Here is a 54024-nt window from a genome sequence, read left to right on the forward strand (position 1 = left end):
CCGGCGGGCCGGATGCGCCGCCGTTCGGCCTGGGCCAGCACCTTCCTGGCCGGGCTCGAGCTGGAGCGGCTGGGCGAGGCGACGCTGTCCCAGGCCGCGCCCTTCGGCGCCATCGCGCTGCACGCCGCCCCGGCGGACCGGGCGGCGGCCTGAAGCCTTTTCCGCTCGCACCGGCTCACGGAAAAGGCTTTTGGCTCGTTGTTTCCACGAGCATCTTCACGCGGTCAGGCGAAGCGGCCCGCTCGCGATCCGCTCTAGCTTGTCGGGGAGCCGGCGGCGGGAGACTGCACGCCGGCCCGCACCCGCAGGCGCTCCTCCGGCAGGGGGATGAACTCCTGCTCGTCGCCGGGCACCTTGGCGAAGCGGCCGGACTTCCAGTCCGCCTTGGCCTGCTCGATGCGCTCGCGCGAGGAGGAGACGAAGTTCCAGAACAGGTAGCGCGGCCCGTCCATCGCCGCGCCGCCCAGCAGCAGCAGCCGGGCGCCGCGCGGGCCGGCCCGCAGCGCCAGGCGGTCCCCCGCGCGGAACACCAGCATGCGGCCGGGATCGAACGCCTCGCCCGCCACGCTCGCCGAGCCCTCCAGCACATAGGCGGCGCGTTCCTCGTGGTGGTCGGGCAGGGGCAGGGCGGCCCCGGCGGAGAGCACCGCATCGGCGTAGAACAGCCCGTCCTGGCCGCCAGCGGGGGAGCGCGCCCCCCAGCCCTCGCCGGCGATCAGCCGCAGATGCAGGCCCGGCTCCCGCAGCACCGGCAGGGCCGAGGCGGGATGATGCGCGAAATCCGGCGCGCGCTCCTCCTGCGCCTTCGGCAGCGCCACCCAGGACTGGATGCCGAACAGCCGGCTGCCGCCAGTGCGCAGCGCCGGGGCGGTGCGCTCGGAATGGGCGATGCCGCGGCCCGCCGTCATCCAGTTCACGTCGCCCGGCAGGATGGGCTGGTCGCTGCCCAGGCTGTCCTTGTGCTGGATGGCGCCCTCGAACAGGTAGGTGACGGTGGACAGGCCGATATGCGGGTGTGGCCGCACATCCAGCCCGCGCCCGGAGAGGAACTCGCCGGGGCCCATCTGGTCGAAGAAGATGAAGGGGCCGACCATCTGCCGGCCCCGCGCCGGCAGGGCGCGGCGCACCTCGAAGCCGCCCACGTCATGCGCCCGCGGCAGCAGCACGGCTTCCACCCCCGCCGGCAGGGGCGGCAGCTTCCCGGCGGGGTCGTTCTCAACGCTCATGCCCAGCCCTCCCGTTCGGAAGCGCAGCATGGGGGAGGCGGCACCCCCGCCGCAAGCCCGGCACCGGCCGGATTGTTCCGCTTTCGGTTGACAGCAGCGGGAGCGCGCGGCGAGCATCGCGGCGGGAGATCATCAGGGAAAAGCTTCATGTCTTGGAAACGAGGCCTCGCGGCCGCGTTCGCGGCGCTGTGCGCGGCCTTCTCCGCCCCCGCCCTGGCGCAGGGCGGGCCGCCGAGCCCGACGCTGGACGCGGTCCGCGCCCGCGGCCAGCTGTCCTGCGGCATCCACACCGGCATCGCCGGCTTCGCGCGGCCGGACTCGCGCGGCGTCTGGCAGGGGATGGATGTGGAGCTGTGCCGGGGCCTCGCCGCCGCCATCTTCAACGATCCAGCCAGGCTGCGGCTGGTGCCGCTCACCCCCTCCACGCGCTTCACCGCGCTCGGCTCGGGGGAGGTGGACGTGCTGTTCCGCATCTCGACGCGGACCATGCTGCGCGACATCACGCTCGGCCTGCGGCACGTCACCACCTACTTCTATGATGGGCACGGCTTCATGGTGCGGGCCGATTCCGGCGTGCAGCGCGTGGCCGAGCTGCGCGGCGCCACCATCTGCCTGATCCAGGGCACCACCAACGAGCAGGTGACGGCCGATCACTTCCGCAGCATCGGCGCGCCCTTCCAGCCGGTGGTGTTCGAGCAGCTCGACCAGGTGATCGCCGCGCTGCAGGCCAGCCGCTGCGACGCCTTCGGCGCCGATGCCTCGCAGCTCGCCGCCGCCCGCTCCTCGGTGCCCGAGCCGGCGCGCTGGAGCATCCTGCCAGAGCGCTTCTCCAAGGAGCCTTATGGCCCCTACGTACGGCGCGGCGACGACAACTGGCTCGATATCGTGCGCTGGTACACCACGGCGCTGATCGAGGCGGAGGAGCTGGGCGTCACCGCCGCCAATGCCGGGGAGATGCGCCAGAGCAGCGCCAATGCCAGCGTGCGCCGGCTGCTCGGCGCCTCCTCCGAACTGGGGCAGGCGCTGAAGCTGGACCCCGCCTGGGCCTACAACGCGGTCCGGGCGGTGGGGAATTACGGCGAGATCTACGCGCGCACCCTCGGTCCGGAGACCCCGGTGGGGCTGCCGCGCGGCCCGAACGAGCAGTGGACGAAGGGCGGGCTGCTCTACGCCCTGCCGATGCGCTGACGCCACGTGAACCTTGCGCTGCGCCGTGGGTTAACCTCCCGCAAGCAAGGGAGCTGCCGATGAAAGCGCTGACATGGCATGGCAAGGGCGACATCCGGTGCGACAGCGTGCCGGACCCCCGGATCGAGCATCCGCGCGATGCCATCATCAAGGTCACGGCCTGCGCGATCTGCGGCTCGGACCTGCACCTGTTCGACGGCGTGATGCCTTCGATGAAGAGCGGCGACGTGCTCGGCCATGAAACGATGGGCGAGGTGGTCGAGGTCGGGCCCGAGACCAAGAACCTGAAGGTGGGGGACCGGGTGGTGGTGCCCTTCACCATCTCCTGCGGCGAGTGCTTCTTCTGCAAGCGCGGCTTCTACTCCGGCTGCGAGCGCAGCAACCCCAACCGCGCCATGGCCGAGAAGATGTGGGGCCACTCGCCGGCGGGCCTGTTCGGCTACTCGCACATGCTGGGCGGCTATGCGGGCGGGCAGGCGGAATACCTGCGCGTGCCCTATGCCGATGTCGGGCCGATCAAGGTGCCCTCGCACCTGACGGACGAGCAGGTGCTGTTCCTGTCGGACATCTTCCCCACCGGCTACATGGCGGCGGATTTCTGCAACATCCAGCAGGGCGACACCATCGCCATCTGGGGCTGCGGGCCGGTGGGCCTCATGGCCATCCGCAGCGCCTTCCTGCTCGGCGCGGGGCGCGTCATCGCCATCGACACGGTGCCGGAGCGGCTGGCGATGGCGCGGCAGGCCGGCGCGCTCACCCTCGATTTCCATGACGAGGACATCTACGAGCGCATCCAGGACCTGACCAATGGCCGCGGCGCCGATGCCTGCATCGACGCCGTGGGCACCGAGGCGGATGGCACGGCCAGCATCGATTCCGTGGTCGACCGGGTGAAGGCCGCCGTCTATCTGGGCACCGACCGGCCGCATGTGCTGCGCCAGGCTATCCATTGCTGCCGCAACTTCGGCACCGTCTCCATCGTCGGCGTCTATGGCGGGCTGCTGGACAAGGTGCCGATGGGCTCGGCCATCAACCGCGGCCTCACCTTCCGCATGGCGCAGACCCCGGTGCAGCACTACATGCCGAAGCTGCTGGAGCGCATCGAGAAGGGCGAGATCGACCCGTCCTTCATCATCACCCACCGCGCCGGGCTGGAAGACGGCCCCGAGCTCTACAAGAAGTTCCGCGACAAGCAGGATGGCTGCGTGAAGGTCGTGCTCAAGCCCTGAGCTGAGGGGCGAGATGGAAGGGGCGGGGGGAGCGATCCCCCCGCCCTTTCTTCATGACCCGCGCGGCAGCGCGTAGGCGATCACGTGGTCGCCGGTCTTGGTGCCCAGCGAGCCATGCCCGCCGGCCACCACGAGCAGGTACTGCCGCCCGTCCCGCCCGCGATAGGTCATCGGCGTGGCCTGCCCGCCCGCCGGCAGGCGGCTTTCCCAGAGCTGGCGGCCATCCGTCACGTCATAGGCCCGCACATAGTAGTCGATGGTGCCAGAGAGGAAGGCGACGCCGCCGGCCGTGACCATCGGCCCGCCGAGGTTCGGCACGCCCATGCGGAACGGCAGGGGCACCGGCGCGGCATCCCGCGTCGTGCCGTTCCTGTGCTTCCAGACGATCTCGCCCGTGGTCAGGTCGGCGCCGGCCACGTAGCCCCAGGGCGGTGCCTGGCAGGGCAGGCCGAGGGCGGAGGTGAAGGGATAGAGCTGCACGGCGTAGGGCGCGCCGAAATTCTCGTTCAGCGCCGGCAGGCTGCCATCCGGCCGGTTGCTGCCCTGCACGTAGAGCGTGGTGTCGTCATGCCGCGGCACCAGGCGGGAGATGAAGGCGAGGTAGGCGGGGGTGGTGAAGGCCACCTGCCGCGCCGGGTCCACCGCGACGCTGCCCCAGTTGAACACGCCGAAATTGCCCGGATAGACCAGCGAGCCCTGCAGCGAGGGCGGGGTGTAGCGCCCCTCGTAGCGCAGGCGGCGGAGCTGGATGCGGCAGGCGAGCTGGTCGAACAGCGTGGCGCCCCACATGTCGGCCCCCGTCAGCGGCGGCGGATCGTAGGAGAGGCGGGAGACGGGCTGGGTGGGCGCCGTGCGGTCGCCCTCCACCGCGCCCTGCGGGGCGGGCTGCTCGGTCACCGGCAGGACAGGCTCGCCCGTCTCGCGGTTCAGCACGTAGAGCTCGCCCTGCTTGGTGGGCTGCACCAGCGCCGGCACGCGCCGGCCGTTCACGGTGAGGTCCAGCAGGCTGGGCTGCGAGGGAACGTCGTAATCCCACAAATCGTGGTGCACGGTCTGGAACACCCAGCGCACCCGCCCCGTCGCCAGCTCCAGCGCCACCACGGCGGAGGAATAGCGGGCGCTGTCCTCGTCGCGGTTGGCGCCCCACTGGTCCGGCGGCTGGTTGCCCATCGGGACATAGACCAGGCCCAGCGCCTCGTCGACGCTGGAGATCGACCAGCTGTTGGGCGAGTTGGGTGTATAGGTCTGGCCGGCCGGCAGCGGCTCGGTCTGTTCCGGGTTGCCGGAATCCCAGTTCCACACCAGCCCGCCGCTGTTCACGTCGAAGGCGCGGATGACGCCGGAGGGCTCGCGGGTCGAGACATTGTCCAGCACCGTGCCGCCGACGATGACGAGGTTGCGCGTCACCACCACGGGCGAGGTGGAGTAGTAGCCGCCTGGATTGGGGTTGGGCATGTTGGCCCAGAGATTGATCTGGCCGCCTTCGCCGAAGCTGGTGCAGACGCCGCCCGTCTCCGGGTCCAGCGCGATCAGCCGGCCGTCGGCGGTCGGCATGAAGAGCTTGCGCGCGCAGTTGTCCACGCCGCGCGCCCCTTCGGTGGCCGCGGGCACGGAGACGGAGGTGGCGGCCGTGTTCTCCATCGCCGGGCGGGCCCCCTCGGGCGCTGTGGCGGCGGCGGCGCCCGCCGGGTAGGCGGCCGGGTCGTGGTAGGACAGGCCGCGGCAGGTCAGGTGCTGCAGCGCCAGACCGTCCCGGATCTTCGGCTCGTAGCGCCAGATCTCCTGCCCCGTATCGGCATCGAGGGCGATGACGTTCTGATGCGGGGTGCAGAGATACAGCCGCCCGCCCACCTTCAGCGGCGTCACCTGGAAGGTGGTCTCCACCGGGTCGCCTGGCTGGCCGGGGATGTCGCCCGTGCGGTACTGCCAGGCCACCTCCAGCCTGTCCACGTTCTGCGGCGTGATCTGGTCCAGCGGCGAATAGCGCTGGCCCATGCCGGTGCGGCCATAGGCGTGCCACTCGCCCTCGGGGATGGTGCGGGCCTCGGGCGGCAGCGTCGCGCGCGCCTCGGGCAGGCGGCCCTCGATGCGGTGCGGGTCGTTGAACAGGGCGGCGCCGGCGACGCCCAGCGCCAGCACCAGCACCACCGAAAGCGCCAGCCCGCTGCCGCGCAGCGCGCTGACACGGCGCGCCTCGCCCGGCTCGCCCAGGGCCCGCGTCACCCACGGGGTCAGCAGCAGCGCGCCGAGCACGAAGATCACGTCGCCGCGCGCCGCCAGCGGCCACCAGTCGAGCCCGGCCTCCCACACCGCCCAGACCAGCGTGGCCAGGGTCAGCAGGGCGTAGAGCAGGAGGGCCGCCGGCCGCCGGCGCCAGAGCAGCCATGCCGTGCCCAGCATCGCCGCACCGGCGAGCGAATAATACCAGGAGCCTCCGAGGACGATCAGCCAGAGCCCGCCGCCCAGGGCGGCCAGGCCGAGCAGCGCCAGGAGGATGGCCAGCAGCCGTGGCGCCCAGCCCGATGATGATGTGCGCGATGTCTGCATGATGCACCCAGGTTCCATGACGGGGCGCCGGCCGCACAAAGCGCGACGCCGCCCTGGCTTGTGAACCCAGGCGAGGGAACTTCGTTCCTTGGAAGGGTGGCTTTTCGGCGCCGGGGAAGCGGCGGGCGAAGCCTCAGCGGCGGCGTAGCAGCACGAAGGCCACCAGCACGGCCGCCGCCGCCAGCAGGCCCATCATGGCCTGCACCACCGGGTAGTTCTCCGCCTCGCGTCCGACCAGCAGCGTGGCCAGCGCGCCACCCAGCAGCAGAATCACGCGCACGACAAGCCCCATGGCACGGCCTTTCCCGAAACAGGACCATCCTGCGCCAGCCTCGGCCACGCTGCCTTGACGCAGGTCAAGCAGTGGGAGCCGCGCGGCCGGGGCCGCGCGGCGTAGCCTCAGGCCTCAGGCCTCCGGCTCGTCCGGGTCGTTGATCGGCACCAGGAACATCACCTCGAGGGCGTCCTCGTCGTCCTCATCCTCTTCGTCCTCCTCCTCCTCGTCCTCGCCCTCGTCGGACTGGAAGTCGGCGGCCTCCTCCTCCGTGGCGGGGCGCAGCGTGAGGGCGGCCTGGCCGTCCCAGAGCGGCGTGGCATCGTGCAGCAGGCGGCGCAGATCGGCCTGGAAGGCCTCGCTTTCCACGATGTCGCGGGCCTCCTCCTCATCCGCCCCGATGACGGCAATGGGCCGGCCGGCGATTTCCAGCGTGAACATGGCAGTTCTGTCTCCAGCGTTGGTGGGTTGCTTGCGGTGCGGGGCCGACCCGCCCCCTGGGCACCTGTGCCCCGGGCCAGACCGGCCGCCACCAGGCCGCGGCCCGATGGAGGACCGGATACCGCCCGCCTCCGGCGGCAAGATGCGCAGCATTGCCGGCTTCTGGCTACCGTCTGCCGCAGATTTCATGGCGCGCGGCGCGCCACCCCTTGACCGGCCGGGAGGGAAAGGTCCTTTGACACGGAAGCGCCGGCCGCCTTCATTTGCGGCCCGGAGCGCCCGCCCCCGTCCACCGGGGCACGCCAGACACGAAGGACCGACCGCATGACTCACGACCCGGCCGCGGCGGCGCGGCAGGAGGCACCCCAGCAGACCTTCGGCACCGCCAACATCGCGCCCCTGGAGCGCCCGAGCGCGACCACGCGCTTCTTCATGGGCATCGTCGCGGCGGCGGAGCGGCTGAACCTGCGCTGTTCCAAGGTCGGCAACCCGCCCGTCTACGACAACGCCACCTTCCCCTGGGCCGCCGAGATCGAGCGCGAATGGCCGCTGATCCGCCGCGAGCTGGAGCAGGTGCTGCTGCGGCAGAGCGAGCTGCCGAGCTTCCACGACATCTCCACCGACGTGCAGACCATCAGCAAGGACAGCGCGTGGAAGACCTTCTTCCTGGCCGGCTATGGCCTGTCCTCGCAGGAGAACATCCGGCGCTGCCCGGAGACCTGGCGGATCGTGCAGAAGATCCCCGGCCTCAAGACGGCGATGTTCTCGATCTTCGAGCCGGGCAAGCACCTGCCGCCACACCGGGGGCCCTATAACGGCGTGCTGCGCCTGCATCTCGGCCTGATCGTGCCGGAGCAGAGCGACCGCCTCGCCATCCGCGTCGACAAGCAGGTCTGCCACTGGCATGAGGGCCGCGCGCTGATCTTCGACGACGCCTACGAGCACGAGGCGTGGAACCACACCGACAAGACCCGGGTGGTGCTGTTCGTGGATTTCGTCAAGCCGCTGGGCTTCCCGGCCCGGCTGGCGAACTGGCTGCTGCTGAACATGGCGGTGTTCACCCCCTTCATCCGCGAAGGGCTCGACAACCACAAGGCGTGGGAGAAGAAGTTCTACGCCGAGGCCGAGGCCCTGCGGAACCGCAAGGACTGAGCGGGGCGGCGCCGCGCCCGGAAGCCGGGGCGGCGCCGCGTTTTCACCCTCAGGCGGCCTGCGAGGTTTCCATCATCCAGGCGCGGTGCCGCTTCTCGTCCTGCAGCGCCCGCTCGAACACCTGCCGCACTTCCGCCGGCGCCTCGCTGTGCGCGCTGGCGCGCTCATAGGCGGTGACGGTGTCCTCCTCGTTGCTGCGCATCGCCTGCAGGATGGCGCCATCGCCCATGATGCTCGCCATCGCCACCTTGCCGGTGGTGAGCAGCTGCTTCATGTCGCCTTCCATGGGGGCGTCGGTGCCGAGCTGGTTCGCCATCTGCGTCAGCTCCTGCACATGCCGGTCATGGTCGCCCTTGAAGCTGGCGATCTGCTGCTTGTAGGCCGGGTTGTCGAGGCGCGCGATCACCTGCTCATAGGCGGCGATGGCGTCATGCTCGAGCAGCAGCAGGTTCTTGACCAGCTTGGGCAGGGTGCTCTCGGTGCCGACGGTGGTGACCATGGTGCTCTCCTTGTCGTTGTTGCGGAGTCGTCTTGCGGGCGGGGCTGCGGCGCAGCCCTCACATGCCCGGCGGCTTGCCGATCTGCTCCGCCTGGGCGCCGGACCCGGCGCGGGCCGGACCGAGCACCGGCTCTTCGCCCAGCGCCGTGTTCTGCATCACGCTGAACTGCGCCTTGCCGTCCATCGACGGGCCGGTGGTGAAGCGCCCCTCCGGCGGCGGCGCGCCCGTCGCGTCCGTGCCCAGGAAGACGTAGCTGAAATCCTGCCGCTCCAGCGCCTGGTCGAAGCTGTTCGGAATCGGCAGCGCGGCGCTGCCGCCCATCTCCTCGATCGCCGCCAGCCATTGCTGCTGGTGCATGGTGTCGCGCGCGATGAGGAAGCTCAGCATGTCCTTCATGCCGGGATCATGCGCGGCGTTGTAGAGGCGGACGGCCAGGGTGCGGCCCGTCGCCTCGGCCGTGACATTGGCGTACATGTCGGCGGCCAGGTTGCCGCTGGCATAGACATGCGAGCAGTCGAAGGGGACGCCGTCCGCGTTGGTGGGCATCGCGGCGAGGCCGGTGGACAGAAGGTGACGCTGCAGCATCCCCTCCACGATGTGCCGCGGCCGCTCGCCGCCCATCACCGCGTTCACCACCGGGTTGGCCTCGGCGGCGCTTTCCTGCAGGCTGAGCGGCGCGGTCTCGAGGTTCATCGCCACGGCCGTGGCCAGCATCTCGATGTGACCGATCTCTTCCGTCGCCGTGTGCAGCAGCATGTCGCGGTACTTGGTGTTCGGACCGCGCGCGCCCCAGGCCTGGAAGAAGTACTGCAGGCAGACGCGGATCTCACCCTCGACGCCGCCGATCGCCTGCTGCAACTGGCGGGCGAAAAGCGGGTCCGGCGTCTCGACACGAACCGGATACTGCAGTCGCTTGTCGTGGAAGTACATGCGGATTTCCCTTGCTTCGAGTGGCCCTGATCATGGGCATCGCCCCTCAGCAAACGGGCTGCCCCGCGAAGGTTCCCGTGAAAGCGCTACCTGGATTTACGCGCGGCCGCGGGACGGTGATGCTGCCGGCCGCGCGCCGCGCGGTGCGGCGCTGAAGGGACATACGGATGGAATCGGAGACGGGCGCTTTCCTGCCAGGCCCACGCCTGGAGATCGCCGGCGCCGCGGAGGGCCCGCTCGCCGGGCTGCGCTTCGCGGCGAAGGACCTGTTCGACGTGGCGGGCCACCCGACCGCCGCCGGCAACCCGGACTGGGCGCGGGGCCGGCCGCTGCCGCAGCGCCATGCCTGGGCGGTGCGGGCGCTGCTGGAGGCCGGGGCCAGGCTGGTGGGCAAGACCGTCACCTGCGAGATCTCGCTCGGCATCCTGGGCTTCAACGCGCATTGCGGCACGCCGCCCAACCCGGCGGCGCCCGGCTGCCTGCCGGGCGGCTCCTCCAGCGGCTCCGCCTCGGCCGTGGCGGCGGGGCTGGCCGACATCGCGCTCGGCACGGATAGCGGCGGCTCGGTGCGGGTGCCCGCCAGCCTCTGCGGCCTCCACGGGCTGCGGCCGACCCATGGGCGCATCCCCTTCGAGGGTGTCTGTGCCCAGGCGCCGAGCTTCGACACCGCCGGCTGGTTCGCCCGCGACGCGGAGACCTTCGCACGGGCCGGCGCCGTGCTGCTGGGCGAGGCGCCGGTGGAGCCGGAGCCGGCGCCCCTGCTGCTCGCGGAGGACGCCTTCGCCCTGGCGGACGGGCCGGTGCAGGCGGCGCTGCGCCCGCAGGCGGCGCGGGTGGCAGCCCTTCTCGGCGGCGCGCCGCGCGCCATGACGCTGGGCGAGGCGGGGGAGCTGGCCGCCTGGGGCTCGCAGCGCAACGTGCTGCAGCGCGCCGAGGGCTGGCAGACCTTCCGCGGCTGGATCGACGCGGTGAATCCGCGCCTCGCCTTCAACGTGGCGCGCAACCTGAGCTTCGCCGCCAGCCTGACGGAGGCGCAGATCGCCGTCGCCGCCGCGCTGCGGCACCGGGTGCGGGAGCGGGCGCGCAGCCTGCTGGAAGGCGGCGCCATCCTCTGCATCCCCACCACGCCTTTCACCGCGCCGCCCCTGGGCCTGCCGCTGCAGGAGCTGGATGCGCTGTCGGAGCGGATCGGGCTGCTGACCTCCTTCGCCGGGCTGACCGGCGTGCCGCAGCTCAGCCTGCCCCTGGGGCAGGTGGCGGGGCGGCCGGTCGGCCTGTCGCTGCTGGCCTGGCGGGGGCAGGATGCGCGGCTGCTCGGCATCGCGCGCGCCCTGGCCGGCTGAGGCGCGGCTTGGCGGCGCGGCCGCCGGCTGCTTCCATGCCGCCGCAACCGAGGAGGCGCCGCCAATGCCCGATTACCGCACCGACCCCCGCATGGACCCGGAGATGGCCGCCTTCCAGGCCATGATGGACGAGCGGGCCAAGGACTTCCCGCCGATCCGCCTGGAGCGCCCCTTCGACGCGGCGCGCGCCAGCAACGACGCGCTGAACCTCACCCTCGGCGGCGGCCCGGAGATGGCCGAGAGCCGCGACATCTGGCTGCTGGTGCGCGGCCGCCGCATCGCCTGCCGGCTGCACCGGCCGGCCGGCGCCGAGGGCCCGCTGCCCGTGCTGGTCTATCTGCATGGCGGCGGCTGGGTGTGGAACAGCATCGACACGCATGACCGCACCATGCGCGAGTATGCCGCCGCCTCGGGCTGCGCCGTGCTGGGGCCGGACTATGCGCTGAGCCCGGAGGCGGTGTTCCCGCAGGCGCTGGAGGAATGTGCCGGCGTGGCGCGGCAGCTGGCCGCGCACGGCGCGGAATGGGGGCTGGATGGCACCCGCATGGTGCTGGGCGGCGACTCCGCCGGCGCCAACCTCGCCCTCGGCGCCGCGCTGCTGCTGCGCCAGCAGGCGCCGGAGCTGGCGCTGCGCGGCCTGCTGCTTGGCTACGGCGTCTATGACAGCCGGCTCGACACGCCCTCCTACGAGGAATTCGCCGAGGGCTACGGCCTGACCCGCGCGCGGATGCGCTTCTACTGGGATGCCTATGCGCCGCAGCAGGCGGACCGCCACGGCCCCTTCGCCGCGCCGCTGCGCGCCGACCTGCGCGGCCTGCCGCCCGTGCACATGACGCTGACGGAGCTCGACGTGCTGGCCAGCGAGAACCTCGCCATGGCCGATGCGCTGCGCGCGGCGGGCGTGGCGGTGGAGGCGGCGGCGTTCCCCGGCACCGTGCACGGCTTCCTGCGCGCCGCCGGCCATGTCGGCGCCGCCGACCGGGCCTTCGCGCAGGCCGGGGCCTGGCTGCGCCGCGTTCTGGGCTGAACGCGGCGCGGCACGGCCTCAGGCGCGGCGCACGCCCCAGGGATAGGGCATGCTGCCCTGCACGAAGCCGCTCAGGTTGTTGCGGTAGGCGGTGCGGGCGACGAACTGGCCGAGCGGGATGGTGGCCACATCGTCCTGCGCCAGGGCGTTGATCTGGTCGGCCAGGGATTTGCGGGAGGCCTCGTCCGGCGCTTCCAGCCAGGACTGGATCATCGCCTCAATGCGCGGGCTCTCATACCAGCCGAACCAGCCCGACGCCCCCGGCCCCTTCACCAGCGAGGACACGCCCGGATTGGCATAGCCCATGGCCGAGCCATAGGTGTGGAAGATGCTCCAGCCGCCCTTCTCCACCGGCTCGCGGCTGACGCGGCGCTGCACCACCGTGCCCCAGTCCGTCTCGGCCAGCTCCACATTCATGCCGATCTGCCGCAGCAGGTCGGCCGTCACCTGGCCGTGCGGGCCGATCAGCGGGAAGTCGGTGGGGTTGATGATGACCACCTTCTCCCCCTTGTAGCCGGATTCCGCCAGCCGGGCCTTGGCGCTGTCCAGGCCGCGCGGCGGCCGGGTCAGTTCGGAGAGATCCTCCGTGCCGTAGGGGGTGCCGCAGGGGAACAGGCTGCGGCACTCCCGCCACAGCGCCTTGTCCTGCCCGATCGTCACCTGCATGTAGTCGGCCTGGTTCACCGCCAGCGCCACGGCCTGCCGTGTCTTCAGGTCGTTGAAGGGCGGCTGCAGGTGGTTCAGCCGCATCAGGCTCATGAAGCCGGCGGGGAACAGCGTGTCCAGCTTGATGTTGCGGTTGCGCTGCAGGGTGGGCTGCAGGTCGATCAGCGGCTGCTCGACCCAGTCCACCTCGCCGGCCTGGAGCGCCGCGGCGGCGGTCGCCGGGTCGGGCATGATGTGCCACTCGACGCGCTCGAAATGCGCCACCTTGCCGCCGCTGGCCCATTCCGGCGCTTCCTGGCGCGGCCGGTAGCCGTCGAATTTCGTGTAGACGGCGCGGCTGCCGGCGACGAACTCATCCGCCCTGAAGCGGTACGGGCCGGAACCCACCACCTCGGCCACCTGCGCGTTGGCATCGGTGCGCGCCAGCCGCTCCGGCATGACGAAGGCCACGTTGGCGTCCGGCTTGGCGATGGCGTCCAGCAGCATCGGGAAGGGGCGCGTCAGGCGGATTTCCACCGTGCGGTCGTCGGCGGCGCCCCAGCGCTCCACCACCTTGGCCAGCAACTGCCCGAAGGGGTCGCGCTTCGACCAGCGCTCCAGGCTGGCGGCGGCGTCCTGCGCGCGCACCGGCTCGCCATCGTGGAAGCGCAGCCCCTCGCGCAGGCGGATGCGCCAGACGCGGCCATCGTCGGAGACGGTGTGGCCCTCGGCCATCTGCGGCTGCGGCTTCTGCGCGGCGTTCACCGCGTAGAGCGTGTCGTACACATGGTAGCCGTGGATCTGCGTGACGATCGCCGAGGTCCAGATCGGGTCCAGCGCCGTGAGGTTGGCCTGCGGCACGAAGCGCAGCGTGGCGGCGCGCGAGGCCTGGGCGAGACCGGGTGATGCGAGCGGCGGCAGGGCGAGGGCGAGACCCCCCAGCCCGGCGCCCTCGAGGAGCGATCGGCGTTGCATGGCGTATTCCTTCCCTGATCCCCGTCTTTGGGCGGTTGCCGGGAGGCTAGGCAGCGTATCGCCGGAGGGTCAAGGCATGGCTGGCTGGTCTTGACGGGCACTGACCGGCGCCATACCGTGGTCTTACCAGTTGGCCCCCGAATGGCCCGGAGAGAGAACGCTTGGAGGAAACGCTGCGCATCACCCGCCCCGACGAGGCGGGCGCCAAGGGCTTCGACAAGGTCTTCGCCTTCCTGCGCGAGCAGTTGCTGAACGGCACCATCCGTCCCGGCGACCGCCTTATCGCGGAGCGCGAGCTGGCCGTGCAGCTCGGCGTCAGCCGCCCGGTCCTGCGCGAGGCGCTGCGGGCACTGGCCATGCTCGGCGTGGTGGAGATCCGCCAGGGCATGGGCACGGTGGTGCGCCGGCCGGACGTCTCGGTGCTCGGCGAGTTCTTCACCTTCGTGCTGGCGCAGCAATCCGACATCACCGACGACGTGATGCAGGCACGCATCGCCATCGAGTGCCAGGCGGTGCGGCTGGCCTGCCAGCGCGCCATGGAGTCCGACTTCACCCGGCTGCGCGAGGCGCTGGCGCGGATCGAGGCGACAATCGACGAGCCGGTGGCCGGTGGCCTGGCCGACTTCGCCTTCCACCAGCTTCTCGTCGAGGCCGCGCATTCCGCCACGCTGCGCAGCGTCTACAGCGCCATCAGCGACCTGCTGACGCGTTCCCACATCGCCCGGCGCGAGGTGGTGCGGGTCAGCCCCGAGATGCGCGCGCATCTCGTCGAGGACCACCGCCGCATCTACATCGCGCTGCTCTCGCGCGACGAGCGGCAGGTGGACGAGACGCTGCGCGAGCATTTCGCCATCGGCCATGAATTCCGCCTCCGCAATGCCATGGAGGCGGCGCGCCGGGCCCCGGCGCCGCAGGAGAACACCGAATGAAGATCGTCATCGGCAGCGACCATGCCGGCTTTCCGCTGAAGGCGGACGTCATCGCCCATATCCGCGCCCTCGGCCACGAGGTGCAGGATGTCGGCTCCTTCACGCCCGACCCGGTGGACTTCCCCGACATCGCCCGCGCGGTGTGCGACACGGTGCGGAAGGGTGGCGCCGAGCGCGGCCTGCTGGTCTGCGGCACCGGCGTCGGCGCCGTCATCGCCGCCAACAAGATGCGCGGCATCCGCGCCGCCGTCTGCCACGACGCGCATTCCGCCCACCAGTCGGTGGAGCATGACGACGTGAACGTCATGTGCATCGGCGCGCAGATCGTCGGCCCCTGGCTGGCGCGCGACCTGGTGGCGAGCTTCCTCGCCGCCGAGTTCCACGCGACCGAGGACCATGTGCGCCGCGTGCAGAAGCTGCACGCCATGGAAAACGAGGACTGATCCGCCGCCCCCGGCGGGGGCGGACACGGGAGGGAATGGCATGACGGGAACCGTCGGATTCATCGGCCTCGGCACCATGGGCTGCGACATGGCGCGCAACCTGCTGAAGGCGGGCTGGCGCGTGCAGGGCCACGATGTGCGCGAAGGCGCGGCGCAGGCCATGGCGGCGGAGGGGCTGGTGCCCGCCGCCAGCGTGGCGGAGGCCGCCGCGGGCGCCGACATCGTCGTCACCATGCTGCCGGACACGCCGCATGTGCAGGCGGTGGTGCTGGGCGAGGGTGGGCTGCTGGCCAACCCGCCCGCCGGGCGGCTGGTGGTGGACATGAGCACCATCGCTCCCACCGCCGTGCGCGAGATGCACAACCGGCTGAAGGCGGCCGGCACCGGCTTCCTCGACGCGCCCGTCTCCGGCGGGCCGCAGGGGGCGAAGGCCGGCACGCTCAGCATCATGGTGGGCGGCGAGGCGGCGGATTTCGCCCGCGCCCGGCCGGTGCTGGCAGCCATGGGCACCACCATCAACCATGTGGGCGGCAGCGGCGCTGGCCAGACGGTGAAGCTGTGCAACCAGCTCATCTGCGGCATCAACCTGCAGGCGGTGTGCGAGGCGCTGGCCCTCGGCCGTGCCGCCGGCGTCGACCTGTCGCAGATGCGCGAGGTGCTGCTGGGCGGTTCCGCCGCCTCCTGGATGCTCGACCGGCTGGGCCCGGCCATGATCGCCGGCGAGACGGGAGCGGGGTTCCGCATCGACCTGATGCTGAAGGACCTCCGCCTGGTGCGCGAGCTGTCCGATGCCCTGGCCGTGCCGCTGCCCGGCACCGCGCTGGTGACGACGCAGTATGTCGAGGCCCGCGCGCATGGCGAGGGCGGCAACGGCAACCAGGCGCTGTTCAAGGTCTATGACCGCATGACGAACCAGGCGGCGGGCTGAGCCGGATGGGGGCGCGGCCATGAACCTCCGGCTCGATTTCGGCGTCGTCTGGGAACGCTGGCCGCTGTTCGTGGACGGCGCCTGGATGACGCTGCAACTGGCGGTGCTGGCGACGCTGTTCGGCTTCGCCCTTGGCGCGCTCTGCGCCGTGGGGCGGCGCAGCGGTCCGCCCTGGCTGGCCGGGCTCTGCGGCGCCTATGTCGAGGCGATCCGCAACACGCCGCTGCTGGTGCAGATCTTCCTGGTGTATTTCGGCCTCGCCAGCCTCGGCTTCTCGCTCTCCGCCTTCACCGTGGCGGCGCTGGCGCTGACCATCAATGTCGGCGCCTACACCACCGAGATCATGCGCGCGGGCTTCGACTCCATCCCCCGCGGGCAGCTCGAGGCGGGGGAGTGCCTCGGCCTCTCCCAGCGGCAGGTCTACTGGCACGTGCTGCTGCTGCCGGCGATGGAACGCGTCTATCCGGCGCTGACCAGCCAGTTCGTGCTGCTGATGCTGGCCTCCTCCGTCACCTCGCAGATCTCGGCGGAGGAGCTGACGGCGGTGGCCAACTACATCCAGTCCGACACCTACCGCGCCTTCGAATCCTACATCACCGTGGCGGTGTTCTACCTGGCGCTGTCCTTCGTCATGCGGCTGGGCTTCTGGGGGCTGGGGCTGCTGCTCTTCCCGCGCCGCCGCCGCCTTGGCACGCCGCTGTGAGGAGGACGCCATGATCGCGACCCAACTCGGCGCCTCGCATCTCCAGTTCCTGCTCCAGGGCGCGCTGTGGACGGTGGTGCTCTCCGCCATCGCGCTGGTGGGCGGCGGGCTGCTGGGCTTCCTGGTGGCGCTGTGCCGCGTCTCCGCCAGCCGCGCCGTGCGCATCGCGTCCGGCGTCTATGTGCAGGTGGTGCAGGGCACGCCGCTGCTGGTCATCATGTTCCTGGTGTTCTTCGGCCTGCCGCCGCTGGGCATCAACGTCTCGCCGCTCACCGCCGCCAGCGCCTCGCTGATCCTCTATGTCAGCGCCTATATGGGCGAGATCTGGCGCGGCTGCATCGAATCCGTGCCGAAGCCGCAATGGGAAGCCGCCGAGTGCCTGGCGATGAGCCGCACCCAGCGCATGTTCTACGTGGTGCTGCCGCAGGCGGTGCGCATCGCCACGCCGCCCACGGTCGGCTTCCTGGTGCAGATCGTCAAGAACACCTCGCTCGCCTCCGTGGTCGGCTTCGTCGAGCTGGCGCGCGCCGGGCAGATCATCAACAACAGCCTGTTCGAGCCCTTCCTCGTCTATCTCATCATCGCGCTGCTCTACTTCGCGATGTGCTATCCGCTCTCCCGCTGGAGCCGGCGGCTCGAACGCAGGACCGGCTATGCACGCCGGCAGCAGGTGGTGACCCCATGAGCCAGCCCACTTCCCCCTCCGCCGGCCCCGTCGTCGCGCTGCGCGACGTGCACAAGAGCTTCGGCAGCCTCAAGGTGCTGGACGGCGTCTCCTTCGAGGTGGCGCGCGGCGAGGTGCTGGCCATCATCGGCCGCAGCGGCTCCGGCAAGAGCACGGCGCTGCGCTGCATCGACCGGCTGGAGACCATCGAATCCGGCGAGATCACCGTCTGCGGCCACCGCGTCAGCGACCCGAAGCTGCCGCTGCGTGCGCTGCGGCTCGATGTCGGCATCGTCTTCCAGAGCTACAACCTGTTTCCGCACCTCACCATCGAGGAGAACATCTGCCTCGCGCCGGTGACGGTGAAGGGACGGCGCCGCGCCGAGGCGCGCGAGACGGCGCGCCGCGTGCTGGGCCAGGTGGGGCTTGGCGACAAGCTCGATGCCTACCCCGAGCAGCTCTCCGGCGGCCAGCAACAGCGCGCCGCCATCGCCCGCAGCCTGGCGATGGAGCCGCAGGTGATGCTGTTCGACGAGGTGACCTCCGCCCTCGACCCGGAGCTGACGGGGGAGGTGCTGCGCGTCATCGAGCAGCTCGCCGCCGGCGGCATGACGATGGTGATGGTGACGCACGAGATGGGCTTCGCCCGGCGCGTGGCCGACCGCATCGTGTTCATGCACCGCGGCAAGGTCTGGGAGACCGGGCCGGCCACGATTCTCGAGGCGCCGGAGACGGCCGAGCTGCGGCAGTTCGTCGGCAGCGGCCTCTGATTCCACAAACAGGACACGGGAGAGTTCCAGAATGAGCAACGTCACACGCAAGCAGTTCCTCGGCGGCGGCGCCGCGCTGGCCGCGCTCGTCGCGCTCGGCGGCCGCCCCGCCCGCGCCGACCAGCTCGACGACATCATGCGCGCCAAGAAGATCCGCGTGGCCACCGACCTCGCCATCCCGCCCTCCGGCATGATGAGCCCGCAGATGGAGCCGATTGGCTCCGACGTGGAGGTGGCCAAGCTGCTGGCGCAGGATTGGGGCCTGGAGCTGGAATTCGTGCAGACCACGGGCGCCACCCGCATCCCGAACGTGCAGACCAACAAGGCCGACATCATCATCTCCACCCTCTCCGTCACGCCGGAGCGGGCGAAGGTCGTCGCCTTCTCCAAGCCCTACGCGGCGCTGCAATCGGTGGTCGGCGGCGCGCGTGACCTGCCGGTGAAGGGCCTGGCCGACCTGCGCGGCCGCGCCGTCACCGTCACCCGCGGCACGACGCAGGACACGGAGCTGACCGGCCTCGCCCGCGAGCACGGCTTCCGCGTCGTGCGCTACGACGACGACGCCACCATGGTGACGGCGGCGGTGAGCGGGCAGGCGGAGATGGTGGCCACCTCCGCCACCCTGGTGGCGCAGATCGGCCAGCGCATCCCGGCCAAGAATTTCGAGCCGAAATTCGTGCTGCGCAACTTCGACCTCGCCATGGGCCTGCGCCAGGGCGAGACGGCGCTGATGGAGAAGGTCAATGCCTGGATCGACACCAACATCCGCAACGGCAAGCTGAACGCCATCTACAAGAAGTACCACGGCGCCGAGCTGCCCGAGCATATGCGCGGCACGGGCGCCTGAGCATCACTCCTTGGGGCGGCATGGCATGATCCTGGTCTTTGGCTCGATCAATCTCGACCTCGTGGCGCGGGTGCGCGCCATTCCCCGCCCCGGGGAGACGGTGCTGTCGGAGCGCTACGACCTCTCCTTCGGCGGCAAGGGTGCCAACCAGGCGGTGGCCGCGGCGCGCGCCCGGAAAGACACGGCGCTCGCCGTGCGGATGGCCAGCGCCGTGGGCGAGGATGATTTCGGCCGCTCGGCGCTGGACAACCTGGCGCGGAACGGGGTGGACATCGCGGCGGTGCGCGCCGTCGGCCTGCCCACGGGCTGCGCCTTCATCACCGTCAGCGCGGCGGGGGAGAACGCCATCACCGTGGCCAGCGGCGCCAACCGCGCCGTCTCCAGCGCGGCGCTGCCCGATGCGCTGCTGGAGGGGGTGCGGGTTCTGGTGTTGCAGATGGAGGTGCCGCCGGCCGAGGCGCTGGCGGTGGCCCGGCGCGCCCGCGCCCGCGGCGCCCGGGTGCTGCTGAACCTCGCCCCCGCGCCGGGCGAGGCCGAGGCGGCGCTGCTGCCCGCCCTCCTGGCGGAGACCGACCTGCTGGTGGCGAACGAGCACGAGGCGCTCACCGCGCTGGCGCTGCTGGGCGAGGCGGAGACGGACCCGGAAGCGGCCATGCGGCGCCTCGCCATGCGCTGCGGCGAGGCCGGCATCGTCACCCTTGGCCGGGCCGGCGCCGTGGCCTTCACTGGCGCGGGCGAGACGCTGCGGGCCGCCGCCCTGCCCGTGGAAGCGGTGGACACCACCGGCGCCGGCGACACCTTCATGGGCATCCTGGCCGCCGCGCTGGCGGAGGGGATGCCGCTGGCGCCGGCCCTCTCGCGCGCCTGCGCCGGGGCCTCCATGGCCTGCCTCCACCCGGGCGCGCAGGCCGGCATGCCGCACGCGGCGGAACTGGACGCGGCCGGCTAGGAAAGCGCCGCCAGCCGCCCTTCCAGCCAGCCTGCCAGCCGCTCCACCGCATCCGGCAGGCGGCGGCCGGCGCGCGCCAGCAGGTGTGCCGTGGCGTGGCGCAGCAGCGGGTCCGCCAGCGGCACGGCGACGAACTGGCCCGCCCGCAGCTCCTCCAGCGCGGCGAAGCCGGGCAGGAAGGCGACGCCCAGCCCCGCCCGCACGAAGCGCCGCTGCAACTCGAACGCCTCCGTCTCCAGCCGGGGCGAGAGGCGGAAGCCCTCATCCGCCTCCACCCGCGCCAGCAGGCGGCGCACGCCATGGTCCTCGGGCGGCAGGGCGGCGGGCAGGGTGGCGAAGGCGCGCAACGGCCGGGGCGCGCCATCCTCGGCCAAAGCGTGGCCCGGCGGCAGCAGCGCCGCCAGCGGCTGCGGCGCCAGGCGGCGCGACACCACCCCCACATGCGCCGGCGGGTTGTAGGCCAGGCCGAGATCCGCCTCCCCCTCGGCCACGGCGCGCAGGATCTCGCCCGTGGTGCCGAGCGCCACGCGGTAGGCGACGCCCGGATACGCCGTGGCGAAGCCGGCCAGCCCGTTCTCCAGCAGGTCGGGCAGGAAGCCGGCGCCGCAGCGCAGCCGCACCGTGCCCTGCGGCGCGCCGCGCAGCCGGCGCAGGCGGTCCTCCAGGAAGGCGGCTTCCTCGGCCTGCCGCTCGGCATGCTCGGCCAGGATGCGGCCGGCCTCGGTGGGGGTCACGCCGCGCGGCAGGCGCTCCAGCAGCGCGGTGCCGTAATGCGCCTCCAGCTCCGCCACCTGACGGCTGACCGCCGAGGCCGCCACGTGCAGCGCCTCCGCCGCGCCACGCACCGAGCCGGCGCGCACCACCGCCAGGAAGTAGCGCAGCGCGCGCGGGTTCATCGGCGGGGCAGGGGGCTCATGCGGCGGCATCCTGCGGCCCTGCCGGCGGGCTGGCAATCCGCCGCCGCCGGCTTGCGCGGGGCGCCATTCGGCGCAGGATGCGGGGCGACAGCAGGGGAGCAGGCGGAATGCGGGTGATCGTCGTCGGCGCGGGCATCCTGGGGGCCAGCGCGGCCTATCATCTGGCCCGGGGCGGGGCGGAGGTCGTCATCCTCGACCCGATGCTGGAGGGACGCGCGACGGCGGCCGGGGCCGGCATCGTCTGCCCCTGGTCCTCCCGCGTCACGGATGCCGACTGGTACCGCCTTTCCGGCGGCGGCGCGCGCGACTACCCGGCGCTGGTGGCGCAGCTCGCCGAGGATGGCGAGACGGATCTCGGCTACCGGCGCGTCGGCGCGCTGTGCATCGCCGGCGAGGAAGCCGGGCTGGAGGAGACCGAGGCGCGCATCCGCGCCCGCCTGCCGGCGGCGCCGGAGGCCGGCACCCTCTCCCGCCTGGCGCCGGAGGAGGCGCGCGCGCTGTTCCCGCCGCTGCGGCCGGGGGAGCCGGCGCTGCATCTGAGCGGCGCGGCGCGGGTGGGCTCGCGGCTGCTGGCGGTGGCGCTGCTGCGCGAGGCGCAGCGCCACGGCGCCGTGGCGCACCGGGACGTGGTGACGGGGCTGGCCACCGAGGCCAGCCGGGTCTGTGGCGCCTGGGCGGGCGGGCGGCTGTTCGGCGGCGATGCGGTGCTGCTCGCGGCCGGCGCCTGGGCGCCGCCGCTGCTGGCGCCGCTCGGCATCGATCTGGCGGTGCAGCCGCAGCGCGGCCAGATCCTGCACCTGCTGCTGCCCGGCCAGCAGACACGGGACTGGCCGGTGCTGCTGCCCATGAGCAGCCACTACCTGCTGGCCTTCGACGATTCCCGCATCGTGGTGGGCGCCACGCGGGAGGTGGGGTCGGGCTTCGACCACCGGCTGACGGCAGGCGGCGTGATGCAGGTGCTGCGGCAGGCGCTGGGCGTGGCGCCCGGGCTGGAGACGGCGACGCTGCACGAGATGCGCATCGGCATGCGGCCGATGGGGCCGGACCTGAAGCCGCTGCTCGGCCCGGTGCCGGGGGTGGAGGGGCTGGTGATCGGCAACGGGCTGGGCGCCGGCGGGCTGACCATGGGCCCCTATGCCGGGCGGCTGCTGGCGCAGCACCTGTTGCAGGGCGGCGCCGAGATCCCGCTGGCGCCCTACGACCCGCTGCGCCGCTGAGCGCCGGCTGCCGCTCAGGCGGCCGGGCGCCCCTCCTCCACCGCCTGCAGGGCCTGCAGCTCGCCCGAGAGGCAGATCCGGTTGCGGCCTGCCCGCTTGGCGGCATAGAGGGCGCGGTCGGCCTCGGAATACAGCGCGTCGAAGCCGCGCTGGCCGCCAATGGCGGCACCGGCCGAGATGGTGATCCGCATGGCCGCGCCCTCGGCCAGCATCGGCCGGGCGGCGAAGCGGTCGCGCAGCGCCTCCAGCCGCTCCAGCATCCGCCGGCAGGGCTGGGTGGTGGAGATGAGGGCGAATTCCTCGCCACCCAGCCGGCCGAGCAGGCCGAACTCGCCGAGCATCTCCCCCATCAGCCGGCCGGCGGCGCAAAGCACGGCGTCCCCCGTGCGGTGGCCATGCGTATCGTTGACGCGCTTGAAGTGGTCGATGTCGATGATCACCAGCACCATCCAGGCGGTGCCGGCGCGCTCGGCCTCCTCCATCAGGGCGCGGCGGTTGGGCAGGCCGGTCAGCGAATCGGTGCGGCTGAGCTGCTCGAACTGCCGGCGCGATTCGGCGAGGGCCAGATGCGCCCGCCCGATCCAGGAGAGGATGGGCGCGGCGACGACCAGCGCGATGAGGATCGTCACCGCCCAGGAGCGCAGTGCGGCGGTCCAGTCGATGAAGAAGACGAGCTGGTTGACGACATCCATCAGCAGCGCCGCGACCACGGCGGCGGCGGTGGCCCCGGCCACGTAGCGGCGCAGCCCGCGCCGGTCCTGGATCTGGGGGGCGACAATCAGCCTCAGAGGGCTTCGCATGACCACAACCCTCTGGGAGAGAGATCCGGTTGGTAGCACACCTTTGCGTTACCTTTCCAAGACCTGTCTTTTCGTCCGGCGGCTTGCCAGGAGCGCCGGGTCATGGCCAAGCAGGCGGGCCGCAGCCAAGCCGATGAGGAGGCCTCCTTGCACAGCCGCCAGAACCCGGACAAGGCTGCCGCTCCCGATGCGGCGCCGATGTCCTCGCCAGCGCCGCCCTATACCGACTGGCTGCGTCACCGCCTGACCATCAGCGGCCCGGCCGAGGCCATGGCCCGGTTCCGCGCCGCGGCGGCGGGGCCGGGGCTGATCCCCTGGGTGCTGGATCTCGGGCGCATGGAGGAGGATTGGCGGCTGCAATTGCTGGCGCCGCTGGAGGGCGAGCCGGCGATCAGCCCGGCCGGCGCGCGCATCCTCTCCCGCCGCCTGCGGGACGCGGCGGCGGCCAACCACCAGGCCGCCCTGGCCCGCGCCGCGGCGGACCGCGGCTGCCCCTTCGACCTGCACCGCCTGGTGCCGGTGCCCGCCGCCATCCTGGCGCTGGGGCCCGACGACCCGGCGGCGCGGCGCTGGCTGTGGGCGCAGTGGGGCACCACGCGGGCGCTGCGGCATGTTCGCGCCATGCCCGGCATGGAGGACGGGCGCAGCAGGCGGACGGACCGGATGGCGGTGGAGTTCTGGTCGGCTGACTGGTCGCCCTGGCGCGCGCTGCTGCGCCTGCGCCAGGACTGGCCCACGCTGGTGTGGGACCTGCGGCCCGACTACCAGCGGGAGGAGGAGGGCGCCGCCCCGGCCGCGCGGGGCCGCAAACGGCGCTGAGCCCGCGTCACTCGATGCGGATGTTGGCCTTGCGCGCCACCTCGGCCCAGCGCGCCGTCTCGGCGGCGACGAAGCTGCGGAACGCCTCCGGCGTGCTGCCCACCGGGGTGATGCCGAGATCCTTCAGTCGGCCGGAGACGGCGGGGCTGTGCAGCGCCGCCACGGCCTCCTTGTGCAGCCGGGCGACGATGGCGGGCGGGGTCGCCGCCGGCGCGAAAAAGCCGTGCCAGGAGAGGCTCTCGAAGCCCGGCACCACGCTGGCGACCGTCGGGATCTCCGGCGCCACGGCGGCCGGCTCGGTGGAGGTGACGCCGAGGATGCGCAGCTTGCCCTCCCGCGCGAAGGGCAGCACGGAGGAGAGGTTGTCAAACGCCATCGGCACCTCGCCGGTCAGCAGCGCCGTCGTCACCTGGCCGCTGCCGCGATAGGGGATGTGGTCGATCTGCGTGCCGGTGAGCTGGGCGAAGAGCGAGCCGGCCAGGTGGATCGAGGTGCCGACGCCGGAGGTGGCGTAGCTGGCCGCGCCGGGCTTGGCCTTCAGCTGCGCGATCAGCTCCGGCAGGGTGCGGGCCGGGTTGTCGTTGCTCACCGCCAGCGCGTTGGGCTGCGAGGCGAGCTGCGTGACCGGCGCGAAGTCCTTCTGCACGTCATAGGGCATCTTCGGGTAGATGCCGGGATTGATGGCGTGGCTGCTGATGGTGCCGAGGCAGAAGGTGTAGCCATCCGGCGTCGCGCGGGCACAGGCCTCGCTGCCGATGTTGCCGCCGGCGCCGGGGCGGTTCTCCACCACGATGGGCTGGCCCAGCGCCTTGCTCATCTCCTGCCCGACCAGCCGGGCCAGGGTGTCGGAGGTGCCGGCGGCGAAGGGCACGATCAGGCGGATCGGCTGCGCCGGGTAGGCCGGCTGGGCCTGCACGGGGGAGGGCGCCAGGGCCAGCCCGGCCGGCGCGGCGAGCAGGGACATCAGCGCGAGGCTCAGGCCACGGCGGGACAGGCGGGACATGCGGAGTTCCTCCTCGTGGTGCCATTGGCGGCACGCATTGCGGGCGGCGCACGCGACAGGGCGGCGCCCGGATGCAAACTGATATATTAGATTTTGGTCGTCAAGCGCTCCGTGGCCCTGGGGCCGGCGCTTTGCTAAGCCTGTCCCCATGCGCCTCTCTCCCGCCCCGTCGGACCGCGACATGCCCGAGGCCGGCGCCACGCTGGCGCCCATGGCCCGCCGCCGCTCCGCCGCGGACAGTGCCTATGATTCGCTGCGCGCGGCGGTGATCTCGCTGGCCCTGCCGCCGGGCACCGCTCTCTCGCGCACCGCCATCGCCCGGCGGCTCGGCGTCAGCCAGACGCCGGTGCGGGAAGCCCTGATCCGCCTGCAGGAGGAGGGGCTGATCGCGGTGGTGCCGCAATCGGCCACACGCGTCGCCCGCATCGACCTCGCCAGCGCGCGCGAGGCTGGCTTCCTGCGGCTGGCGCTGGAGCTGGCGGTGGTGCGGCGCCTGGCAGAGGCGCCGCCGCCGGGGCTGGAGGCGGCGTTGCAGACCGAGCTGGCACGGATGCGCGCCAGCGCCGACGAGGATGGCTTCACCGCCGCCGACGCGGCCTTCCACGGCGTGCTCTACGCCGCCGCCGGCGTGCCGGGGCTGCACGAGCTGGTCCGCAGCCGCAGCGGGCACCTGGACCGGCTGCGCCGCCTGCACCTGCCGAGCCCCGGCAAGGCCGAGGCCGTGCTGCGCCAGCACGCGGAGCTGGCCGCCGCCATCCTGCGCCGCCAGCCGGCGGAGGCCGAGCGGCTGCTGCGGGACCACCTCTCCAACACCTTCGCCGAGCTCGCGCGCATCCGCGACCGCTTCCCCGAATTCTTCTGAGCGCCGCGCAAGCCGGCAGGCGCGCCGCGCGATGCGCCTTTCCCGGGCATTTCCGGCGCCGCGCCGGCCGGCGCCTGCCCTCCCGCCGATTGCCCCGCCTTCCGAACTCTGTTCATCATGCGGAAACAGTTGCTCAGGAGGCTTTCCCATGGATTTCCGGATCTCCCGCCGCGCGGCGCTGGCCGGCTCGGCCCTCGCCCTGCCCTTCATCCGCCGCGCCGCGGCGCAGCAGACCCTGGAATTCGTGGCCGGCTCGCTGGGCGGCGGCTGGTACACCATGGCCGCCGGCGTCGCCGCCCTGGTGCGCGACGAGAACCCCGAGATCCAGATCCGCGTCGTCCCCGGCGGCGGCCTGGCCAACCCGACGCGCGTCAACAACGGGCAGAGCCAGATGGGCTGGGGCATCGATGCCTTCACCGCCGCCGCCGCGCGCGGCGAGGAGCCCTACAAGGCCAAGCATGAGCGGCTGCGCTCGCTCGGCACCGGCTACTCGCCCACCGAGCACAACTTCCTCCGCCGCGCCGATGGCGGCCCGGCCGACATGAAGGCGATCCTGACGCAGAAGGGCGTGCGCATCGGCTGCCCGCAGCGCTCCTCGACCGACGAGATGACGCTGCAGCGCATCCTGAAGTTCTGCGGCACCTCGCCCGAGAAGATCCGCGACGAGGGCGGCCGCTACCTGAACGGCTCCTACAACGACATCGCCGGCGCCTTCGGCGACGGGCAGGTGGATTACCTCTACGTGGCGCTGGCCAAGCCCGCCGCCATCCTCACCGAGATCGGCCAGGGCCGGCGCGCGGCGAAGCTGGTGGCCTTCCCCGAGGATGTGCGCAAGCACCTGATCGACACCTACGCCTACAACCAGGGCGTCATCCCCGCTGCCACCTACCCGGCGCTGCAGGATGCCGACGTGCCGGTGACGACGATGGACAGCGTGATCCTGGTGCACGACACCCTGCCCGAGCCGGTGGCCTATGCGGTGACGCGCACCCTGATCAAGGCCAAGGGCGCGCGGCTGACGCAGATCCATGCCTCGATGGGCGCCTACGACCCCGCCGTGGCCTGGAAGTATGCCGGCGTGCCGCTGCACCCGGGCGCCGAGCGCGCCTACCGCGAAGCCGGCGTGATGCAGGGCTGAAGGAGGCGTGCGCCAGCTTCGCGGCCCGCTCGGCGTCATCCTCCCGGCCTGGCTGGCCGGGGTGGTGGCACTCCATCTCTATTTCGGCGGCTTCGGCTTCCCCGAGCCGATCGCCATGCGCGGCTTCCACCTGCTGGCCTTCGTGCCGCCGATCTTCCTGCTCTGGCCCGCCCTCGCCAGCAGCCCGAAGGACAGGCCGAGCGCGCCCGACTGGCTGTGGGCGGCACTGGCGGCGGCGCCGCACCTGTGGGTGTGGCTGAATGCCGCCGCCGTCTCCGACCGGATGGAGTATGTCGATCCCTTCGGGCAGGAGATGGTGGTGCTCGCCCTGCTCGCCATCGTCACGCTGCTGGAGGCGACGCGGCGCGCGGTGGAGCCCGGCCTCGCGGTGATGGTGCTCGTCAGCATCGGCTACATGGTGTTCGGCAACCACCTGCCGGGCGTGCTGAACACCCGCGTGTTCAGCCTTGAGGAGATCCTGGAAGCCTCCTGGCTGGTGCCCACGGCGGGCGGCGTCTATGGCCCGCTCACCGGCATCGTCGCCACCACCATCGCGGTGTTCATCACCTTCGGCGCCTTCATGCAGGGCAGCGGCACGGGGCGGCTGTTCAGCAATCTCGGCGCCGCGGCGGCGGGGCGCTACACGGCGGGGCCGGCCAAGGTGGCCGTCATCACCTCCGGCCTGTTCGGCACGATGAGCGGCTCCTCCGTCTCCAACGTCATCACCACCGGCGCCATGACCATCCCGCTGATGAAGCGGATCGGCTATCCGGCGGCGGTCGCGGGCGGCATCGAGAGCGCGGCCAGCGTCGGCGGCGCGCTGATGCCGCCGGTGATGGGGGCGGCCGCCTTCGTCATGGCCGAGATCACCAACATCGCCTATGGCGAGATCCTGATCGCGGCGACGCTGGGCGCGGTGCTCTACTACTTCGCCATCTACGTGGCGGTGCATTTCGAGGGGCGGCGCCTCGGCGTCTCGGCCATGGCGGAGGCCGACATCCCCTCCTGGCGGGAGGTGCTGGCCGATTGCCACCTGCTGCTGCCCATCGCCGTGCTGGTCTGGCTGATGATGGAGCGCTGGAGCGGCAACTTCGCCGCCTTCTGCGCCACCATGGCGATGATCGCCGTGGCCATGCTGCGCAGGCGCACCCGCATGTCGCCGCGCGCCATCTTCGACAGCCTGGTGCAGGCGGGGCTGACCATGGCGCCACTGGCGGTGGCCATCGCCGGCGCCGGCATCGTCGTCTCGGCGCTGACGGCCACCGGCATGGTGGTGGCCTTCGGCGGCATCATCAAGGACATCGCCGGCGGCTCGCTGCCGCTGCTGCTGGTGCTGCTGGCGCTCACCGTGCTGGTGCTGGGCATGGGGCTGCCCACCACCCCCTCCTACATCATCGCCGCCGCCATCGGCGTGCCGCAGCTGATGGAGATGGGGGTCGGCATGCTGCCGGCGCACCTGTTCCTGTTCTACTTCGCGGTGCTGGCGGATGCGACGCCACCCGTGGCGGCCGCCGCCTTCGCCGCCGCCTCGGTGGCCAAGGCGCCGCCGACGCTGACCAGCCTGCACGCCACGCGCTTCGGCATCGCCGGCTTCACCGTGGGCTTCGCCTTCGTCTACGACCCCGGCATCATGATGCAGGGCAGCCTGCCCGACATCCTGCTCGCCTTCGGGGTGCAGATGGCAGCGCTGACGGCGCTGACGGCGGCCTATGCCGGCTTCCTCGCCGGGCCTCTGGCCCTGCCGCTGCGCCTGCTGCTGGGGGCGTCGGGGATGGTCGCCGCCTTCGTCCACGTGCTGCCGGCACCGGGGCGGCTGGCCGTGGTGCTGGCGGTGCTGGCCCTGGCCTGGACGATCAGCCGCGCCGCGGCGCCGCTGCCGGCCCGTGGCGCCGCCCCGCCGGGCTGAGCCTCAACCCGGGCGGGCGGCCCCGCCCGGGACGATCCGCCCGGGGGCGCCGGCGGGCAGGGCGCCCGTCTCCAGCCAGTGGCGGGCCAGCGGCCACAGCGTTTCCCGGAAGCGCTCGTGGAAGAAGGCGAAGTGGCCGATGGCGGCCACCCCGGCATCCTTGGGTGCCAGCCGCAGATGCGTCCGCGCGCTGGCGCGGTAGTAGGCCAGCAGCCGCTCGATGGCGGGGATGGTGCCGAACGGGTCGTCCTCCAGCCCGATTGCCAGGATCGGCGCGCCGATGGCGGCGAAGCGGGCGGGCAGGGCGGCGCCGTCCCGCAGCGTGTGCTCGAAGCGGGCGGCCATCCGGCTCCAGTCCCGCGCCACGCCGGCGGGGGTGTCCTCCATCCAGCCCAGGCGGCGGGCGGGGAGGTAGCCGAGCAGCCGGGCCAGCGCCGGCATCGCCACATGCCAGCGCAGCAGCATGGGCAGGCGGGCGGCGGGGGCGTAGTCCCGCCAATGGGCATACTGCGCGCCGACGGTGACGATGCGCCGCACCTGCCGCGCCGAGGGTGCCAACCCCACCGCGAAGCCGCCGATGGAATGCGCCACCACATCCACCGGCCGCCCAGGGAAGCGCACCATGGCCAGGCGCAGCGCGGCCTCCAGGTCTAGCTCGCCCCAGTCCCGCCAGTCCGCGCGGAAGCCGCGCAGCCGGGCGGGGCGGGATTCGCCGATGCCACGGTAGTCGAAGGTGACGACATCGAAGCCGGCCCCGGCGAGATGGGCGGCGAAGCGGCCATAGTAGCGGCTGCGTACCGAGGTGGCGGGGCTGACCACCACCACGGAGCGGTCCGGAACCGGCTGCCTGGCCGACCAGAGATGGCCGCCCAGCATCATGCCATCCGCCGCCTGGAAGCGGAGAGGCTCGCCCGCCTGCCCAGACGCCATGCCCATCCTGCCCTCCCGCTCCGCGTGCCGGTCTCCTGGCCATGCGGCGGGATGACGGCGACGGTCAAGACAGGACGAGGGGAGGAGCGCTTGACGCAACTTGGATACAAGAATACTAGTATACAAGTTTAGGAGTGAGGGAACGGACCATGACGGGTCTGGTGCTGGAGCACCGTGCGCCGATCGCCCGCGAGCTGTACGCGGCGCTGCGCCAGCGCATCCTCACCGGCGCGCTGGAACCCGGCACCACCATCTCCGAGACTTCCTATGCCGGGCAGATGGGCGTCAGCCGCACCCCGGTGCGCGAGGTGTTCCGCCGCCTGGCGGATGAGGGGCTGCTGGAAGTCCGGCCGCAGGTCGGCACCTATGTCGCCGCCATCAGCCTGACCGCGGTGCATGACAGCCAGTTCGTGCGCGAGACGCTGGAATGCCGCACCGTGCGCATGGCGGTGGAGCGTGCCCGGCCCGAGGATGACGCGGCCCTTCGCGCGCATCTGGAGCGGCAGCGCCCGGCCGTGCTGGCGGGCGACTACATCGCCTTCTTCCCCGCCGACGAGGCGCTGCATGTCGAGCTGATCCGGATGGCCGGCCGCGCCGCCATCTGGAGCGTCATCCAGGACGTCAAGACGCAGCTCGACCGCGTCCGCTACCTCTCCTTCGAAAGCCGCGACTGGCTCGGCAAGATCTTCGCCGAGCATGAGCGGATCGTGGAGCGCGTCATCGCCCGCGACGCCGACGGCGCCGAGGCGATCATGCGCGAGCACCTGCGCACCGTCTTCACCGCCATCGAGCGCCTGATGGCCAGCAAGCCCCATTTCTTCGCGCCCAGCCGCTGACAGCGGCGCAGCCAGGACGAATCCCCATGGTCGCCATCTCGGTCACCAGGCCGCATGTGCTGGAACTCTTCGACAACGCTCCCCTGCCCCCGCAGGCGGGGGAGGTGCAGATCCGCGTGCAGCGCGCCGGCATCTGCGGCTCGGACCTGCACATCTTCCACGGCAGCAACCCCTTCGCGAAGTATCCGCGCATCATCGGCCATGAATTCGCGGGGCAGGTGGAGGCGGTGGGCGAGGGCGTCGAGGGCCTGGCGCCCGGCGACCGCGTCGTGGTGGACCCGGTGGTTTCCTGCGGCCATTGCTACGCCTGCCGCATCGGCCGCTCCAATGTGTGCGGCAGGCTGGAGGTGCTGGGCGTCCATCGCGACGGCGGCTTCCGCGACCGCGTGACGGTGCCCGCCGCCAACGCCGTGAAGGTGCCGGACGGGCTGCCGATCGAGCTGGCCGCCCTGGCCGAGCCCTTCTCCATCGCCGCCAACGTGCTGACGCGCACCGGCATCGACGCGGGGGATTCCGTGCTGATCTACGGCGCCGGCACGGTGGGGCTGACGGTGCTGCAGGTGGCGAAGCTGCACGGCGCCCGCTGCATCGTGACCGACCTCGACGCGGCGCGGCTGGAGCGGGCGCGGAGCTTCGGCGCCGATGTGGTGGTGAACTCCGGCACGCACTCTGTGCCCGAGGCGGTGGCCGGCGAGCATGACGGGCTCGGCCCCTCGCTGGTGATCGACGGCGCCGGCGTGCCGGCGTTGCTGGAGGAGGCCTGCCGCGTGGCCAGTCCCGCCGCGCGCATCGGCATCCTCGGCTTCTCGCCCGCGCCCTGCAATGTGAGCCAGCAGGAGATCGTCAAGAAGGAGCTGACCCTGGTCGGCTCCCGCCTGAACCGGCGGCTGCTGCCGCAGGTGGTGCAATGGCTGGCCGAGGGCCGCCTGCGCCCCGCCGCCATGATCACCCAGACCTTCGCGGCGGCCGACGCGCCCGCCGCCTTCGAGCTCATCGAGAAGGACCCGGGCAGCACCGTGAAGGTGCAGCTCGCCTTCGACGCCTGACATCCGCCCTTCGGAGGAAAGCAAGAATGGCCATCACCCTCGCCCCCCGCCGCCGCACCGTGCTGGGCGGCCTCGCCGGCATCCTCGCCGCGGGCGTCGCCCCCGCCCACAAGGCCCATGCGGCGACGACGCTGAAGCTCGGCCATCTCGGCAACGAGGACAACACCTGGCACAAGGCCAGCCTGAAGTTCGCCGAGGAGGTGGCGCGCCGCACCAAGGGCGCCATCGAGATCCGCGTCTTCCCGAACGAGCAGCTCGGCAAGGAGACGGACCTCATCAAGGGCATCCAGCTCGGCACGGTGGACTTCACCATCACCGGTGAGTCGCTGCAGAACTGGGCGCCCTCCGCCGCGCTGCTGGCCGTGCCCTACGCGGTGCGCGACCTCGCGCACATGGACCGCGTCGTCAGCGGCCCGATCGGCGCCAAGATCGCCGAGGACATCGCGGCCAAGACGCAGCTGAAGACGCTGGCCTATTTCGCCCGCGGCCCGCGCTACCTCACCTCCAACCGGCCGATCACCCGACCCGAGGAGCTGAACGGGCTGAAGCTGCGCGTGCCGAACGTGCCGCTCTTCGTTAAGTTCTGGGAGGCGCTGGGCGCCAAGCCGACGCCGATGGCCTTCTCCGAGGTGTTCACCTCGCTGCAGAACCACACCATCGACGCGCAGGAGAACCCGCTGGCGCTGATCAAGTCGGCCAGCTTCAGCGAGGTGCAGAGCACCATCAACCGCACCGAGCATGTGTTGAGCTGGATCTACATCGTCGGCGGCACGCGCAAGCTGGGCCGCCTGCCGGCCGAGCAGCAGGCGGCCATCGCCGAGGCGGCCAAGGCCGCGCAGGAATATGAGCGCGCCCTGTTCCTGGAAGACGAGAAGAACCTCGCCGCCGAGCTGACCGCCAAGGGCATGAAGTTCGTCGACGTCGACAAGGCGGCCTTCGCCAGCAAGGGCAAGGAGGCGGTGGCCGGCGCGCTGAACGCCGAGATCCGCCCGCTCTACGAGCAGATCATCGCCGCCTGAGCCCCGGCCGGGGCGACGGGGGCCGGCCCCCGTCGCCTCCCGCGCGGAAGGAAACTCCATGCGCCTCGTCCTCGCCGCCGTGCTGGCGGCCATCCGCTCGGTGTGCCGCGCCGGCACGCTGCTCGCCTTCGCCGTGCTGATCGGCGTCGTCACCATCCAGGTGCTCGGCCGCATCCCCGGCTTCCCCTCCTTCTCCTGGACGGAGGAGGTGGCGCGCTTCGCCCTGGTCTATCTGGTCGGCTTCTCCTGCGGCCTGGCGCTGCTGCGCGGCGAGATGGTCAATGTCGACCTCTTCGTGGCGCCGCTACCGGCCGGCCTGCGCCGCGCCATCGAGCGGCTGGTGGACGCGATCGTGCTGGCCTTCAGCCTGCTCATCATCCCCGGCGCCTGGGATTACGTGACCTTCAGCATGGGCGAGCGCGCCCGCTCCATCGACATGCCGATGATCGTGATCTACGCGGTGATGCTGCTGATCCCGGTGTCGCTGGCCCTCTTCTCCGCCTTCCGGCTGCTCGGCCATGCCGAGACCCCGCCCGCCTCGCACGGGGAGCTCACCTGATGCTCGTCACGCTGCTCTTCGCCACCTTCGCCCTCTGCCTGGTGCTGGGCGCGCCGGTCGGCATCGCCCTGGGCCTCGCCGGCGCCGTCTACCTGATCGGCGCGGACATCGACCTCTCGGTGGTGGCGCAGTTCACCTATGCGGGCATGGACAGCTTCGTGCTGCTCTGCATCCCCGGCTTCGTGCTGGCCGGCAACCTGATGAATGGCGGCGGCATCACCGACCAGATCGTGCGCTTCGGCAATTCGCTGGTCGGCCACATCCGCGGCGGCCTCGGCCTCGCCAACGTCACGGGCTCGATGATCTTCGCCGGCATCTCCGGCACCGCGGTCGCCGAGACGGCCTCGATCGGCTCGGTCATGATCCCGGCCATGCGCCGCTCGGGCTACGATGCGCCCTTCGCCGCCGCCGTCACCGCCGCCGCCTCCACCGTCGGCCCGATCATCCCGCCCAGCGTGCCGATGATCATCGTCGGCACCCTCTCCGGCCTCTCGGTCGGCAAGATGTTCCTGGCCGGCGCCATCCCCGGGCTGCTGCTCGGCCTCGGCATGATGATCACGGTGTATATCCTCTCGCGCCGGCGCGGCTACCCGAAGGGGCAGTGGGCCGGCTTCGGCGAGATCCTGCGCTCCAGCCGCGGCGCCTTCTGGGCGCTGCTGATGACGGCCGTCATCCTCTACGGCATCGTGGGCGGCCTGTTCACGCCGACCGAGGCCTCGGTGGTCGCGGCGCTCTATGCCTTCGTCGTCGGGCTGTTCATCTACAAGGGCTTCACCCTGCGCGACATCCCCGGCATCCTGCTGGAGAGCGCCATCGGCTCCGGCGCGCTGATCCTGCTGGTGGGCTTCGCCAACGTGTTCGGCTGGATCCTGACCAGCGAGCAGATTCCGCAGCGCATCGCCGAGGCCATGCTCTCGGTCACCGACAACAAGTACCTCATCCTGCTGATGGTGAACGTGCTGCTGCTGATCGTCGGCACCTTCATGGAGACGATCGCGGCGCTGATCATCCTCTTCCCGCCGCTGCTGGCGGTGGCCACGGCGGTCGGCATCGACCCGATCCACTTCGCCATCGTCGTCGTGCTGAACCTGATGATCGGGCTGACGACGCCGCCGGTGGGGGTCTGCCTCTTCGTCGCCGCCAACATCGCCAAGGTATCGCTGGGCGCGGTCAGCCGGGCCATCATCCCCTTCCTGATCTGCAACATCATCGTGCTGATGCTGGTCAGCTTCATCCCCGGCATCTCGCTCTGGCTGCCGAGCCTCTACTTCAAGTGAGCCGCGCGGCGGTCCCGCCGGGGCCGCCGTCCCACCTCCTTCCCTCCGGTGCCCCGATGACCGAAGCCGCGCCCCGCCTCTCCCCCGCGACCCTCGGCCGCCTCGCGCCGGGCGGCGCCGTGCTGCTGCCGCGCTACGACCGCGCGGCGCTGCGCCCCGCCATCGTGCATCTCGGCCTCGGCGCCTTCTTCCGCGCCCATGGCGCCCACTACACCGAGGATGTGCTGAACCAGGCCGGCGGCGACTGGGGCATCCTCGGCGTCTCCCTCCAGCGGCCGGACCAGCGGGACCGGCTGGCGCCGCAGGGCGGCCTCTACACCACGCTGGAACGCGGGCCGGACGGCGAGCAGGCGCGCATCGTCGGCTGCCTGCTGGGCGTGATGGTGGCGCCCGAGGACCCCGCCGCCGTGGTGGCGCGCCTGGCCGACCCGGAGACGCGCATCGTCAGCCTGACCGTGACGGAGAAGGGCTACTGCCATGACCCCGCCACGGGCCGGCTGAACCTCGCCCACCCCGACATCGCGCACGACCTGGAGAACCCTGAAGCGCCGCGCAGCGCGGTGGGCTTCCTCGCCGCCGCGCTGCGCCGCCGCCGGGATGCGGGGCAGGCGCCCTTCACCGTGCTGTGCTGCGATAACCTGCCGCACAACGGTGCCCTCGTCGCCGGGCTGGTGCGGGACTTCGCCGCGCGGCTCGACCCGGCCTTCGCCGAATGGATCGCCGCCGAGGTGCGCTTCCCCGCCACCATGGTGGACCGCATCGTGCCCGCCCTCGCGGAGGCCGACCTCGCCGCCGCCGAGGCCGCCACGGGCCTGGCCGATCATGCGCCGGTGGGGCACGAGCCCTTCCGCCAATGGGTGATCGAGGACCGCTTCGGCCCCGCCGGGCGCCCGGCCTGGGAGATGGCGGGCGCGCAGCTCGTGGCCGATGTGGCGCCCTTCGAGCACATGAAGCTGCGCCTGCTGAACGGCGCGCATTCGGCGCTGGCCTATCTCGGCTACCTCGCCGGGCACGAGACCATCGTCGACGCCGTCTCGGACCCGGTCTTCGCCGCCTATGCCCGGCGGCTCTGGGCCGAGATCCGGCCCATGGTGCCACAGCCGCCCGGCCAGGATCTCGAAGCCTACACCGAGGCGCTGCTGGCGCGCTTCGGCAACCCCGCCATCCGGCACCGCACCTGGCAGATCGCGATGGATGGCTCGCAGAAGCTGCCGCAGCGCCTGCTCTCCACGGTGCGGGAGCGGCGGGCCGCGGGGCTGCCCATCCCGGCCCTGGCGCTCGCCATCGCCGCCTGGGCGCGCTACGCCGGCGGCACGGACGAGACGGGCGCGCCGATCAACGTGCGCGACCCGATGGCCGCAGAACTGCGCGCGCGGCTGGACGCCGCCGGGCCGCTGCCCGCCGCGCGCATCGCCGCGCTGCTGGCGGTGGAGGCCGTCTTCGGTACCGACCTGCCGGCCGACCCGGCCTTCGTCAGCGCCGTCACCACGGCCTATGAAACCCTGCTGAGCGCCGGCGCCCGCGCCGCCGCCTCGGCCTGACACGATCCCGCAAGGAGGGATTTCCCCCATGGAAGAAACCTGGCGCTGGTTCGGCCCCGACGACGCGGTAAAGCTGAACCACATCCGGCAGACCGGCGCGCGCGGCATCGTCACCTCGCTGCACCACATCCCCTATGGCGTGGTCTGGTCGGTGGAGGAGATCGAGAAGCGCAAGGCGATCCTGGCGGAGGATGCCTCGCTCGGCCTCTCCTGGAGCGTGGTCGAGAGCCTGCCGGTGCATGAGAAGATCCGCCGCGGCGATGCCGACTGCGCGGCGCTCTTCGAGAACTACCGCGCCTCGATGCGCAACCTCGCCGCCTGCGGCGTCAAGGTCATCTGCTACAACTTCATGCCGGTGCTGGACTGGACGCGCACCGAGCTGGCGCATCCGCTGCCCGGCGGCGGCACGGCGCTGCGCTTCAACGCGCACCAGTATGTGGCCTTCGACGTGTTCATGCTGGAGCGCCCCGGCGCGGCGGAGGGCGTGGCGCCCGAGCTGCTGGCCCGCGCCAAGCAGTGGGTGGACACCGCCACGCAGGCGCAGAAGGACACACTGCTCGCCTCCATCATGGCTGGCCTGCCCGGTGCCTTCGACCGCTACGACATCCCCGGCCTGCGCCGCATCCTGGCCGAGTACGGCCAGATGACGCGGGCCGACCTGCAGGCCAACCTGAAGCGCTTCCTGGAGGAGGTGATCCCCACGGCGGAGGAGGTCGGCATCAGCCTCTGCATGCATCCCGATGATCCGCCGCGCCCGCTCTTTGGCCTGCCGCGCATCGTCTCCAACGAGCAGGACATCGCCGACCTTCTGGCCATGGTGGACAGCCCGGCCAACGGGCTGACCCTGTGCAGCGGCTCGCTTGGCGCGGGGCCGGGCAACGACGTGCCGGCCATCGCCCGCCGCTTCGCGGACCGCATCCGCTTCGCGCATCTGCGCAACGTCGCCAAGGAGCCGGATGGCTCCTTCATGGAGGCCGACCATCTCGGCGGCGACGTGGACATGGTGGCCGTGGTCGAGGCGCTGCTCACCGAGCAGAAGCGACGTCAGGAAGCGGGCATCGCCGACTGGCGCATCCCCTTCCGCCCGGACCACGGGCACGAACTGCTGGATGATGTCGGCAAGCCGACCTTCCCGGGCTACCCGGCGATCGGCCGGATGCGCGGGTTGGCGGAGCTGCGTGGTGTCATCGCGGCCCTTGCCGCGGTGAAGAACCTGCCGGTCTGAGGCAGGGAAGGGCGGGGGATAGCCTCCCCCGCCGGGCCTCAGAGCATCGGGCGCCCGCCGGTCACCGGGATCAGTGCGCCGCTCATGTAGCTGCCCTCGTCGGAGGCCAGCAGCACATAGGCGCCGGCCAGTTCCGCCGGCTGGCCGGGGCGGCCCATCGGCGTGTTCTCGCCGAAGCTCTGCACCGTCTCGTCATCCATCGTCGAGGGGATCAGCGGCGTCCAGATCGGGCCGGGCGCCACGGCGTTCACGCGGACGCCCTTCTCCGCCACCAGCTGCGCCAGCCCGGCCGTGAAGTTGGCGATGGCGCCCTTCGTCGTCGCATAGGCCAGCAGGCTGGGCGAGGGGGTCTTGGCGTTGATCGAGCTGGTGTTGATGATGGCGGCGCCCGGCTTCAGGTGCGGCATCGCCGCCTTGCACAGGTAGAACTGGCTGTAGATGTTGGTGCGGAAGGTGACGTCCCACTCCTCCGCGCTGATGTCCTCGATGCCGGAGAAGGTCGCCTGGTGCGCGGCGTTGTTCACCAGGATGTCGAGCCGGCCAAATTCCTGGACCGCGCGCTGCACCAGCGCCTGGCAATGCGCCTCCTGCTTGATGTCGCCCGCCACCAGCACGGCCTTGCGCCCCGCCTGCTCCACCCAGCGGGCGGTCTCGCGCGCATCCTCCTCCTCGTTGTAGTAGGAGATCAGCACGTCCGCCCCCTCGCGCGCATAGGCGATGGCGACAGCGCGGCCGATGCCGGAATCCGCGCCGGTGATGAGCGCCGCGCGGCCCTGCAGCTTGCCGCTGCCCTTGTAGCTTTCCTCGCCATGGTCCGGGCGCGGACGCATCGCCTCGGTGCTGCCGGGCATCTCCTGCTGCTGCTTCGGCAGGGGGTTCTCGATGGTCATGTCGGTCTTCCTCGCATAGGGGCTGCGTGGCTAACCAGCGCGCCGCGCGAGAGTTCCGGCCGCATGCTGGCGCAATGGCCGGATGGCCGGGGGCCCCGCCCGGGCGCCATCCTCCCGGCTCCAGACCTCCGGGAGAGACCCCATGCCCCGCTTCCGCTGCGTGCCGATGCCGACCGGGACGGCGCGCCGCTTCCGCCAGACCGGCCGCGACGACCGTGGCCTGACGCTGCACCGCCGGGCGGTGGACGGCCCCGGCTTTCCCTGCCGCCACTGCCTGCGCCTCGGCCTGCCCGGCGAGACGATGCTGCTCGGCAGCTACGACCTGCCGCACCCGCTCGGCACCTACTGGACGCCGAGCCCCATTTTCCTGCACGCGGAGGAATGCCCGCGCTACGCGGCGGAGGACGAGATCGCTCCCATCGTGCTGGCCAACGGGCTGGTCTCGATCCGCGCCTATGACGCGGCGGAGCTGTGCCTCTACGATCTCGGCCATGTCTGCGAGGGCGCGGCGGTGGCCGCGCCGCTGGCGCGCGCCCTGGAGGACCCGCGCACCCGCTTCGTCAACATCCACACCGCCCGCCCCGGCTGCCTGCTGACCGCGGTGGAGCGGCTGGGCTAGCGGTGGAAGCTGCCGATTTGCCGCGCAGAACGGAAGCTCCTGCCGCGCGGCGTGGGCCAGGATCGGCGCCATCCCCCGGATGGATGGACGAGGACACCCCTGCATGGCCGCCTTCTCGCTGCGCCCGCTGACGCCCGACGACCTGCCGGCGGCGCAGGCCCTCACCGCCGCGCTGCGCTGGCCGCACCGGGTGGAGGACTGGGCCTTCGCCCTGGCCCTGGGCGAGGCGCTGGCGGCCGAGGTGGAGGGCCGGCTGGCCGGCACCGCCTTCGGCTGGCGGCATGGCGCGGATTTCGCCACGCTCGGCCTGGTGATCGTGGACGATGCCCTGCAGGGCCGGGGCATCGGCCGCCGGCTGACGCAGGGCGTGCTGGACCGCCTGGGCGAGGGCTGCCGGGTGCTGCTGCATGCCACCGAGCCCGGCCTGCCGCTCTATCGCAGCCTGGGCTTCCGGCCGGTGGGGGAGATCCGCCAGCACAATGGCCTGGTCGTGGCCGCGGGCGGGGAAGCGCCGCCGCCCGGCTTCCGCCTGCGGCCGCTGCGCCCGGAGGACGTGCCGGACCTGCTGGCGCTCGACGCCGAGGCCACCGGCATGGCGCGCGCCGCCCTGCTGCACGCCGTGCTGCCGCTGGCCGAGGGGGTGGTGCTGGAGCGGGCCGGGCGGGCGGCGGGCTTCGCGCTGATCCGCCCCTTCGGCCGGGGCGAGGTGGTGGGGCCGGTGGTGGCGCCCGGCGTGGCGGCGGCGCGGGCGCTGATCGGCCACTGGCTGGCGGCGCGCACGGGGCGATTCCTGCGGCTTGACGTGCCCCCGGAAAGCGGCCTCGGCGCCTGGCTGGCGGCACAGGGCCTGCCCGAGGTGAGCGGCGTCATTGGCATGATGCGCGGCGCGCCGCCGGCACGCTCGCCGGAGCTTGGTGTTTATGGGCTGGTCAGCCAGTCGCTGGGCTGAAGGCGGCGGGCGGCGCCGGACGCCCGGCAGGGGGTGCGCGGCAGCCACGGGCGGCTATGCTGGCAGGATCACGGCAGGAGGCGCGAGGCATGACGACAACAGCCCGGAGCGGGACGCCGGCCGCCACGCTGCGCCCCCTGGCGCCGGAGGACCTGCCCGCCGCGCAGCGGCTGAGCGCGCGGATGCGCTGGCCGCACCGCCTGGAGGACTGGGCCTTTTTGCGCCGCCTCGGCGAGGGTCTGGCGGCCGAGCGCGGCGGGCGGCTGGTCGGCACCGCCATGGGCTGGAGCCTTGGCGCCGGCTTCGCGCGCATCGGCATGGTACTGGCCGAACCGCCCGGCTACGACGCGGCGCTGGCCCGGCTGCTGATGCAGGCGCTGGTGGCGCGGCTGGAGCGGCCCGGCATCCTGCTCAACGCCACGCCGGCGGGGCTGCCGCTCTACACCGCGCTGGGCTTCGCGCCCACCGGCGTGGTGCGGCAGTACCAGGGCGCCTCCTTCTCCATCGGCCTCGTGCCGCTGCCGCCAGGCCACCGGCTGCGGCCCATCGGCCGGCGGGACCACCCGGCGCTGGCGGCGCTCGATGCGGCGGCGACAGGGCTCCCCCGTCCCGCGCTGGTCGGGGCGCTGCTGGACGGCGCCAAGGGCGTGGCGCTGGACCGCGCAGGGGAGGTGGCGGGCTTCGCGCTGCTGCGCCGCTTCGGCCAGGGCCAGGTGATCGGCCCCGTGGTTGCGCCGGACGAGGCGACGGCGAAGGCGCTGATCGGCCACTGGCTCGGGGTGCAGCAGGGGCAGTTCGTGCGCCTGGACGTGCCGGCGGAGAGCGGTCTGCCGGCCTGGCTGGAGGCGCTCGGCCTCGACGATGCCGGCATCGTCACCGGCATGGCGCTGGGCGATGTGCCGCGCCCGGCGGCGGATGCGCCGCGCTGCTACGCGCTGGCCAGCCAGAGCCTCGGCTGAGGCCGCGGCCTTGTCAGCCGCGCCGCCGCCTCGCTAGAGTCGGGCCTGGCCCCCGGAGGGTCTCCCCGACAACCGGAAACACGCCGCATGGTGCCTGGCGCCCCCAAGCTGGACCGCATCGACATCCGCATCCTCTCGCATCTGCAGAAGAACGGCCGCGCCACCAATGTCGAGCTGGCCGAGGCGGTAGGGCTTTCCGCCAGCCCCTGCCTGGCGCGCGTCAAGCGGCTGGAGAAGGCGGGCTACATCACCGGCTACAGCGCGCAGGTGCAGCTGCAGAAGCTCGGCAGCACCGTCATCATCTACACGCAGATCACCCTGGCCGACCACCGCAGCCAGGATTTCTCCCGCTTCGAATCCCGCGTGCGGCAGATGAGCGAGGTGACGGAGTGCTACCTCGTCAGCGGCGGCTACGACTACCTGATCAAGTTCGTCGCCTTCTCCATCCAGCACTACCAGGAGACGATGGAGCGGATGCTGGCGATGAACATCGGCGTGGAGAAGTACTTCTCCTATGTCGTGATGAAGCCGGTCTTCGTGAAGCAGCACCACGACCTGGAAGGCTTCCTCAACCGGACGGAATGAGGCGCCCGCTCAGGGGTCGGGCTGCAGGAGGCTCATGATCCAGAGGATCGTGGCCTCGCGGCCGGAGCGGTTGGCGAGGCCGTGCGGCTGGCGGCTGTCGAACTGGAAGCTGTCGCCCTCGGCCAGCTCCGCCTGCTGCCCGTCCACCGTCAGCACGACGCGGCCGGAGACGACATAGCCTCCCTTCTCGCCCGGCCCGGTCAGCATCTCCTCGGCGGCGGCGCCGGGCGGCAGCGTCACCATCAGGAAGCGCAGCCCGCGCTCGCCGCGTGGCGAGAGAAGCTCCTTCACCATCCGCGACGGCCCGACCAGCACCCGCGGGCGCTGCGCGCGGCGCTGCACGAAGGGAGGCGTCTCCGCCGCCTCCGGGCCGGGCTCGCCGCCGGGCTCGGCTTCCGCCGCGCCGAGGAAGGCCCAGAGATTGACCCCGAGCGCCGAGGTCAGGCGCTGGATCGTCTTGATCGAGGGATTGGACTGGCCGCGCTCGATCTGGCTGATCAGCCCGGCGGAGAGGCTGGCCTTCGCCGCCAGGGCGGGGATGGTCAGCCCCTGCTCGGCACGCAGCGCGCGCAGCCGGATGCCGATGCGCACCGCGCCATCCGCGGCCGGCGCTGCTGTCTCCGCCACTGTCATCCCGTGCGATCCTTTCCTCTGCGCGGCGGGAGAGTCGCGAATCGGGCGCTTCCGCCATTTTGCCGCGCCAGGGATGCAGAACACGGCTTGACCGGTGTTTCAATATAATGAAACGATCCATTCCGTCTTTCGGGCCGATCTGCGCCGGATGCGCGCGGAGGGGCGGAAGGCGGGGGAGGCCTGTGTCACGCGGCGCAACGCCATGCCGAAGGAAATGGGCTTGAGCAGCGTCTCCGCCTTGTTGCGACACCGCGCGAACCGCGATGCGGCCTGCCATGCCGCGTGGCCAACCCTGGATAGTGGAATGCCCGGACGATGAGCAGCTACGTGATACGCCGCCTGCTACAGGGTGCCGGCCTTTTGCTGCTTGTCTCGATGATCGGCTTCGCCATCCTGCATCTGGCGCCCGGCGGCCCGCTCTCGCAATTCGCCGCCGGCGGCGACATGACGCAGGAGGATCTCGACCGCGTCGCGGAGCAGCTCGGCCTGAACCGGCCGCTGCCGATCCAGTATCTCGACTGGCTGTGGCGCATGCTGCAGGGGGATTGGGGCGTTTCCTACCGCGACCAGCAGCCGGTGCTCTCCGTCATCGGCTCGCATCTGGGCGCGACGCTGGAGCTGATGCTGACCTCGACCCTGCTGGCCATGGCGATCGGCGCCTGGGTCGGCATCCTCGGCGCCATCCGCCGCTACTCGCTGTTCGACGGGCTGGCGACCATCGGCGCCATGATCGCCCTGTCCATCCCGACCTTCTGGTTCGGCCTGGTGGTGATCTACGTTTTCTCCGTCGGCCTCGAATGGCTGCCCTCGGGCAACCGCTACACGATCGGCGATGAGTCGCTCGCCAACCGCATCCACCACCTGATCGGCCCCTGCATGGTGCTGGCCCTGGTGAGCACGGCGGTGTGGAGCCGCTACATGCGCTCCTCGATGCTCGACGTGATCCACCAGGACTACATCCGCACCGCGCGCTCCAAGGGCATTCCGGAGCGGCGCATCCTGATCCACCACGCCGTGCGCAACGCGCTGCTGCCGATGATCACCATCACCGGCCTCCACCTGCCGACGCTGCTCAGCGGCGCGCTGGTGACGGAGACGGTGTTCACCTGGCCAGGGATGGGCCGGCTGTTCCTCGATTCCATCAACTACCGCGACTACCCGGTGGTGATGGGCATCCTGATGTTCACCGCCGTGCTGGTGCTGCTGGGCAGCCTGCTGGCCGACCTCCTCTACCATGTCGCGGACCCCCGCCTCGGAGCGAACCCCACATGAGCGCATCGAGCAGCGTGGTGGCGCCCGCCGCCCCGCCCCGGCCCGCCCGCCGCCGTGGCGGCGCGCTGCGCCGCTTCGCCCGCCACAAGCTGGCGGTGTTCGGCGCCGGCATCATCCTCTTCCTCACCCTGGCCTGCGCCATCGGCCCCTACCTGCTGCCCTTCACCGATACCTATATCGACATCATGCAGCGCTTCGCCCCACCCTTCTCCGGTGTGCATGTGCTGGGCACCGACGCGCTGGGGCGCGACATGCTGGCACGGCTGCTGATGGCGGGGCGCATCTCGCTGCTGGTGGGCTTCTCGGCCATGGCCATCAGCATGGTCATCGGCATCACCGTGGGCATCGTGTCGGGCTATTACGGCGGCGTGCTGGGCACGGTGCTGATGCGCTTCGTCGACGCCATGCTGTGCTTCCCCAGCATCTTCCTGCTGCTGGCCATTTCGGCGCTGATCAACGCCTCGGTCAGCTCCATCATCATCCTCATCGCCGTCACCTCCTGGATGGAGGTGGCGCGCATCGTCGAGGCGCAGATCCGCGCGCTGCGGGCGCGCGACTTCGCCGTGGCCGCCGAGGCGCTGGGCGCCAGCGACCGGCGCGTGATGTTCCGCGAGCTGCTGCCCAATGCCATCGCGCCCATCGTCGTCGCCGCCACGCTGAACGTGGCGCACGCCATCCTCGCCGAATCCTACATCAGCTTCCTCGGCTACGGCATCCAGCCGCCGACGCCGAGCTGGGGCAACATGCTCGACAGCGCGCAGAGCTACCTCACCAGCGCGCCCTGGCTCGCCATCCTGCCGGGCGCCGCCATCACCCTCGCGGTCACCAGCTTCAACTTCATCGGCGACGGGCTGCGGGACGCGCTCGACCCGCGCATGGATGGCCGGTGATGGAGACGGCCACCATGACACAGGCCCCCGCCCGCCCGGCCGCCGACGAGGACGACGTCCTCGAGGTGCGCGGCCTCAACATCTCCTTCCACACCCCGGCCGGCGAGATCCCGGCGGTGCGCGACGTCTCCTTCCGCGTCCGGCGCGGCGAGACGCTGGCGCTGGTGGGCGAATCCGGCTCGGGCAAGAGCGTCACCAGCCTCGGCATCCTGCGCCTCACGCCGAAGCCCCCCTTCTGCTCGATCAGCGGCCAGGTGCTGCTGCGCGGCCGGGACGGCACGATGCGCGACCTCGTCGCCCTGCCCGAGGCGGAGATGCGCGGCGTGCGCGGGCGCGACGCGGCGATGATCTTCCAGGAGCCGATGACCTCGCTGAACCCGGTGCACCGCGTTGGCGACCAGATCGCGGAATCCATCCGCTTCCACGAGGGGCTCAGCCGCCGCGCCGCGCTCGACAAGGCGGCCGACCTGCTGGACCTGGTCGGCATCCCCGATGCGCGCCGGCGGCTCGGCGCCTTCCCGCACGAGATGTCGGGCGGCATGCGCCAGCGCGTCATGATCGCCATGGCGCTGGCCTGCGAGCCGCGCCTGCTGATCGCCGACGAGCCGACCACGGCGCTCGACGTCACCATCCAGGCGCAGATCCTCGACCTGCTGCGCCGCCTGCAGGAACGCACGCGGATGGCCGTCATCTTCATCACCCACAATCTCGGCGTCGTCGCCGAGATCGCCGACCGGGTGATGGTGATGTACACCGGCCGCGTGGTGGAGCAGGCGGCGGTGCGCCCGCTCTTCCGGGCGCCGCTGATGCCCTACACGCGCGGCCTGCTGCGCTCCGTGCCGCGGCTCGACTTCGCGGGGCTGGGGCGGGAGAAGCTGGCTGCCATCCCCGGCACCGTGCCGGACCCGCTGGAGCCGCCGCCGGGATGCAGCTTCGGCCCCCGCTGCGGCGCCTTCCTGCCGGGAAGCTGCGACACCGCCATACCGCCCCTGCAGGAGGCGCTGCCCGGCCACCAGGTGCGCTGCGTGCGCTGGTCCGCCCTGACGGGGGAGGCGGCATGACCCCCGACATGGCCGCCCCCCTGCTGGAAGTGCGCGACCTGCGCAAATGGTTCGACGGGCCACGGCCGGGCCTGTTCCGCAAGCGGGCGGTGGTGAAGGCCGTCGATGGCGTCTCCTTCGACATCCGGCACGGCGAGGTGCTGAGCCTGGTGGGCGAATCCGGCTCCGGCAAGAGCACGGTGGGCCGCACCGTGCTGCGGCTGGCCCGGCCGACCGCCGGCCAGATCCGCTTCGCCGGCGACGACATCACCAGCCTCTCGCGCGATGCGCTGCGGCCCTTCCGCCAGAAGATGCAGCTCGTCTTCCAGGACCCCTACGCCTCGCTCAACCCGAAGATGACCGTGGAGGACATCGTCGGCGCGCCGCTGGAGATCCATGCGCCGGAGCTGTCCGCGGCGGCGCGGCGGCAGCGCGTGGCGGAGACGCTGGCGCTGGTCGGGCTGCTGCCGTCGCACGCGGCGCGCTACCCGCACGAGTTCTCGGGCGGCCAGCGGCAGCGCCTCGGCATCGCCCGCGCGCTGATCATGCAGCCGCAGCTGCTGATCGCCGACGAGCCGGTCTCGGCGCTCGACGTCTCGATCCAGGCGCAGGTGGTGAACCTGCTGCTGGAGCTGAAGGAGCGGCTCGGCCTCACCATCCTCTTCATCTCGCACGACCTCGCCGTGGTCGGGCACATCTCGGACCGCATCGCGGTGATGTATCTCGGCCGGCTGGTCGAGGTGGCGCCGACGCGCGCCCTCTTCACCATGCCGCGCCACCCCTATACCGAGGCGCTGCTCTCCGCCGTGCCGATCCCCGACCCCACCATCCAGCGGGAGCGGATCATGCTGGCGGGCGACATGCCGAGCCCGCTCGATCCGCCTTCGGGATGCAGCTTCCGCACGCGCTGCCGCTACGCCCTGCCGGCCTGCGCGGGCGCGGTGCCGGCGCTGCGCGAGGTGGCGCCGGGCCATCTCAAGGCCTGCATCCGCGACGACCTGCACCTCGTGGCGCCGACGGGGCTCGACGCATGAGCGCCGCCGGGCGCGTCTCGGCGCTGTGGCGCTACCCGGTCAGCTCGATGGGCGGCGAGCGGCTGGAGCGGATGGAATTGCTGCCCTCCGGCGCGGCGGGCGACCGAACCCATGGCGTGTTCCATGCCGGGACGGGCGAGATCGCCTATCCCGGCCGGAAGCGCGAATGGATGGCGCTGCCGCGCGCCTTCTCCCGCCGCGCGGCGGATGGCGCGGTGGAGGTCAGCACGGATGGGCAGGGCTGGACCGGCATCGATGATCCGGGCGGTCTAGCGCCGCTCTCCGCCCTCTATGGCTTCCCCGCCGCCATCCGCCCCTATGCCGGGGAAGGCGAGGCGGGTCCGCGGCCGCGCTACGCACGGGCGCCGCTGCACCTGCTGACCACCGCCGCGTTGCGCACCCTGCAGGCCGCCATTCCGGCCAGCGTGCTGGATGAGCGGCGCTTCCGCCCCAACATCCTGATCGACACGCCGGAGGATGTGCAGGGCATCCCGGAATATGGCTGGGTCGGGCGGGAGTTCCGGCTCGGCGGCGCCGTGCTGCGCGGCACCATCCCCTGTGCCCGCTGCGCCTTCACCACGCTGGAGCAGCCGGGCCTGCCGGACGACCGCGAGGTGCTGCGCGCCCTGCTGCACCGCTTCGGTCGCGATCTCGGCCTCTATTGCGAGGTGGTGCGGCCCGGCCCCATCACGGCGGGCGATGCCGTGACGCTGCCGGAGGTGTCCTCCGCCTGACGCGGCCGGGAGGGAGCGCCTCCCGGCCCGCACGCGGCCTTACGTGGCCCAGTACCATTCGCGCATGTTCCAGGTGTTCTGGCGCGCGTTGATGTTGGGGCGGTAGCCGATCAGCTGGTCCTTGGTGCCTTCCACCGGCGCGTACTGGAAGATGGGCAGGATCGGCAGCTCCTCGCGCACGATCTCCTGCAGGCGGAAATACACCGCCTTGCGGCGCGCCTGGTCGAAGCTCGTCTGGCCCTCGATCAGCAGCCTGTCCACCTCCGGGTTGACCCATTGCATGTAGTTGCCGCCGCTGCCGCCGCGCACGGGGATGGCGTCGCTGGCGAAGCGCGTCGCCGGGTCGGGGTCGATGCCGGTGCGGAAGGCGGTGCCCACCAGCAGCGACTGGAACTTGGAGCGCACATAGAATTCGCCCCAGATCACCGCCGCCGCCATGTTGTTGATCTTCATGGAGACGCCGATCTTCTGCCAGTCCTGCATCATCAGCTGCTGGCACTGCTCGCGCAGCGCCGCGCCGGTGGTGGTGGAGACGGCGAATTCCAGCGGCACGCCGTTCTTCTGGCGGATGCCGTTGCCGCCGCGCGCCCAGCCCGCCTTATCCAGCAGCGCGTTGGCGCGGCCGATGTCGAAGCTGTGCGCCGGAAGGTCCGGGTTGTAGGCCCAGGATTCGCGGGGGGCGTAGGATTCAGTCGGCTTGTGCAGGCCGTAGTAGATGATGTCGATGATGCCCTTCTTGTTGATGGCGTGGTACAGCGCCTGCCGCACCGCCTTCTCGGAGAGAGCGGGCAGCTCCAGGTTCGGCATCAGCACCTCGAGCGAGGCGTTCGGGATGGTCGTCACCTTGCGGCCCGGCAGCTTCACCGCCTCGGCATAGAAATTGGCCGGGATGCCGGTGCCGATGATCAGGTCCACCTGTCCGGTGCGGAACTGCGCGTAGAGCGCCGTCTGGTCCGGGATGTATTTCAGGATGGCCCGCTCCAGGTAGGGCCCCTTGCCGTGGTAGCGCTCATTGGCCGTGAGCTGGATGTGGTCGCCCGGCACGCGGCTGCTCCAGCGGAACGGTCCGGTGCCGACCGGCGCCGCGTTGAAGGGGGCCGTGTTCGGGTCCGCCGCCTTCTCCAGGATGTGCCGGGGCACGATGTAGGTGTTGGAGAGCAGCGCCAGATAGGGCGCATAGGCCTTCTCCATGCGCCAGGCGATCTCGTGCGGCCCCTTCACCACGATCTCGCGCACCAGGCTGTGGCCCTGGCGGGTGCGGGTGCGGAAGGCGGCGTTGTTGATCAGCTCCAGCGTGTAGCGCACATCCTCGGCGGTGAAGGGCGCGCCATCGTGCCAGACGGCGCCCTCGCGCAGCTTCACCGTCCAGGCCAGGCCATCCTCGCTGATGCCGCCATTCGCGGTGGAGGGCACCTCCACCGCCAGGTCCGGCACCAGCGTGCCGTCCGGCTCCGGGTACCACAGCGTGCTGAACACGTTCATCCACACCGTCTCGTCCACCTCGATGCCGGGCATCAGCGGGTTGAAGACGGTGGGCTCCTGCGAGATGCCGACGACCGCCTGCCCCTTGCGGGTGGCAGGCGGCGGCGGCACGGCGCGCTGCGCCCGCGCCCCGTTGCCCGCCAGCGTGGCGCCCGCGCCCAGCGCCAGCAGCCCGCGCCGGCCCAGCGCCGGGCGTGACAGGATGTTCCGGATGTTGTCCATGATGGTCAGCCCCCGCTGTGGCGCCCGCGGCCGGGCCGCAAGCCGCGGCCGGGAGCGCGCTCGTTCTTGCCCTGTGCCCGACACGCGCCGCGCGGCCATGGAGGCGGCGCGGCGTGACGGGATCGTCCCCCGCAGAGGCCGCCGGGCTTGCCGCCGGCTTGCATCTGCAACGCGGCGATTGTGCGCCGCGCGTGCGGCCAGGATCATGCCGATTGCGGCGGATCGTTGCGAAGAAAATACCGATTCCGGCCGGCGGCGCGGCAGGCCCTGCCGCCGCGCTCCCTCAGGAAATACGGTCCTGCAGGCGGTAGTAGAGGCCGGCCAGCGGCATGAACCAGGGCGGGCCGAAATGCCCGGGCACCGGCTTCCAGGCCAGGCCGCGGAACGGGTTGGCTTCCGGCCTGCCATCCATCACCGCGGCCATCACGCCCCCCATGTGCACCGACATCTGCACGCCATGGCCGCTGTAGCCGGTGGCATAGAACAGCCCGTCCTGCTCGCCGGCGCGCGGCAGCCGGTCCTGCGTCGCGTCGATGATGCCACCCCAGCAATAGTCGATGCCGACGCGGCCGAGCTGCGGGAAGGTCTCGTGCAGGCCGCGCTCCAGCACGCGGCCGCTCCTTGCGTCCGAGGCGCGGGAGGGCAGGGCGAAGCGCGCCCGCCCGCCCCAGACCAGCCGCCCGTCCGGCGTGGTGCGGAAGTAGTTGCCGATGATGCGGGTGGTGGTGCCGTTACGGCCCGTGGGCATGAGGGCGGCGAGCCGTGCCGCGCCCAGCGGCTCCGTGACGATGACGAAGGAGCCGAGCGGCACCAGGCGCCGGCGGAAGTAGAAGGGGCCGAGCCGGCTCGCCCCGGTGGCCAGCAGCACCTGCCGCGCCCGCAGCGTGCCGCGCGCCGTGGCGACCGCGTGCCCGCCCGCCTGCCGCTTCAGGGAGAGCACCGGGGTGTTCTCGAAGATGCGCGCACCCTGGCGGCGCGCCGCCTCGGCCAGCCCGGTGCCGAAGCGGCCGACATGCATCTGCGCGCTGCGGCGGAACACCAGCCCGCCGAAGAAGCGCTCCGAGCCGATCTCGGCGCCGAGCCGCTCGCGCGGCACCAGCTCGGTCTCCGCATCGGCCTCGCGGTGCAGCAGGTCGAAGCCGCGCGCCATCTTCTCGTAATGCGCGGGCTTCGCCGCCAGCTTGATCTTGCCGCAGCGCCGGAAGTCGCAGGCGATCTGTTCCTCGCGGGCGATGCGTTCCACCGTGTCCACCGCATCGTCGAAGGCGTGGTAGAGGCGGCGGGCGTGGTCGAGGCCGAGGCTGGCGGCGAGGCCGGCGAAGTCGTGCGCCGTGCCGTTGTTGACATGCCCGCCATTGCGGCCCGAGGCCGCGCCCATGACGCGCCCGGCCTCCAGCAGCGCCACGCTGGCGCCCTTGCGCGCCAGGTGCAGCGCGGCGGAGAGGCCGGTGAAGCCGCCGCCGATGACGGCGACATCGACGCTGCCCTCGGCCGGGCCCGGCTCCGCGCCGGTGAAGGGCGGGGCGGTGTCCAGCCAGTAGGGCAGCATCCTCACGTCACATCATCCCCGGCTTCTGGATGCGCGAGCCATCGACGAGCCGCGCGTAGCGGAAGGGCGTGGGGTCCACCACGGGGGCGCGGCCCAGCACGAGATCGGCCGCCAGCCGCCCCGCGCCGGGGCCGATGCCGAAGCCATGCCCGCTGTAGCCGGTGGAGAGGAACAGCCCCGGCAGCGGGTCCACCGCGCCGATCACCGGCACGGCGTCCGGCGTGGAATCGATCCAGCCACCCCACAGCTTCGCCATCTTCACCCCCGCCAGCGCCGGGTAGGAGCGGCCGAGCTGCGCCAGCGCCGGCGCCACGATGGCCGCGTTCGGCGTGGGGTCGAGGGTGCGCATGTCCTCCGCCTCGAAGATGGTGGGGCGGTCCATCCGCCAGCGCCCGGTGATCGCCTGCGGGCCGCGGAAGAAGGATTCGCCGAGGCCGAACTTCACCATCTTCCGCCGCGCCACCAGCGTCGGCCAGAACTTGCGCGCGTAGCGGATGCCCTGCGGCGTGATCTCGATCTGCCCGCGGTTGTTGGCGGCGATGATGTAGCCGCCATCCTCCCGCCGGCCGATCGTCACGTCCGGCGTGTAGAGGCCGCCGGGCGTCACCTCCGCCGCCGGCTCGGTGAGGAAGACGGTGGAGCGGATGCTCGACTGCGGCAGGTCGATGCCGTGCCGGCGCAGCAGCATCGACGACCAGGCGCCGCCCGCCAGCAGCACCGCGCCGGCGCGCAGCGTGCCGTGCTCGGTGATGACGCCGGCGACCCGGCCGCCCTGGATGTCGAGCCCGCGCACCGCGCAGCGCTGGTGGATGGTGGCGCCGAGGCGGCGCGCCGCGGCGGCGATGGCGGGCGCGGCCTTGCGCGGCTCGGCCATGCCGTCGCGCGGGGAATGCACGCCGCCGATCCAGCCGCCGCCCGGGGCGTGGTGCGGGTTCCTCGCTTCCGCCTCGGCGGCGGTGAGGATCTGGTTGTGCACCTGGTAGCCGCGCGCCATCTCCACCCAGCGGCGCCAGCTCTCCAGCTCCGCCTCGCTGCGCGTGACATAGGTCAGCCCGGTGCGGCGGAAGCCGACATCGATGCCCGCCTCGCGCGGCAGCGTGTCCCACAGCTCCATGCTCTTCAGCATGACGGGGATCTCGCGCTCGTCGCGGTTCTGCACCCGGCACCAGCCCCAGTTGCGGCTGGACTGCTCGCCGGCGATCACGCCCTTCTCCAGCAGCGCCACGCGCTGCCCCGCCTGGGCCAGGAAGTAGGCGGCGCAGACGCCGGCGATGCCGCCGCCGATGATCGCGACATCCACCTCCTGCGGCAGGGCGGTGTCACTGGCGACGGGATCGACGGGAGGCGACATGGGGCGGGACCGTTCCTGTGTTCAAGGCGGGGAGGGTGGCGGCTTTCTCAGAGGCCGAGAAGCCCCGGCAGGCCGCCGATGTCCGGGATTTCATGGAAGCCGTAGAAGGCGTTGCCGCGCGGCTCGTGCGCGCGGTTGACCCAGGCCTTGTCGCGGATGCCGAGGTCGTGCGCCGTCATCAGGTCGTAGCGGAAGGAGGAGGAGACGTGCAGCAGCTCCTCCGGCCGGGCGTTGAGCTGGCCCAGCATGTATTCGAAGGCCTGCATGCGCGGCTTGTAGGCCTGCGCCTGCTCGGCGGTGAAGACGGCGTGGAACGGCGCCTCCAGCAGCGCCACGTTGTGGTGGATCTGCTCGTCCATCGCGTTGGAGAGGATGACGAGGGGGAATTCCTTCGCCACCCGCGTCAGCGGCGCCGGCACGTCCGCGTGCGGGCCCCAGCCCGGTATGGCGTCGTAGAAGACGCGGCCATCGCCCGGCTCGCAGGCAATGCCGTGCTTGGCACAGGAGCGGCGTATGGCGTTCTCCAGCACCTCGGCATAGGGCTTCCAGGCGCCGAGCACCTCGTCCAGCCGGTAGGCGGTGAAGTCCCGCAGGAACGCCTCTATGCGCGCCTCCGGCACGCGGCCGGCAAAGTGCGCGCGGGCCACCGGGCCCATCTGGAAATTCGTCAGCGTGCCGTAGCAGTCGAAGGTGATGAACTTGGGCCGCAGGGGCATCAGGGGCATCCTTCCGGTCCGGCGCCGCCGGGTTGTCCGATGCCGCTATGCTAGGAGGCGCCGCCGGGCATGGAAGCGCCGTCGCCGCCGGGCGGAGCGAAGATCGTGCCGTTTCGCCCCGCCCCGCCGGCACATTGTGCGGCTGCTCAGCCGACGCTGATGTTCCGCTCGCGGATCAGGCGGCCATAGCTCTCGTGATCCGTGCGGATGAGGCGCGCGAACTCCTCGAGGGTCAGCGGGTCCAGCGTCATGTCGGGGGTGGCGCGCTGCCGCACCATCTCGCTCCGCACCGCCTTCCGCAGGGCATCGGCCAGGATGCGCTGCACCTCCGGCGGCGTGCCGGCGGGGGCGCAGATGCCGTGCCAGTAGCGCAGCACGAGGTCGGGGTGCCCGAGCTCGCGGAAGGTGGGCACCTCCGGCGTCGCCGCCAGGCGCTCGGGGGCGGAGAGCGCCAGCACGCGGAAGCGCCGGTTCTCCATATGCGGCAGCAGCGTGTTCAGCGAGCCGGCATAGAAGGGGATGCGGCCCGTCATCAGGTCGGCCAGCGCGGCCTGCTCGCCGCGGTAGGCGACATTGACCATGCGCAGGCCGGTGCGCCCCTGCAGCATCTCCATCACCAGATGCGGCGTGCTGCCATTGCCGACGCTGCCGAAGGGCTGGCCCGGGTTGTTCTTCAGCCAGGCCAGCGTGCCGGCCAGCTCGCCGCCCGGCACATCCGCCGCGGCGGCGAAGGCCACCGGCGCGCGGTAGACCAGCGTGAGCGGCGCGAAATCGGCCGGCTGGTAGGTGATGTTGGGGTAGAAATGCGGGTTCAGCGCCAGTGTGCTGGTGGCGACCCAGCCCAGCGTGTAGCCATCCTTTGCCGCCCGCGCCGCCGCCTCGGCGCCGATCATGGTGTTGGCGCCGGGCTTGTTCTCCACGACGATGGGCTGGCCCAGAGTCTCGCGCGCGGCCTCGGCCACGGCCCGGGCCAGCCCGTCGCCCACGCCGGGCGCGAAGGGATAGATCAGCCGCACCGGGCGGCTGGGGAACGGCGCCGCCTCGGCCCGCGCGCGCGGGGTGGCCAGGGCAGGCAGGGCCAGGGCGCCGAGCAGCGCCCGACGGGCCAGGGTGATGGACATGCTTCCTCCTCCGTGCCGGCCCTCTCTCGCGGCTTGCGGGGGGCCGTGTCCGAAAAGCCTCCCTCAGCCGGCGGGCGCGCGGGCGCGGCGCTCCGAGACCGGCACCGCCTCCTGGCCGATGATCCGCGCCGCCTCCAGCCGCGCCAGCTCCGCCGCGCCGAGGCCGAGCAGCCCGCCCAGCACCGCGGCATTGTCCTGCCCCAGCGTCGGCGCCGGGCGCTGCACCGGGTACGGGCCGCGCCCGGCCTCGCGGAAGGGGGCGGAGGGCTGCTCGTGCCGGCCGAGATGCGGCCGTTCCACCACCTGCCAGAAGCCGCGCGCGGCGAGGTGCGGGTCGCGCTTCAGCGCGCTGGGCCACAGCACCGCGCCGGCGGCGACGCCCGCCGCCTGCAGCGCGTGCATGGCGGCCTCCGGCGTCCGTGGCCGTGTCCAGGCGGCGCGCGCCGCCTCCAGCTCCGCCTCGCGGGCGCGGCGGCCCTCGGCGGTGGCCAGGGCGGGGTCGCCGGCCAGGTCGGGGCGGCCGATGGCGCGGGCCAGGGCGGGCCAGGCGGCATCATCCTGCGTGGCCACCACCACCCAGCCTTGCTCCGCGCAGGGGAAGGCGCCGTGCGGCACCTGGGTGGGGTGGCGGTTGCCCAGGCGCGGCCCGGGCGTGCCGGTGGCCGAGGTGGCGACGATCCAGGGCGCCGCCAGGGGGAACAGGCACTCCACCTGCGCGAGGTCGATCTGCTGTCCCTCGCCGGTGCGGCGGTGGTGCAGCAGCGCCACCAGCAGCGCGGCGGCCCCGTTCAGCCCGCCGATCGGGTCGCCATAGGCGAGCTGGTTGGTGGTGGGCGGCCAGTCCGGCGCGCCGGAGACGGTGGGCAGGCCGGAGGCGTGCTCCAGCGTGGAGCCATAGGCGCGGGCATCGCGCCAGGGCCCTTCCAGCCCGAAGGCGGGCATGGAGAGCATCACCAGCCCCGGCCGCTCGGCCGAGAGGGCGGCATAATCGAGCCCGAGCTTGGGCAGCACTTCGCGCGCATAGTTCTCCACCACCGCGTCGGCGTCGCGCACCAGCCGCTTCAGCAGCGCCTTGCCCTCGGGCGTGGCGAGGTCGAGCGTGATGCCGGCCTTGTTGCGGTTGAGGATGCCGAAGCGCACATCCTTCTCGTAGCGCCGCTCGGCGAAGAAGGC

General features: G+C 72.1%; 53 protein-coding genes (1 of these 53 only partly in view). 34 read left to right on the forward strand and 19 right to left on the reverse strand.

What is annotated here, in order from left to right:
• Nucleotides 1–254: 254 nt before the first annotated feature.
• Nucleotides 255–1226: a pirin family protein gene (locus tag ACFOY6_RS10145; protein ID WP_379650501.1), complete on the reverse strand. Its 972-nt coding sequence runs from the start codon at nt 1224–1226 to the stop codon at nt 255–257.
• A gap of 147 nt (nt 1227–1373) precedes the next feature.
• Here ACFOY6_RS10145 and ACFOY6_RS10150 point away from each other — a divergent pair, with 147 nt between their 5' ends.
• Together ACFOY6_RS10150 and ACFOY6_RS10155 are read left to right on the forward strand one after the other, a co-directional pair.
• Entirely contained in the window at nt 1374–2414 is a 1041-nt protein-coding gene (locus tag ACFOY6_RS10150) for an amino acid ABC transporter substrate-binding protein (protein WP_379650503.1), read from the forward strand.
• Nucleotides 2415–2473: 59 nt separating this feature from the next.
• Nucleotides 2474–3643, forward strand: a complete 1170-nt coding sequence (locus ACFOY6_RS10155) for a zinc-dependent alcohol dehydrogenase (protein ID WP_109517347.1) — start codon at nt 2474–2476, stop codon at nt 3641–3643.
• A gap of 51 nt (nt 3644–3694) precedes the next feature.
• Here the strand turns inward: ACFOY6_RS10155 and ACFOY6_RS10160 are convergent, their stop codons facing one another.
• From ACFOY6_RS10160 to ACFOY6_RS10170, 3 genes are all read right to left on the reverse strand, one after another.
• Entirely contained in the window at nt 3695–6190 is a 2496-nt protein-coding gene (locus ACFOY6_RS10160) for a glucose/quinate/shikimate family membrane-bound PQQ-dependent dehydrogenase (protein WP_379650505.1), read from the reverse strand.
• 133 nt (nt 6191–6323) lie between these two features.
• Nucleotides 6324–6482 (reverse strand): hypothetical protein, encoded by a 159-nt coding sequence (locus ACFOY6_RS10165; RefSeq protein ID WP_181378140.1) that lies wholly within the window; start codon nt 6480–6482, stop codon nt 6324–6326.
• A gap of 114 nt (nt 6483–6596) precedes the next feature.
• The gene (locus ACFOY6_RS10170) at nt 6597–6905 is read right to left on the reverse strand and encodes a hypothetical protein (RefSeq protein WP_379650508.1); all 309 of its coding nucleotides are present in this window, start codon (nt 6903–6905) and stop codon (nt 6597–6599) included.
• 324 nt (nt 6906–7229) lie between these two features.
• Between ACFOY6_RS10170 and ACFOY6_RS10175 the strand changes: the two genes are divergently transcribed.
• Nucleotides 7230–8057, forward strand: a complete 828-nt coding sequence (locus tag ACFOY6_RS10175) for an ornithine lipid ester-linked acyl 2-hydroxylase OlsC (RefSeq protein ID WP_379650510.1) — start codon at nt 7230–7232, stop codon at nt 8055–8057.
• 49 nt (nt 8058–8106) lie between these two features.
• On the opposite strand, the gene ACFOY6_RS10180 is transcribed toward ACFOY6_RS10175, so the two are convergent.
• A complete protein-coding gene (locus ACFOY6_RS10180) occupies nt 8107–8556 on the reverse strand; it encodes a DUF892 family protein (protein WP_109517351.1) in 450 nt (149 codons plus the stop codon).
• 58 nt (nt 8557–8614) lie between these two features.
• Nucleotides 8615–9487 carry a manganese catalase family protein gene (locus ACFOY6_RS10185; RefSeq protein WP_109517352.1) on the reverse strand — a complete coding sequence of 291 codons (873 nt, stop codon included), beginning with the start codon at nt 9485–9487 and terminating at the stop codon, nt 8615–8617.
• 167 nt (nt 9488–9654) lie between these two features.
• Between ACFOY6_RS10185 and ACFOY6_RS10190 the strand changes: the two genes are divergently transcribed.
• Nucleotides 9655–10830 (forward strand): amidase, encoded by a 1176-nt coding sequence (locus ACFOY6_RS10190; protein ID WP_379650512.1) that lies wholly within the window; start codon nt 9655–9657, stop codon nt 10828–10830.
• A gap of 64 nt (nt 10831–10894) precedes the next feature.
• Entirely contained in the window at nt 10895–11857 is a 963-nt protein-coding gene (locus tag ACFOY6_RS10195; RefSeq protein WP_379650514.1) for an alpha/beta hydrolase fold domain-containing protein, read from the forward strand.
• Nucleotides 11858–11875: 18 nt separating this feature from the next.
• Here the strand turns inward: ACFOY6_RS10195 and ACFOY6_RS10200 are convergent, their stop codons facing one another.
• Entirely contained in the window at nt 11876–13477 is a 1602-nt protein-coding gene (locus ACFOY6_RS10200) for an ABC transporter substrate-binding protein (protein ID WP_379650516.1), read from the reverse strand.
• A 161-nt stretch (nt 13478–13638) separates the two neighbouring features.
• Between ACFOY6_RS10200 and ACFOY6_RS10205 the strand changes: the two genes are divergently transcribed.
• From ACFOY6_RS10205 to ACFOY6_RS10240, 8 genes are read left to right on the forward strand one after another with little or no spacing between them, the layout of a single operon-like run.
• The gene (locus tag ACFOY6_RS10205; protein WP_109517355.1) at nt 13639–14406 is read left to right on the forward strand and encodes a FadR/GntR family transcriptional regulator; all 768 of its coding nucleotides are present in this window, start codon (nt 13639–13641) and stop codon (nt 14404–14406) included.
• A complete protein-coding gene (rpiB, locus tag ACFOY6_RS10210) occupies nt 14403–14849 on the forward strand; it encodes a ribose 5-phosphate isomerase B (protein WP_109517356.1) in 447 nt (148 codons plus the stop codon). Before ACFOY6_RS10205 ends, rpiB begins: the two co-directional genes overlap by 4 nt.
• Before the next feature lie 40 nt (nt 14850–14889).
• Nucleotides 14890–15777 carry an NAD(P)-dependent oxidoreductase gene (locus tag ACFOY6_RS10215; protein WP_379640844.1) on the forward strand — a complete coding sequence of 296 codons (888 nt, stop codon included), beginning with the start codon at nt 14890–14892 and terminating at the stop codon, nt 15775–15777.
• A 19-nt stretch (nt 15778–15796) separates the two neighbouring features.
• The gene (locus ACFOY6_RS10220) at nt 15797–16480 is read left to right on the forward strand and encodes an amino acid ABC transporter permease (protein ID WP_109517358.1); all 684 of its coding nucleotides are present in this window, start codon (nt 15797–15799) and stop codon (nt 16478–16480) included.
• Between the two features lie 10 nt (nt 16481–16490).
• A complete protein-coding gene (locus tag ACFOY6_RS10225) occupies nt 16491–17165 on the forward strand; it encodes an amino acid ABC transporter permease (protein ID WP_109517359.1) in 675 nt (224 codons plus the stop codon).
• Nucleotides 17162–17914, forward strand: coding sequence for an amino acid ABC transporter ATP-binding protein (locus tag ACFOY6_RS10230; protein WP_379650520.1), 753 nt, complete (start codon nt 17162–17164; stop codon nt 17912–17914). The genes ACFOY6_RS10225 and ACFOY6_RS10230 overlap by 4 nt, the downstream gene beginning before the upstream one ends.
• A 31-nt stretch (nt 17915–17945) precedes the next feature.
• Nucleotides 17946–18761 carry a transporter substrate-binding domain-containing protein gene (locus ACFOY6_RS10235; RefSeq protein WP_109517361.1) on the forward strand — a complete coding sequence of 272 codons (816 nt, stop codon included), beginning with the start codon at nt 17946–17948 and terminating at the stop codon, nt 18759–18761.
• Nucleotides 18762–18786: 25 nt separating this feature from the next.
• Nucleotides 18787–19710, forward strand: a complete 924-nt coding sequence (locus ACFOY6_RS10240) for a ribokinase (RefSeq protein ID WP_379640850.1) — start codon at nt 18787–18789, stop codon at nt 19708–19710.
• On the opposite strand, the gene ACFOY6_RS10245 is transcribed toward ACFOY6_RS10240, so the two are convergent.
• Nucleotides 19707–20636 (reverse strand): LysR family transcriptional regulator, encoded by a 930-nt coding sequence (locus tag ACFOY6_RS10245; RefSeq protein WP_379650523.1) that lies wholly within the window; start codon nt 20634–20636, stop codon nt 19707–19709. The two genes, ACFOY6_RS10240 and ACFOY6_RS10245, sit on opposite strands and share 4 nt — an antisense overlap.
• Before the next feature lie 98 nt (nt 20637–20734).
• Between ACFOY6_RS10245 and ACFOY6_RS10250 the strand changes: the two genes are divergently transcribed.
• The gene (locus tag ACFOY6_RS10250) at nt 20735–21844 is read left to right on the forward strand and encodes an NAD(P)/FAD-dependent oxidoreductase (RefSeq protein ID WP_379650525.1); all 1110 of its coding nucleotides are present in this window, start codon (nt 20735–20737) and stop codon (nt 21842–21844) included.
• Nucleotides 21845–21858: 14 nt separating this feature from the next.
• Here the strand turns inward: ACFOY6_RS10250 and ACFOY6_RS10255 are convergent, their stop codons facing one another.
• Nucleotides 21859–22644 carry a GGDEF domain-containing protein gene (locus tag ACFOY6_RS10255; protein ID WP_379650526.1) on the reverse strand — a complete coding sequence of 262 codons (786 nt, stop codon included), beginning with the start codon at nt 22642–22644 and terminating at the stop codon, nt 21859–21861.
• A gap of 102 nt (nt 22645–22746) precedes the next feature.
• Between ACFOY6_RS10255 and ACFOY6_RS10260 the strand changes: the two genes are divergently transcribed.
• Nucleotides 22747–23463, forward strand: a complete 717-nt coding sequence (locus tag ACFOY6_RS10260) for a hypothetical protein (RefSeq protein ID WP_379640855.1) — start codon at nt 22747–22749, stop codon at nt 23461–23463.
• Nucleotides 23464–23470: 7 nt separating this feature from the next.
• On the opposite strand, the gene ACFOY6_RS10265 is transcribed toward ACFOY6_RS10260, so the two are convergent.
• On the reverse strand, nt 23471–24466 hold the full coding sequence (locus tag ACFOY6_RS10265) for a Bug family tripartite tricarboxylate transporter substrate binding protein (protein ID WP_379650528.1): 996 nt from the start codon (nt 24464–24466) through the stop codon (nt 23471–23473).
• 148 nt (nt 24467–24614) lie between these two features.
• Here ACFOY6_RS10265 and ACFOY6_RS10270 point away from each other — a divergent pair, with 148 nt between their 5' ends.
• The 3 genes from ACFOY6_RS10270 to ACFOY6_RS10280 all read left to right on the forward strand — a co-directional run bounded on the left by ACFOY6_RS10270 (nt 24615) and on the right by ACFOY6_RS10280 (nt 28372).
• Entirely contained in the window at nt 24615–25328 is a 714-nt protein-coding gene (locus ACFOY6_RS10270; protein ID WP_379650530.1) for a GntR family transcriptional regulator, read from the forward strand.
• 148 nt (nt 25329–25476) lie between these two features.
• Nucleotides 25477–26466 carry a TAXI family TRAP transporter solute-binding subunit gene (locus tag ACFOY6_RS10275; protein ID WP_379650532.1) on the forward strand — a complete coding sequence of 330 codons (990 nt, stop codon included), beginning with the start codon at nt 25477–25479 and terminating at the stop codon, nt 26464–26466.
• Nucleotides 26467–26473: 7 nt separating this feature from the next.
• Nucleotides 26474–28372: a TRAP transporter permease gene (locus ACFOY6_RS10280; RefSeq protein ID WP_379650534.1), complete on the forward strand. Its 1899-nt coding sequence runs from the start codon at nt 26474–26476 to the stop codon at nt 28370–28372.
• Between the two features lie 3 nt (nt 28373–28375).
• Here ACFOY6_RS10280 and ACFOY6_RS10285 read toward each other — a convergent pair whose 3' ends face one another.
• Nucleotides 28376–29308 (reverse strand): alpha/beta hydrolase family protein, encoded by a 933-nt coding sequence (locus ACFOY6_RS10285; protein WP_379650536.1) that lies wholly within the window; start codon nt 29306–29308, stop codon nt 28376–28378.
• Nucleotides 29309–29451: 143 nt separating this feature from the next.
• Between ACFOY6_RS10285 and ACFOY6_RS10290 the strand changes: the two genes are divergently transcribed.
• Genes ACFOY6_RS10290 through uxuA form a run of 7 tightly spaced genes read left to right on the forward strand, consistent with a single transcriptional unit; the run spans nt 29452 to nt 36805 of the window.
• Nucleotides 29452–30138: a GntR family transcriptional regulator gene (locus ACFOY6_RS10290; RefSeq protein ID WP_379640862.1), complete on the forward strand. Its 687-nt coding sequence runs from the start codon at nt 29452–29454 to the stop codon at nt 30136–30138.
• A gap of 26 nt (nt 30139–30164) precedes the next feature.
• Entirely contained in the window at nt 30165–31184 is a 1020-nt protein-coding gene (locus ACFOY6_RS10295) for a Zn-dependent oxidoreductase (RefSeq protein WP_379650538.1), read from the forward strand.
• Between the two features lie 26 nt (nt 31185–31210).
• Nucleotides 31211–32203, forward strand: a complete 993-nt coding sequence (locus tag ACFOY6_RS10300) for a TRAP transporter substrate-binding protein (RefSeq protein ID WP_109517372.1) — start codon at nt 31211–31213, stop codon at nt 32201–32203.
• 58 nt (nt 32204–32261) lie between these two features.
• On the forward strand, nt 32262–32762 hold the full coding sequence (locus ACFOY6_RS10305; RefSeq protein ID WP_109517373.1) for a TRAP transporter small permease: 501 nt from the start codon (nt 32262–32264) through the stop codon (nt 32760–32762).
• The gene (locus ACFOY6_RS10310; RefSeq protein ID WP_109517374.1) at nt 32762–34039 is read left to right on the forward strand and encodes a TRAP transporter large permease; all 1278 of its coding nucleotides are present in this window, start codon (nt 32762–32764) and stop codon (nt 34037–34039) included. The genes ACFOY6_RS10305 and ACFOY6_RS10310 overlap by 1 nt, the downstream gene beginning before the upstream one ends.
• Before the next feature lie 56 nt (nt 34040–34095).
• A complete protein-coding gene (locus ACFOY6_RS10315; RefSeq protein ID WP_379650541.1) occupies nt 34096–35580 on the forward strand; it encodes a mannitol dehydrogenase family protein in 1485 nt (494 codons plus the stop codon).
• Between the two features lie 28 nt (nt 35581–35608).
• Complete coding sequence (gene uxuA, locus ACFOY6_RS10320) at nt 35609–36805, forward strand: mannonate dehydratase (RefSeq protein WP_379640867.1); 1197 nt, start codon at nt 35609–35611, stop codon at nt 36803–36805.
• Between the two features lie 38 nt (nt 36806–36843).
• Here uxuA and ACFOY6_RS10325 read toward each other — a convergent pair whose 3' ends face one another.
• Nucleotides 36844–37695 carry an SDR family oxidoreductase gene (locus ACFOY6_RS10325; protein WP_379650543.1) on the reverse strand — a complete coding sequence of 284 codons (852 nt, stop codon included), beginning with the start codon at nt 37693–37695 and terminating at the stop codon, nt 36844–36846.
• A gap of 142 nt (nt 37696–37837) precedes the next feature.
• Here ACFOY6_RS10325 and ACFOY6_RS10330 point away from each other — a divergent pair, with 142 nt between their 5' ends.
• The 4 genes from ACFOY6_RS10330 to ACFOY6_RS10345 all read left to right on the forward strand — a co-directional run bounded on the left by ACFOY6_RS10330 (nt 37838) and on the right by ACFOY6_RS10345 (nt 40807).
• Complete coding sequence (locus tag ACFOY6_RS10330; RefSeq protein ID WP_379640868.1) at nt 37838–38314, forward strand: DUF1203 domain-containing protein; 477 nt, start codon at nt 37838–37840, stop codon at nt 38312–38314.
• Between the two features lie 103 nt (nt 38315–38417).
• Nucleotides 38418–39263, forward strand: a complete 846-nt coding sequence (locus ACFOY6_RS10335) for a GNAT family N-acetyltransferase (protein WP_109517379.1) — start codon at nt 38418–38420, stop codon at nt 39261–39263.
• Nucleotides 39264–39352: 89 nt separating this feature from the next.
• Nucleotides 39353–40222 (forward strand): GNAT family N-acetyltransferase, encoded by an 870-nt coding sequence (locus tag ACFOY6_RS10340; protein ID WP_379650546.1) that lies wholly within the window; start codon nt 39353–39355, stop codon nt 40220–40222.
• Nucleotides 40223–40309: 87 nt separating this feature from the next.
• The gene (locus ACFOY6_RS10345) at nt 40310–40807 is read left to right on the forward strand and encodes an Lrp/AsnC family transcriptional regulator (RefSeq protein ID WP_109517381.1); all 498 of its coding nucleotides are present in this window, start codon (nt 40310–40312) and stop codon (nt 40805–40807) included.
• Between the two features lie 9 nt (nt 40808–40816).
• On the opposite strand, the gene ACFOY6_RS10350 is transcribed toward ACFOY6_RS10345, so the two are convergent.
• Complete coding sequence (locus ACFOY6_RS10350) at nt 40817–41440, reverse strand: cupin domain-containing protein (protein WP_379650548.1); 624 nt, start codon at nt 41438–41440, stop codon at nt 40817–40819.
• Between the two features lie 315 nt (nt 41441–41755).
• Here ACFOY6_RS10350 and ACFOY6_RS10355 point away from each other — a divergent pair, with 315 nt between their 5' ends.
• Genes ACFOY6_RS10355 through ACFOY6_RS10375 form a run of 5 tightly spaced genes read left to right on the forward strand, consistent with a single transcriptional unit; the run spans nt 41756 to nt 46410 of the window.
• Nucleotides 41756–42712 carry an ABC transporter permease gene (locus ACFOY6_RS10355; RefSeq protein ID WP_109517383.1) on the forward strand — a complete coding sequence of 319 codons (957 nt, stop codon included), beginning with the start codon at nt 41756–41758 and terminating at the stop codon, nt 42710–42712.
• Nucleotides 42709–43602, forward strand: coding sequence for an ABC transporter permease (locus ACFOY6_RS10360; RefSeq protein ID WP_379640874.1), 894 nt, complete (start codon nt 42709–42711; stop codon nt 43600–43602). Before ACFOY6_RS10355 ends, ACFOY6_RS10360 begins: the two co-directional genes overlap by 4 nt.
• Nucleotides 43603–43616: 14 nt before the next feature.
• Entirely contained in the window at nt 43617–44663 is a 1047-nt protein-coding gene (locus tag ACFOY6_RS10365) for an ABC transporter ATP-binding protein (RefSeq protein WP_379650550.1), read from the forward strand.
• A complete protein-coding gene (locus tag ACFOY6_RS10370) occupies nt 44660–45676 on the forward strand; it encodes an ABC transporter ATP-binding protein (RefSeq protein WP_379650553.1) in 1017 nt (338 codons plus the stop codon). The genes ACFOY6_RS10365 and ACFOY6_RS10370 overlap by 4 nt, the downstream gene beginning before the upstream one ends.
• The gene (locus ACFOY6_RS10375) at nt 45673–46410 is read left to right on the forward strand and encodes an MOSC domain-containing protein (protein ID WP_379640876.1); all 738 of its coding nucleotides are present in this window, start codon (nt 45673–45675) and stop codon (nt 46408–46410) included. Before ACFOY6_RS10370 ends, ACFOY6_RS10375 begins: the two co-directional genes overlap by 4 nt.
• A 39-nt stretch (nt 46411–46449) precedes the next feature.
• Here the strand turns inward: ACFOY6_RS10375 and ACFOY6_RS10380 are convergent, their stop codons facing one another.
• From ACFOY6_RS10380 to ACFOY6_RS10405, 6 genes are all read right to left on the reverse strand, one after another.
• Entirely contained in the window at nt 46450–48114 is a 1665-nt protein-coding gene (locus ACFOY6_RS10380; RefSeq protein WP_379650555.1) for a peptide ABC transporter substrate-binding protein, read from the reverse strand.
• A gap of 283 nt (nt 48115–48397) precedes the next feature.
• Nucleotides 48398–49663, reverse strand: coding sequence for an NAD(P)/FAD-dependent oxidoreductase (locus ACFOY6_RS10385; RefSeq protein ID WP_379650575.1), 1266 nt, complete (start codon nt 49661–49663; stop codon nt 48398–48400).
• A gap of 7 nt (nt 49664–49670) precedes the next feature.
• Nucleotides 49671–51014 carry an NAD(P)/FAD-dependent oxidoreductase gene (locus ACFOY6_RS10390; protein ID WP_379650557.1) on the reverse strand — a complete coding sequence of 448 codons (1344 nt, stop codon included), beginning with the start codon at nt 51012–51014 and terminating at the stop codon, nt 49671–49673.
• A 47-nt stretch (nt 51015–51061) separates the two neighbouring features.
• Nucleotides 51062–51730, reverse strand: a complete 669-nt coding sequence (locus ACFOY6_RS10395; RefSeq protein ID WP_379640880.1) for a haloacid dehalogenase type II — start codon at nt 51728–51730, stop codon at nt 51062–51064.
• A gap of 146 nt (nt 51731–51876) precedes the next feature.
• The gene (locus tag ACFOY6_RS10400; protein ID WP_379650559.1) at nt 51877–52851 is read right to left on the reverse strand and encodes a Bug family tripartite tricarboxylate transporter substrate binding protein; all 975 of its coding nucleotides are present in this window, start codon (nt 52849–52851) and stop codon (nt 51877–51879) included.
• A gap of 63 nt (nt 52852–52914) precedes the next feature.
• A protein-coding gene (locus ACFOY6_RS10405) for a CaiB/BaiF CoA transferase family protein (protein ID WP_379650561.1) crosses the window boundary here: on the reverse strand, nt 52915–54024 show its 3' end. It continues 1317 nt past the right edge of the window; the window shows 1110 of its 2427 coding nt (coding positions 1318–2427); its start codon lies off the right edge, out of view; its stop codon occupies nt 52915–52917.

This window comes from Teichococcus aestuarii (assembly GCF_042651065.1).
Classification (GTDB): Bacteria; Pseudomonadota; Alphaproteobacteria; order Acetobacterales; family Acetobacteraceae; genus Pseudoroseomonas; species Pseudoroseomonas aestuarii.

Bases quoted from the DNA above. Each gene is read 5' to 3' on its own strand.
- ACFOY6_RS10145 (WP_379650501.1), bottom strand. From the start codon at position 1,226: ATGAGCGTTGAGAACGACCCCGCCGGGAAGCTGCCGCCCCTGCCGGCG.
- ACFOY6_RS10150 (WP_379650503.1), top strand. From the start codon at position 1,374: ATGTCTTGGAAACGAGGCCTCGCGGCCGCGTTCGCGGCGCTGTGCGCG.
- ACFOY6_RS10155 (WP_109517347.1), top strand. From the start codon at position 2,474: ATGAAAGCGCTGACATGGCATGGCAAGGGCGACATCCGGTGCGACAGC.
- ACFOY6_RS10160 (WP_379650505.1), bottom strand. From the start codon at position 6,190: ATGCAGACATCGCGCACATCATCATCGGGCTGGGCGCCACGGCTGCTG.
- ACFOY6_RS10165 (WP_181378140.1), bottom strand. From the start codon at position 6,482: ATGGGGCTTGTCGTGCGCGTGATTCTGCTGCTGGGTGGCGCGCTGGCC.
- ACFOY6_RS10170 (WP_379650508.1), bottom strand. From the start codon at position 6,905: ATGTTCACGCTGGAAATCGCCGGCCGGCCCATTGCCGTCATCGGGGCG.
- ACFOY6_RS10175 (WP_379650510.1), top strand. From the start codon at position 7,230: ATGACTCACGACCCGGCCGCGGCGGCGCGGCAGGAGGCACCCCAGCAG.
- ACFOY6_RS10180 (WP_109517351.1), bottom strand. From the start codon at position 8,556: ATGGTCACCACCGTCGGCACCGAGAGCACCCTGCCCAAGCTGGTCAAG.
- ACFOY6_RS10185 (WP_109517352.1), bottom strand. From the start codon at position 9,487: ATGTACTTCCACGACAAGCGACTGCAGTATCCGGTTCGTGTCGAGACG.
- ACFOY6_RS10190 (WP_379650512.1), top strand. From the start codon at position 9,655: ATGGAATCGGAGACGGGCGCTTTCCTGCCAGGCCCACGCCTGGAGATC.
- ACFOY6_RS10195 (WP_379650514.1), top strand. From the start codon at position 10,895: ATGCCCGATTACCGCACCGACCCCCGCATGGACCCGGAGATGGCCGCC.
- ACFOY6_RS10200 (WP_379650516.1), bottom strand. From the start codon at position 13,477: ATGCAACGCCGATCGCTCCTCGAGGGCGCCGGGCTGGGGGGTCTCGCC.
- rpiB (WP_109517356.1), top strand. From the start codon at position 14,403: ATGAAGATCGTCATCGGCAGCGACCATGCCGGCTTTCCGCTGAAGGCG.
- ACFOY6_RS10215 (WP_379640844.1), top strand. From the start codon at position 14,890: ATGACGGGAACCGTCGGATTCATCGGCCTCGGCACCATGGGCTGCGAC.
- ACFOY6_RS10220 (WP_109517358.1), top strand. From the start codon at position 15,797: ATGAACCTCCGGCTCGATTTCGGCGTCGTCTGGGAACGCTGGCCGCTG.
- ACFOY6_RS10225 (WP_109517359.1), top strand. From the start codon at position 16,491: ATGATCGCGACCCAACTCGGCGCCTCGCATCTCCAGTTCCTGCTCCAG.
- ACFOY6_RS10230 (WP_379650520.1), top strand. From the start codon at position 17,162: ATGAGCCAGCCCACTTCCCCCTCCGCCGGCCCCGTCGTCGCGCTGCGC.
- ACFOY6_RS10235 (WP_109517361.1), top strand. From the start codon at position 17,946: ATGAGCAACGTCACACGCAAGCAGTTCCTCGGCGGCGGCGCCGCGCTG.
- ACFOY6_RS10240 (WP_379640850.1), top strand. From the start codon at position 18,787: ATGATCCTGGTCTTTGGCTCGATCAATCTCGACCTCGTGGCGCGGGTG.
- ACFOY6_RS10245 (WP_379650523.1), bottom strand. From the start codon at position 20,636: ATGCCGCCGCATGAGCCCCCTGCCCCGCCGATGAACCCGCGCGCGCTG.
- ACFOY6_RS10250 (WP_379650525.1), top strand. From the start codon at position 20,735: ATGCGGGTGATCGTCGTCGGCGCGGGCATCCTGGGGGCCAGCGCGGCC.
- ACFOY6_RS10255 (WP_379650526.1), bottom strand. From the start codon at position 22,644: ATGCGAAGCCCTCTGAGGCTGATTGTCGCCCCCCAGATCCAGGACCGG.
- ACFOY6_RS10260 (WP_379640855.1), top strand. From the start codon at position 22,747: ATGGCCAAGCAGGCGGGCCGCAGCCAAGCCGATGAGGAGGCCTCCTTG.
- ACFOY6_RS10265 (WP_379650528.1), bottom strand. From the start codon at position 24,466: ATGTCCCGCCTGTCCCGCCGTGGCCTGAGCCTCGCGCTGATGTCCCTG.
- ACFOY6_RS10270 (WP_379650530.1), top strand. From the start codon at position 24,615: ATGCGCCTCTCTCCCGCCCCGTCGGACCGCGACATGCCCGAGGCCGGC.
- ACFOY6_RS10275 (WP_379650532.1), top strand. From the start codon at position 25,477: ATGGATTTCCGGATCTCCCGCCGCGCGGCGCTGGCCGGCTCGGCCCTC.
- ACFOY6_RS10285 (WP_379650536.1), bottom strand. From the start codon at position 29,308: ATGGGCATGGCGTCTGGGCAGGCGGGCGAGCCTCTCCGCTTCCAGGCG.
- ACFOY6_RS10290 (WP_379640862.1), top strand. From the start codon at position 29,452: ATGACGGGTCTGGTGCTGGAGCACCGTGCGCCGATCGCCCGCGAGCTG.
- ACFOY6_RS10295 (WP_379650538.1), top strand. From the start codon at position 30,165: ATGGTCGCCATCTCGGTCACCAGGCCGCATGTGCTGGAACTCTTCGAC.
- ACFOY6_RS10300 (WP_109517372.1), top strand. From the start codon at position 31,211: ATGGCCATCACCCTCGCCCCCCGCCGCCGCACCGTGCTGGGCGGCCTC.
- ACFOY6_RS10305 (WP_109517373.1), top strand. From the start codon at position 32,262: ATGCGCCTCGTCCTCGCCGCCGTGCTGGCGGCCATCCGCTCGGTGTGC.
- ACFOY6_RS10310 (WP_109517374.1), top strand. From the start codon at position 32,762: ATGCTCGTCACGCTGCTCTTCGCCACCTTCGCCCTCTGCCTGGTGCTG.
- ACFOY6_RS10315 (WP_379650541.1), top strand. From the start codon at position 34,096: ATGACCGAAGCCGCGCCCCGCCTCTCCCCCGCGACCCTCGGCCGCCTC.
- uxuA (WP_379640867.1), top strand. From the start codon at position 35,609: ATGGAAGAAACCTGGCGCTGGTTCGGCCCCGACGACGCGGTAAAGCTG.
- ACFOY6_RS10325 (WP_379650543.1), bottom strand. From the start codon at position 37,695: ATGACCATCGAGAACCCCCTGCCGAAGCAGCAGCAGGAGATGCCCGGC.
- ACFOY6_RS10330 (WP_379640868.1), top strand. From the start codon at position 37,838: ATGCCCCGCTTCCGCTGCGTGCCGATGCCGACCGGGACGGCGCGCCGC.
- ACFOY6_RS10335 (WP_109517379.1), top strand. From the start codon at position 38,418: ATGGCCGCCTTCTCGCTGCGCCCGCTGACGCCCGACGACCTGCCGGCG.
- ACFOY6_RS10340 (WP_379650546.1), top strand. From the start codon at position 39,353: ATGACGACAACAGCCCGGAGCGGGACGCCGGCCGCCACGCTGCGCCCC.
- ACFOY6_RS10345 (WP_109517381.1), top strand. From the start codon at position 40,310: ATGGTGCCTGGCGCCCCCAAGCTGGACCGCATCGACATCCGCATCCTC.
- ACFOY6_RS10350 (WP_379650548.1), bottom strand. From the start codon at position 41,440: ATGACAGTGGCGGAGACAGCAGCGCCGGCCGCGGATGGCGCGGTGCGC.
- ACFOY6_RS10355 (WP_109517383.1), top strand. From the start codon at position 41,756: ATGAGCAGCTACGTGATACGCCGCCTGCTACAGGGTGCCGGCCTTTTG.
- ACFOY6_RS10360 (WP_379640874.1), top strand. From the start codon at position 42,709: ATGAGCGCATCGAGCAGCGTGGTGGCGCCCGCCGCCCCGCCCCGGCCC.
- ACFOY6_RS10365 (WP_379650550.1), top strand. From the start codon at position 43,617: ATGACACAGGCCCCCGCCCGCCCGGCCGCCGACGAGGACGACGTCCTC.
- ACFOY6_RS10370 (WP_379650553.1), top strand. From the start codon at position 44,660: ATGACCCCCGACATGGCCGCCCCCCTGCTGGAAGTGCGCGACCTGCGC.
- ACFOY6_RS10375 (WP_379640876.1), top strand. From the start codon at position 45,673: ATGAGCGCCGCCGGGCGCGTCTCGGCGCTGTGGCGCTACCCGGTCAGC.
- ACFOY6_RS10380 (WP_379650555.1), bottom strand. From the start codon at position 48,114: ATGGACAACATCCGGAACATCCTGTCACGCCCGGCGCTGGGCCGGCGC.
- ACFOY6_RS10385 (WP_379650575.1), bottom strand. From the start codon at position 49,663: ATGCTGCCCTACTGGCTGGACACCGCCCCGCCCTTCACCGGCGCGGAG.
- ACFOY6_RS10390 (WP_379650557.1), bottom strand. From the start codon at position 51,014: ATGTCGCCTCCCGTCGATCCCGTCGCCAGTGACACCGCCCTGCCGCAG.
- ACFOY6_RS10395 (WP_379640880.1), bottom strand. From the start codon at position 51,730: ATGCCCCTGCGGCCCAAGTTCATCACCTTCGACTGCTACGGCACGCTG.
- ACFOY6_RS10400 (WP_379650559.1), bottom strand. From the start codon at position 52,851: ATGTCCATCACCCTGGCCCGTCGGGCGCTGCTCGGCGCCCTGGCCCTG.